The organism is Bacillus sp. MT94 (assembly GCF_058792475.1).
This window is the reverse complement of record NZ_JBXAEZ010000001.1, coordinates 870592-928262: the sequence shown is the minus strand read 5'-3', so window position 1 is coordinate 928262 and position 57671 is coordinate 870592. Positions and strand designations below refer to the sequence as shown.

At 32.1% G+C, this 57671-nt stretch carries 60 protein-coding genes, 2 pseudogenes, 1 riboswitch and 1 other annotated feature (1 of these 64 running past the window's edge); of the genes and pseudogenes, 12 read left to right on the top strand and 50 right to left on the bottom strand.

All coding sequences use genetic code 11. The features are described 5' to 3' along the window. The 6 genes in view from AC1Q51_RS04455 to AC1Q51_RS04430 are tightly spaced (at most 57 nt apart) and all read right to left on the bottom strand, a layout consistent with a single transcriptional unit that may run on beyond the window. Nucleotides 1-18 carry the 5' portion of a hypothetical protein gene (locus tag AC1Q51_RS04455; protein ID WP_016512772.1) on the bottom strand. 342 nt of this gene lie to the left of the window's left edge, so only the first 18 of its 360 coding nucleotides appear in the window; its start codon is at nt 16-18; its stop codon lies off the left edge, out of view. Next, nucleotides 11-289, bottom strand: a complete 279-nt coding sequence (locus tag AC1Q51_RS04450; protein ID WP_000799089.1) for an AbrB/MazE/SpoVT family DNA-binding domain-containing protein — start codon at nt 287-289, stop codon at nt 11-13. The genes AC1Q51_RS04455 and AC1Q51_RS04450 overlap by 8 nt, the downstream gene beginning before the upstream one ends. A gap of 3 nt (nt 290-292) precedes the next feature. After that, nucleotides 293-1348, bottom strand: a complete 1056-nt coding sequence (locus AC1Q51_RS04445) for a DnaD domain-containing protein (RefSeq protein WP_001093547.1) — start codon at nt 1346-1348, stop codon at nt 293-295. Nucleotides 1349-1405: 57 nt separating this feature from the next. Continuing rightward, the gene (locus AC1Q51_RS04440) at nt 1406-1570 is read right to left on the bottom strand and encodes a hypothetical protein (protein WP_000390284.1); all 165 of its coding nucleotides are present in this window, start codon (nt 1568-1570) and stop codon (nt 1406-1408) included. Beyond that, on the bottom strand, nt 1570-1836 hold the full coding sequence (locus AC1Q51_RS04435; protein ID WP_000522030.1) for a helix-turn-helix domain-containing protein: 267 nt from the start codon (nt 1834-1836) through the stop codon (nt 1570-1572). The genes AC1Q51_RS04440 and AC1Q51_RS04435 overlap by 1 nt, the downstream gene beginning before the upstream one ends. Before the next feature lie 41 nt (nt 1837-1877). Beyond that, nucleotides 1878-2069: a helix-turn-helix domain-containing protein gene (locus tag AC1Q51_RS04430; protein WP_000854268.1), complete on the bottom strand. Its 192-nt coding sequence runs from the start codon at nt 2067-2069 to the stop codon at nt 1878-1880. A gap of 200 nt (nt 2070-2269) precedes the next feature. On the opposite strand from AC1Q51_RS04430, the gene AC1Q51_RS04425 reads away from it, so the two are divergent. Next, nucleotides 2270-2623, top strand: a complete 354-nt coding sequence (locus AC1Q51_RS04425; protein ID WP_000491237.1) for a helix-turn-helix domain-containing protein — start codon at nt 2270-2272, stop codon at nt 2621-2623. Nucleotides 2624-2660: 37 nt separating this feature from the next. On the opposite strand, the gene AC1Q51_RS04420 is transcribed toward AC1Q51_RS04425, so the two are convergent. From AC1Q51_RS04420 to AC1Q51_RS04405, 4 genes are all read right to left on the bottom strand, one after another. Next, nucleotides 2661-2789 (bottom strand): hypothetical protein, encoded by a 129-nt coding sequence (locus tag AC1Q51_RS04420; protein WP_000836783.1) that lies wholly within the window; start codon nt 2787-2789, stop codon nt 2661-2663. Nucleotides 2790-2942: 153 nt separating this feature from the next. Further along, a complete protein-coding gene (locus tag AC1Q51_RS04415; protein WP_000720922.1) occupies nt 2943-3089 on the bottom strand; it encodes a hypothetical protein in 147 nt (48 codons plus the stop codon). A gap of 37 nt (nt 3090-3126) precedes the next feature. Next, nucleotides 3127-4278, bottom strand: a complete 1152-nt coding sequence (locus AC1Q51_RS04410; protein WP_000265308.1) for an AimR family lysis-lysogeny pheromone receptor — start codon at nt 4276-4278, stop codon at nt 3127-3129. A gap of 641 nt (nt 4279-4919) precedes the next feature. Next, nucleotides 4920-6068, bottom strand: coding sequence for an exosporium leader peptide-containing protein (locus AC1Q51_RS04405; RefSeq protein WP_492331397.1), 1149 nt, complete (start codon nt 6066-6068; stop codon nt 4920-4922). A gap of 303 nt (nt 6069-6371) precedes the next feature. On the opposite strand from AC1Q51_RS04405, the gene AC1Q51_RS04400 reads away from it, so the two are divergent. After that, a complete protein-coding gene (locus AC1Q51_RS04400; RefSeq protein ID WP_098283028.1) occupies nt 6372-7481 on the top strand; it encodes a site-specific integrase in 1110 nt (369 codons plus the stop codon). Between the two features lie 68 nt (nt 7482-7549). Here the strand turns inward: AC1Q51_RS04400 and AC1Q51_RS04395 are convergent, their stop codons facing one another. From AC1Q51_RS04395 to AC1Q51_RS04350, 10 genes and pseudogenes are all read right to left on the bottom strand, one after another. Continuing rightward, nucleotides 7550-8221, bottom strand: a complete 672-nt coding sequence (locus tag AC1Q51_RS04395; RefSeq protein ID WP_000736204.1) for a pPIWI_RE module domain-containing protein — start codon at nt 8219-8221, stop codon at nt 7550-7552. A gap of 311 nt (nt 8222-8532) precedes the next feature. Continuing rightward, on the bottom strand, nt 8533-9018 hold the full coding sequence (locus AC1Q51_RS04390) for a hypothetical protein (RefSeq protein ID WP_002041181.1): 486 nt from the start codon (nt 9016-9018) through the stop codon (nt 8533-8535). A gap of 209 nt (nt 9019-9227) precedes the next feature. Continuing rightward, nucleotides 9228-9359: pseudogene (locus AC1Q51_RS04385) on the bottom strand (site-specific integrase); the annotation flags it as partial. Nucleotides 9360-9511: 152 nt separating this feature from the next. Then, entirely contained in the window at nt 9512-9841 is a 330-nt protein-coding gene (locus AC1Q51_RS04380) for a heterocycloanthracin/sonorensin family bacteriocin (RefSeq protein ID WP_016512777.1), read from the bottom strand. Between the two features lie 548 nt (nt 9842-10389). Beyond that, nucleotides 10390-10632 (bottom strand): DUF3937 family protein, encoded by a 243-nt coding sequence (locus AC1Q51_RS04375; RefSeq protein WP_000494855.1) that lies wholly within the window; start codon nt 10630-10632, stop codon nt 10390-10392. Between the two features lie 418 nt (nt 10633-11050). Further along, on the bottom strand, nt 11051-11740 hold the full coding sequence (gene tenA, locus AC1Q51_RS04370) for a thiaminase II (RefSeq protein ID WP_071730521.1): 690 nt from the start codon (nt 11738-11740) through the stop codon (nt 11051-11053). Nucleotides 11741-11867: 127 nt separating this feature from the next. Then, a riboswitch (TPP riboswitch) is annotated at nt 11868-11973 on the bottom strand. Nucleotides 11974-12046: 73 nt separating this feature from the next. Beyond that, on the bottom strand, nt 12047-12961 hold the full coding sequence (locus AC1Q51_RS04365; protein ID WP_003270605.1) for a D-alanine--D-alanine ligase: 915 nt from the start codon (nt 12959-12961) through the stop codon (nt 12047-12049). 4 nt (nt 12962-12965) lie between these two features. After that, a complete protein-coding gene (pdxR, locus tag AC1Q51_RS04360; RefSeq protein ID WP_000471611.1) occupies nt 12966-14414 on the bottom strand; it encodes a MocR-like pyridoxine biosynthesis transcription factor PdxR in 1449 nt (482 codons plus the stop codon). A gap of 89 nt (nt 14415-14503) precedes the next feature. After that, nucleotides 14504-15529 (bottom strand): homoserine dehydrogenase, encoded by a 1026-nt coding sequence (locus tag AC1Q51_RS04355; RefSeq protein WP_090976695.1) that lies wholly within the window; start codon nt 15527-15529, stop codon nt 14504-14506. 87 nt (nt 15530-15616) lie between these two features. Beyond that, a complete protein-coding gene (locus AC1Q51_RS04350) occupies nt 15617-16858 on the bottom strand; it encodes an esterase/lipase family protein (RefSeq protein WP_492331396.1) in 1242 nt (413 codons plus the stop codon). A gap of 279 nt (nt 16859-17137) precedes the next feature. On the opposite strand from AC1Q51_RS04350, the gene AC1Q51_RS04345 reads away from it, so the two are divergent. After that, nucleotides 17138-17479 (top strand): DUF3914 domain-containing protein, encoded by a 342-nt coding sequence (locus tag AC1Q51_RS04345; RefSeq protein ID WP_001165517.1) that lies wholly within the window; start codon nt 17138-17140, stop codon nt 17477-17479. A 76-nt stretch (nt 17480-17555) separates the two neighbouring features. Here AC1Q51_RS04345 and AC1Q51_RS04340 read toward each other — a convergent pair whose 3' ends face one another. From AC1Q51_RS04340 to abc-f, 6 genes are all read right to left on the bottom strand, one after another. Beyond that, nucleotides 17556-18227 (bottom strand): lipoprotein BA_5634 family protein, encoded by a 672-nt coding sequence (locus AC1Q51_RS04340; RefSeq protein WP_002094033.1) that lies wholly within the window; start codon nt 18225-18227, stop codon nt 17556-17558. A 68-nt stretch (nt 18228-18295) separates the two neighbouring features. Then, entirely contained in the window at nt 18296-20227 is a 1932-nt protein-coding gene (locus AC1Q51_RS04335) for an ABC transporter permease (RefSeq protein ID WP_492331395.1), read from the bottom strand. Next, on the bottom strand, nt 20202-20972 hold the full coding sequence (locus tag AC1Q51_RS04330; RefSeq protein WP_090976692.1) for an ABC transporter ATP-binding protein: 771 nt from the start codon (nt 20970-20972) through the stop codon (nt 20202-20204). Before AC1Q51_RS04330 ends, AC1Q51_RS04335 begins: the two co-directional genes overlap by 26 nt. 316 nt (nt 20973-21288) lie before the next feature. Next, nucleotides 21289-21783 (bottom strand): DUF3267 domain-containing protein, encoded by a 495-nt coding sequence (locus tag AC1Q51_RS04325; RefSeq protein ID WP_080126419.1) that lies wholly within the window; start codon nt 21781-21783, stop codon nt 21289-21291. Nucleotides 21784-22306: 523 nt separating this feature from the next. After that, entirely contained in the window at nt 22307-22900 is a 594-nt protein-coding gene (locus tag AC1Q51_RS04320; protein WP_090976690.1) for a GNAT family N-acetyltransferase, read from the bottom strand. A gap of 20 nt (nt 22901-22920) precedes the next feature. After that, the gene (gene abc-f / locus AC1Q51_RS04315) at nt 22921-24549 is read right to left on the bottom strand and encodes a ribosomal protection-like ABC-F family protein (RefSeq protein ID WP_002152855.1); all 1629 of its coding nucleotides are present in this window, start codon (nt 24547-24549) and stop codon (nt 22921-22923) included. A gap of 557 nt (nt 24550-25106) precedes the next feature. Between abc-f and AC1Q51_RS04310 the strand changes: the two genes are divergently transcribed. Next, nucleotides 25107-25733, top strand: coding sequence for a DUF6518 family protein (locus AC1Q51_RS04310; protein ID WP_000376270.1), 627 nt, complete (start codon nt 25107-25109; stop codon nt 25731-25733). Nucleotides 25734-26051: 318 nt separating this feature from the next. Here the strand turns inward: AC1Q51_RS04310 and AC1Q51_RS04305 are convergent, their stop codons facing one another. From AC1Q51_RS04305 to AC1Q51_RS04295, 3 genes are all read right to left on the bottom strand, one after another. Further along, nucleotides 26052-27035 carry a sensor histidine kinase gene (locus tag AC1Q51_RS04305; protein ID WP_002094028.1) on the bottom strand — a complete coding sequence of 328 codons (984 nt, stop codon included), beginning with the start codon at nt 27033-27035 and terminating at the stop codon, nt 26052-26054. Next, nucleotides 27032-27739, bottom strand: a complete 708-nt coding sequence (locus AC1Q51_RS04300; RefSeq protein ID WP_000238993.1) for a response regulator transcription factor — start codon at nt 27737-27739, stop codon at nt 27032-27034. Before AC1Q51_RS04300 ends, AC1Q51_RS04305 begins: the two co-directional genes overlap by 4 nt. Before the next feature lie 126 nt (nt 27740-27865). After that, nucleotides 27866-28780: an acetamidase/formamidase family protein gene (locus tag AC1Q51_RS04295; RefSeq protein ID WP_090976688.1), complete on the bottom strand. Its 915-nt coding sequence runs from the start codon at nt 28778-28780 to the stop codon at nt 27866-27868. 150 nt (nt 28781-28930) lie between these two features. Here AC1Q51_RS04295 and AC1Q51_RS04290 point away from each other — a divergent pair, with 150 nt between their 5' ends. Then, entirely contained in the window at nt 28931-29359 is a 429-nt protein-coding gene (locus tag AC1Q51_RS04290; protein ID WP_001128402.1) for a cell wall hydrolase, read from the top strand. A 59-nt stretch (nt 29360-29418) separates the two neighbouring features. On the opposite strand, the gene lysS is transcribed toward AC1Q51_RS04290, so the two are convergent. Continuing rightward, nucleotides 29419-30975, bottom strand: coding sequence for a lysine--tRNA ligase (gene lysS / locus AC1Q51_RS04285; RefSeq protein ID WP_098256468.1), 1557 nt, complete (start codon nt 30973-30975; stop codon nt 29419-29421). An 81-nt stretch (nt 30976-31056) separates the two neighbouring features. Further along, nucleotides 31057-31313: a binding site (T-box leader), on the bottom strand. A 69-nt stretch (nt 31314-31382) separates the two neighbouring features. Further along, nucleotides 31383-31553, bottom strand: coding sequence for a DUF2197 domain-containing protein (locus AC1Q51_RS04280; RefSeq protein WP_000551042.1), 171 nt, complete (start codon nt 31551-31553; stop codon nt 31383-31385). Nucleotides 31554-31694: 141 nt separating this feature from the next. Here AC1Q51_RS04280 and AC1Q51_RS04275 point away from each other — a divergent pair, with 141 nt between their 5' ends. Together AC1Q51_RS04275 and AC1Q51_RS04270 are read left to right on the top strand one after the other, a co-directional pair. Further along, complete coding sequence (locus AC1Q51_RS04275) at nt 31695-32597, top strand: SMP-30/gluconolactonase/LRE family protein (protein ID WP_090976685.1); 903 nt, start codon at nt 31695-31697, stop codon at nt 32595-32597. Next, nucleotides 32594-33295 carry a class I SAM-dependent methyltransferase gene (locus tag AC1Q51_RS04270; protein ID WP_090976683.1) on the top strand — a complete coding sequence of 234 codons (702 nt, stop codon included), beginning with the start codon at nt 32594-32596 and terminating at the stop codon, nt 33293-33295. The genes AC1Q51_RS04275 and AC1Q51_RS04270 overlap by 4 nt, the downstream gene beginning before the upstream one ends. A gap of 125 nt (nt 33296-33420) precedes the next feature. On the opposite strand, the gene AC1Q51_RS04265 is transcribed toward AC1Q51_RS04270, so the two are convergent. The 6 genes from AC1Q51_RS04265 to AC1Q51_RS04240 form a co-directional block, all read right to left on the bottom strand. Then, complete coding sequence (locus AC1Q51_RS04265; RefSeq protein ID WP_061660663.1) at nt 33421-34053, bottom strand: type 1 glutamine amidotransferase family protein; 633 nt, start codon at nt 34051-34053, stop codon at nt 33421-33423. Nucleotides 34054-34316: 263 nt separating this feature from the next. Beyond that, on the bottom strand, nt 34317-34946 hold the full coding sequence (locus AC1Q51_RS04260; protein ID WP_000397611.1) for a class I SAM-dependent methyltransferase: 630 nt from the start codon (nt 34944-34946) through the stop codon (nt 34317-34319). A 256-nt stretch (nt 34947-35202) separates the two neighbouring features. Beyond that, nucleotides 35203-35700 (bottom strand): DUF421 domain-containing protein, encoded by a 498-nt coding sequence (locus AC1Q51_RS04255; RefSeq protein ID WP_001021414.1) that lies wholly within the window; start codon nt 35698-35700, stop codon nt 35203-35205. Between the two features lie 55 nt (nt 35701-35755). After that, nucleotides 35756-36613, bottom strand: coding sequence for an NAD-dependent epimerase/dehydratase family protein (locus AC1Q51_RS04250; protein ID WP_492331394.1), 858 nt, complete (start codon nt 36611-36613; stop codon nt 35756-35758). An 81-nt stretch (nt 36614-36694) separates the two neighbouring features. Continuing rightward, nucleotides 36695-37621 carry a zinc-dependent alcohol dehydrogenase gene (locus AC1Q51_RS04245; RefSeq protein WP_305926169.1) on the bottom strand — a complete coding sequence of 309 codons (927 nt, stop codon included), beginning with the start codon at nt 37619-37621 and terminating at the stop codon, nt 36695-36697. Nucleotides 37622-37781: 160 nt separating this feature from the next. Beyond that, nucleotides 37782-37982, bottom strand: a complete 201-nt coding sequence (locus AC1Q51_RS04240) for a hypothetical protein (protein WP_000279697.1) — start codon at nt 37980-37982, stop codon at nt 37782-37784. Between the two features lie 290 nt (nt 37983-38272). Here AC1Q51_RS04240 and AC1Q51_RS04235 point away from each other — a divergent pair, with 290 nt between their 5' ends. Both AC1Q51_RS04235 and AC1Q51_RS04230 read left to right on the top strand, forming a co-directional pair. Next, complete coding sequence (locus AC1Q51_RS04235) at nt 38273-38716, top strand: cysteine dioxygenase (RefSeq protein WP_001176002.1); 444 nt, start codon at nt 38273-38275, stop codon at nt 38714-38716. 18 nt (nt 38717-38734) lie between these two features. Then, nucleotides 38735-40168, top strand: a complete 1434-nt coding sequence (locus tag AC1Q51_RS04230) for a 4-hydroxyphenylacetate 3-hydroxylase family protein (protein WP_097924129.1) — start codon at nt 38735-38737, stop codon at nt 40166-40168. Between the two features lie 110 nt (nt 40169-40278). Here the strand turns inward: AC1Q51_RS04230 and AC1Q51_RS04225 are convergent, their stop codons facing one another. The 3 genes from AC1Q51_RS04225 to AC1Q51_RS04215 form a co-directional block, all read right to left on the bottom strand. Further along, on the bottom strand, nt 40279-40542 hold the full coding sequence (locus AC1Q51_RS04225; RefSeq protein ID WP_225988574.1) for a carboxypeptidase regulatory-like domain-containing protein: 264 nt from the start codon (nt 40540-40542) through the stop codon (nt 40279-40281). A gap of 113 nt (nt 40543-40655) precedes the next feature. Further along, nucleotides 40656-42026: an aminotransferase-like domain-containing protein gene (locus AC1Q51_RS04220; RefSeq protein WP_061660657.1), complete on the bottom strand. Its 1371-nt coding sequence runs from the start codon at nt 42024-42026 to the stop codon at nt 40656-40658. A 70-nt stretch (nt 42027-42096) separates the two neighbouring features. Continuing rightward, on the bottom strand, nt 42097-42690 hold the full coding sequence (locus tag AC1Q51_RS04215) for a DUF4030 domain-containing protein (protein WP_001225391.1): 594 nt from the start codon (nt 42688-42690) through the stop codon (nt 42097-42099). 170 nt (nt 42691-42860) lie between these two features. Here AC1Q51_RS04215 and AC1Q51_RS04210 point away from each other — a divergent pair, with 170 nt between their 5' ends. Next, complete coding sequence (locus AC1Q51_RS04210; protein WP_492331393.1) at nt 42861-44552, top strand: M3 family oligoendopeptidase; 1692 nt, start codon at nt 42861-42863, stop codon at nt 44550-44552. Between the two features lie 14 nt (nt 44553-44566). Here the strand turns inward: AC1Q51_RS04210 and AC1Q51_RS04205 are convergent, their stop codons facing one another. Beyond that, nucleotides 44567-45661, bottom strand: a complete 1095-nt coding sequence (locus AC1Q51_RS04205; RefSeq protein ID WP_048564648.1) for a helix-turn-helix domain-containing protein — start codon at nt 45659-45661, stop codon at nt 44567-44569. Between the two features lie 330 nt (nt 45662-45991). Between AC1Q51_RS04205 and AC1Q51_RS04200 the strand changes: the two genes are divergently transcribed. Further along, nucleotides 45992-46939: a phosphotransferase enzyme family protein gene (locus AC1Q51_RS04200; RefSeq protein WP_090976675.1), complete on the top strand. Its 948-nt coding sequence runs from the start codon at nt 45992-45994 to the stop codon at nt 46937-46939. A 78-nt stretch (nt 46940-47017) separates the two neighbouring features. Here AC1Q51_RS04200 and AC1Q51_RS04195 read toward each other — a convergent pair whose 3' ends face one another. The 4 genes from AC1Q51_RS04195 to AC1Q51_RS04180 form a co-directional block, all read right to left on the bottom strand. Then, entirely contained in the window at nt 47018-47770 is a 753-nt protein-coding gene (locus AC1Q51_RS04195) for an aminoglycoside phosphotransferase family protein (RefSeq protein ID WP_090976674.1), read from the bottom strand. Nucleotides 47771-47886: 116 nt separating this feature from the next. Beyond that, on the bottom strand, nt 47887-48681 hold the full coding sequence (locus AC1Q51_RS04190; protein WP_090976671.1) for a VOC family protein: 795 nt from the start codon (nt 48679-48681) through the stop codon (nt 47887-47889). Between the two features lie 287 nt (nt 48682-48968). Continuing rightward, nucleotides 48969-49721 carry a class I SAM-dependent methyltransferase gene (locus AC1Q51_RS04185; RefSeq protein ID WP_090976669.1) on the bottom strand — a complete coding sequence of 251 codons (753 nt, stop codon included), beginning with the start codon at nt 49719-49721 and terminating at the stop codon, nt 48969-48971. A 133-nt stretch (nt 49722-49854) separates the two neighbouring features. Continuing rightward, the gene (locus AC1Q51_RS04180) at nt 49855-50193 is read right to left on the bottom strand and encodes a winged helix-turn-helix transcriptional regulator (RefSeq protein ID WP_029442367.1); all 339 of its coding nucleotides are present in this window, start codon (nt 50191-50193) and stop codon (nt 49855-49857) included. A gap of 349 nt (nt 50194-50542) precedes the next feature. Here AC1Q51_RS04180 and AC1Q51_RS04175 point away from each other — a divergent pair, with 349 nt between their 5' ends. Then, the gene (locus AC1Q51_RS04175; protein ID WP_090976667.1) at nt 50543-51259 is read left to right on the top strand and encodes an SDR family oxidoreductase; all 717 of its coding nucleotides are present in this window, start codon (nt 50543-50545) and stop codon (nt 51257-51259) included. A 263-nt stretch (nt 51260-51522) separates the two neighbouring features. Here the strand turns inward: AC1Q51_RS04175 and AC1Q51_RS04170 are convergent, their stop codons facing one another. From AC1Q51_RS04170 to AC1Q51_RS04150, 5 genes and pseudogenes are all read right to left on the bottom strand, one after another. Then, on the bottom strand, nt 51523-52332 hold the full coding sequence (locus AC1Q51_RS04170; protein ID WP_090976665.1) for a MerR family transcriptional regulator: 810 nt from the start codon (nt 52330-52332) through the stop codon (nt 51523-51525). 173 nt (nt 52333-52505) lie between these two features. Beyond that, nucleotides 52506-55676 carry an ATP-binding cassette domain-containing protein gene (locus AC1Q51_RS04165; RefSeq protein WP_098235249.1) on the bottom strand — a complete coding sequence of 1057 codons (3171 nt, stop codon included), beginning with the start codon at nt 55674-55676 and terminating at the stop codon, nt 52506-52508. A gap of 79 nt (nt 55677-55755) precedes the next feature. Continuing rightward, a pseudogene (locus AC1Q51_RS04160) lies at nt 55756-56237 on the bottom strand (SRPBCC family protein). 248 nt (nt 56238-56485) lie between these two features. Then, nucleotides 56486-57046, bottom strand: coding sequence for a class I SAM-dependent methyltransferase (locus AC1Q51_RS04155; RefSeq protein WP_025118314.1), 561 nt, complete (start codon nt 57044-57046; stop codon nt 56486-56488). A 159-nt stretch (nt 57047-57205) separates the two neighbouring features. Next, nucleotides 57206-57671: SpaA isopeptide-forming pilin-related protein (locus AC1Q51_RS04150; RefSeq protein WP_492331392.1), on the bottom strand; the 466-nt coding region annotated here is incomplete at its 5' end.

Below are 57671 nucleotides of genomic sequence, written 5' to 3'. Positions count from 1 at the left end.
GTTTAGTTGCTTAGGCATGTGCCATCCCACTCTTCTGAATAAGATCCAGTAATTCAATTACCCCTTCCTTGCTTAAAAACATTCGGCCACCTAGCAACTCTATGTTGTTTTCAGAAACTTCACCCGTTACAAAGCATGACTTTTCATGTCTTCTTAAAACGATGTTTTCACCACCGACATGAAAATCTAGTGCCGTTCCTTCGGTAATACCTAAAGTTCTGCGTAACTCTACTGGAATTACTACACGACCTAGCTCGTCCACTTTTCTTGCAACACCCGTGTTTTTCATATCTTACTCCCCTTTAATATTTTTATATTTATTTAGAATCTCATCCAAACGTTTCTTATTATTTTCAAAATCATCGCTTTGAGTTTGCTGTGGCTGCTGTATTGGCTCTTGTTCTTCTTGTTTGCGTAACCAATCCGGTACAACTTCCGTTCGTTTGGAATAACCTTTACCAGTACGTTTATTGTTTTTCTTACTCATTTCAAATCGAGTATCTAAAGCAGCAACCTCATTTAATGTTTTTACTTTTTCCTTTTCCCAACTACTTAAAATACTGCGGATATATCTCCACTTTGGTACATTTTCATCAATTGCTTTATTAACAGCGTGAATAACTAATTCATTACCGAATCTATCGCAAAACTCACCTAATTCTTGAATTGCAATTTCACTTAAAGGAATTCCCTTTTCAAGTAAAAAGTTGTAACTAATTTTAAATTCTTGATCAATTAATTTCTGAGTTGAGGTAGCATCATCATCATTTATATTTGTAGTAATATTTGTAGTAATCTCTGTATTTGTCTTACGTTCTAGTGTAAGAGACTCTTCCGTTTTATCGTAGAAGGGTATTGCTCTAGAATGTAAGACCCTCTTGCTTTCTAAAGTAACAGGGCTATTACTTTTCAGTGTAGGAGGGTTACCATTTCCCCAATACATAATGGATATTTTCTGAACCATTTCAGGTACAGGTTCAACATACATAACGTTATTACACCTAGTTCCGTTAACAAGAATCGTCCTAAACTCAATTTTTATAAGTCCACGTTCTTTCAGAAAGTCACACGCTTCTTTTACTTGTCTTTTTGTAAATCCAAATGAATCGGCTAATTGTTGATAGCTCTTTTGAAGCGTGTCTGCCTTAAACTTTTGCTTATATTGAACTTGACTAGATTCTTCACTTCTTACTTCAGTAGGTTTATACCAATAAACAATTTCTCCTAAGATAGTAATTGCAACAATATTAGGTTTACCATTATCTAATGTAAGTGTTTTAAACCATCCATGATCTATAACATTGCCACGAAAATTTATTTGCCCTATTTGTAATACCTTGGTGTTCATAGTTTTCACTCCTTTTCATAAAACCAATGTGCTATCTTCCTATTTTCCGTGTTATACTTATAACAACTTATTTTTTGAAAAGGACCCACTGCAATGGGTCTTTTTACTTTGCTTCACATCACTCCAAGCCCATTGTTTTATTGGTTCATAAGTTATGTAAAACAAACATGAACCACATGCAATTAATATCGCTAATATAGCTAATGAGGTTGTATCTTCCACTAAATCACCTCCTTTTGTGCTTCAAGCCAAGCTTCTAAATCCTTTTGCAAGAAAAGTAATTTACGTCCTTCCCTGATCACTGGAAAATGTGGGTGATTTGCTAATTCATACATTCTACAAACTGCTATATTGAGGTAAGCAGCTGCTTCTTTCACCCTCATTACCTTGTTTGGTTGTGATTGTTGTTGGAATGAAGCTAAAGCTGCTTGAATTTCTTCGCGAACAACTTCGCGGATTGACTCTTTAATGATTTGATCTAATCCCATTTTGTTTTGCTCCTTTCTAATTCACTTAACCAAAAGTTAAGTTATGGACAAAAAATTTTAATTGCATCTAACTTCACTTTAAAAAACTCAGCAATTTTCACAATTAAATCATAATAAGGTCGACGCTTCCCGTTTTCTATATACCAATAATAAACTTCAGTAATACCAACGGCTTCAGCTACTTCCTTACATGTATATCCCTGTTCTACACGTAGCTGCTTTAGAGTTTTCATAAACAACTCCTCTCTTCCGTTTTTGTTGTTAATTACATAATAACTTAACCTAAAGTTAAGTTCAAGTGTTTCCCAAAACTTTTTTCAAAAAAATTACCTTTTCACTTAACTGATAGTTAATATATAATGACAGTGTGACACCATAATAGTAATTAAGAAAAAATAATTTCATATAAAATAAACTTGGGGTGTTTTTTATTATGTTTAGTCATGAGAGATTGAAATCATTAATTGAAAAGAAGAGCATCACCCAACAACAGTTAGCTGACGAAATTGGTGTTAGTCATGTTTCTGTTTATAATTATGTCGAGGGAAAAAAAGCACCCGGTACACGTACACTTCAGAAGATAGCAAATTATTTAAAAGTAACAACAGATTATTTGTTAGGTTTATCTGATTCACCAGATTTAACAGCGGGCGAAGACTTACAGTTAACAAAAGAAGCACACGAAATTCTTCAAATCATTAATGACTTACCTGAAGAACAACGAAAAAAAGCATTAGAGCAATTAGAGATGTTTGTGAACTACGAGAAATCTAAAGGAAATATGTAGTATAAAAAGACTATCCAAGAAAGTTAGATAGTCTTTTTTACATGACTTTTTCTTTTTTTGATTCACTCAAACAAATAGAAAATAATTTCTCTTTTGGATTATCTTCTTCTTGCAAAAGTAATAAAGCTTGTTTAATTAGATTAACTTCCCCTTCTTTACTTTTCATCTTCTTCGATCTCCCTCTTTTTATTTTTGGATTTTTTTTACAATAATTTCTTTTTTCTTCTTTCAGTAAAAAAAGAAATTTCTCCTAAAATTACAAATGACATCGTCAATTAAGACGATGTCATTTGTAATATATATACCTTTATTATGTATTTTACCAGCCGCCACCAGGGTCAACCATCATGTGTTGAATTGTAGGTTTTGAATTATTTGTACTAGGCTTTTCTTTTATAGAATCAGTGTTAATGAATAATGTAGCAGCTATTAATAGCGCAGGAATGATTGTAATTATTTTTTTCATTATGTCACCTCTTTCCGAAGACAATTATACCAATTATTCAAATTAAACCCAAGTGTATTTTTGGTAAATTTGAATAAAATATATTCCCTGATTTTTGACACATCAAAAGAGAACGTTTCATTAACTCTTCTTTTTTTGTACCTTCATATGTTAAACCTAAATATGCAGTCTGTATGTCTGTTAATCTTCCATTCTTCTCATTTAATTGATTTAATAGTTTTCTCGCTTCAATCTTCTTACCTTGTTTAATCCTTAAATATGCTAATTCACCTGGATGGACAACATCTAAGCTACTAATTCCTTTATCATGATGAATCTTTAGAAATGATAATGTATGTTGCACCATTTTTCTTTTTCTCTCAATTCCATTAATCTTACTATCCCCTATCACTTCAAGAGTCTTTTCCAAATAATATTTTGCCTTCTCATATTCATTCGCTGAAAAAATATAAGATTCACCTAACTTTAAATATGCATTTACTTTTGGAAAAGAAAAAAAGTTATCCCATTCAAGATCATCTAATAGTTCCATGCTAAAATGTCTTGCTTCACTGACTTCACCACCCTGCAACGAAGTAACGGCAATGGCTTCTTTATATCGTAATTTATAACATTCTCGAATGTACCTATTACTTACTTTATTTATTTTTATTTCAAGAGATTTTAATCGCTCATTTAAAGAAGTAAAATTACCCGATTGATATTGCGCTTGGCATAATAAAATTTCAATTAACACTTCCATCTCTGTTGTTCTTATTGATTTACTTTCCAGGCTTAATGCCTTATGGTACTGTGTAGCATCAATCTCACCTATATATCGTTTATATATAATTCTATACACATTAGCAAATTCTCTATTTTCTGCTACCTTTGATTGTGATTCACTATTGATAATATTAATTAATAGATTAAACTTTCCCCTTAAAGCTAAATCCTCCATTGCCTCACGTAAGTTTTCTGATTTTGGTTTCGTTATATATATATAATCTGTTAATAAATTTTCTTGAACCTGTATGCCTTTGTTTAATAGGATGGCTGTCTTAGAAAGAAAGCCAAAACTCATGTCTGTGTTACCTTTAAAAACTTTTGTAACAGTACTTGGCTTAACTCCCCAATAATTTGCGAGTTTATTTTTTCTTATTCCAGCTGCACATAACTCTTTTTCAATTTGATTTAGAGCTTTCCACATGTTTTGTCCCCCTTATTGGAACAAGACACACTTCCCTATCATGAAAACGCACCTTAATGATGAATTACATCTAAAAGTTGTGTTATACTAGCCATATATGTTACGCATAGTCGTAACTGAAAGGCTCATGGCAAATGTTTTCCCTACTACAATTAGGGCAAACGGTGTAAAAGTGTTCCCAGCACAATTACACACGCTATGGGTCTTTTTCGTTCCGTCAAATTATATTATTAAGAATATTCTATCACAAATAACCCAAACATCTATTCTCTTATATTCTGAAAATACTTGAGAAAGTTAAAAATACTAATATAAGTCTAGTTTTTTGACAGTTAAAAATATGAAATATTGCATTTGATAATCGGTTTATATGTAACTATAGTGATAGCAAAAGTTCAATTATTCTTTTAGAGATGTAAAGTTAATAAATACCTATTGAAATTTTATATTAAAATTACTATCCTGAACCAAAATAGTACAAGTTTAACTATTTCCAATTATGTAATCATTTAGTTTTAACTGTATATGCCATAATTTAAGAATAAGAAAAGCCACTCATCTAAGTGGCTTTTCTTATTCTTAATAGACAAACTCAATCTAAATTCATCATTTTCTTTAGGGTATTTTAAAAATGAACATAATTATGATTTTCTACTGAATGGCCTTTTACTCCAATCTGCAGATAAATTATTTAATAAGAAAAGTGTATTTGGAACTGGTGATGGAAACCTCGCAGCTTGAAAATTTGTAAGAAGTGGAGATGCAATAGCGCCATCTATGGTACTACCAGCTTGAACTTGCACCATATCCCCTGCATTCAATTGTACAATCGTAGAAACTGTTACCGCATTTAAAAGCCCAGTATTTCCACCAAAAAAGCTATCATCTCCTGCTATTAAAGTACTGTTAACTGTTATAAATACTTCCGTCACATAATTTAGGGTATCATCAGTAGGACTAAAAATTATAGTAGTAATAATTAAATATACTCCATCTTGTTGCGGTATAAATGTTGATACACCATCATATTCACCATTTAAATCGAATTGTGTAGTTTCAAATGTTACTATAGACAGTGTATTAGCAATAACGGACTGATCAGTAGATTTGAAAGCTCTGAATGCAGATTCAAATCCCGTTGGACCTGTTGGACCTGTTGGACCTGTTGGACCTGTTGGGCCTGTCGGGCCTGTTATTCCAGTTGCTCCCGTTGGGCCTGTTGGACCTGTTATTCCAGTTGCTCCCGTTGGGCCTGTCGGGCCTGTTATTCCAGTTGCTCCCGTTGGGCCTGTCGGGCCTGTTATTCCAGTTGGACCTATTGGACCTCCTGAAGGACCTGTTGGACCTGTTGGACCTGCCGGGCCTCCTGAAGGACCTGTTACTCCGGTTACTCCCGTTGGACCTGTTGGGCCTGTTATTCCAGTTATCCCCGTTGGGCCTGTTGGGCCTGTTATTCCAGTTACCCCCGTTGGACCTGTTGGGCCTGTTATTCCAGTTACCCCCGTTGGACCTGTCGGGCCTGTTATCCCGGTTACTCCCGTTGGACCTGTTGGGCCTGCTATCCCGGTTACTCCCGTTGGACCTGTTATTCCAGTTGCTCCCGTTGGACCTATTGGGCCTGTTATTCCGGTTACTCCCGTTGGGCCTGTCGGACCTGTTGCTCCACTTGCTCCCGTTGGTAGAGTAAATGAGGAAATCGGTGGCAATGTCGGTCCTATTAAACTCGAATCCAGTGAACTAGCAGATAGATTTTTAGAGTTTAATCCTTCCCATTTCTTTTTCCTCTCCATATATCTCACTCCAAATAAAAATCATTTCTTAATTAAGAAAATATTAATTGTACAAAATATGATATATACAAGATGTACTATTCCAAATAAAATATTTTAAATAAAAATATTTCCTTAAATATACAAAATTCTTTTATAAAATTAACTTTTGTAAAAAACAACCAATATATTAAATAATCAATTCTGTTCATATATGGTAAAATATATCCATCGCTGATATGTCCAACTATGTAATTTTCATAGCAGCAAAATTACAACCAGACTTATACAACATGATTCAAAACAAATGAAGGAGTGTTTTAAGTGAAAGGACATATTCGAAAAAGAGGAAATAAATACTGTATCGTTATTGATATCGGTCCTGATCCAGAGACAGGAAAAAGAAGACAGAAGTGGTTTTCTGGATATAAGACAAAAAAAGAAGCACAGGCCGATGTAGCAAAGAAAATTACAGAGTTGAATGAAGGAACTTTTATAGAGCCATCTAAAGTTACGTTAAAGGATTATCTAAATCATTGGCTAGAAATTAAAAGTATGAGCATAGAAAAGAGCACCTTTGCTGGCTATAGGGCATTTATCAACCAACATGTTATACCTAGTATAGGAATGGTCGCGCTTCATAAATTAAATGTTATGCACATTCAAAAATGCTATAAGACTACGATAGATAAAGGGATTGCAAGCAATTCTATTCTGCTTATGCATAGAATTTTAAAAAGCGCTTTAAACCTAGCCGTAAAACAAAATATTATGTCTCGAAATCCAGCAGATTTTGCTGAGATACCTAAAAAAGAAAAAACCCCTATCCAGACTTGGACAGAGGAAGAAGTAAAAAAGTTTTTAGCTCATTCACAAGAATCACGATATCACATTGGGTATCTACTTGCAATAACTACAGGTATGCGTCTGGGAGAAGTTTTAGGTTTACGATGGCAGGATGTTGATTTTGAAAAACATACCGTTACAATAAATCAAACATCTGGTCATGACAATAAGATCAAAAAAACTGCAAAAACAAATTCTTCAAAACGCACAATTCCTGTACCTAATGAAACAATAGCCGCCTTAAAAAAACATAAAATTTTAATTAATAAAGAGAAATTAAGGTTTGGTTCTGCTTATCTAGATCAAGATTTAATAAATTGTAATGAGTTTGGAAGAATCATAAAAAGAGCACCTTTCAGAAAAAGTTTCATTAGGGCGACACACAAAGTAGGTATAAAAGAAATTAAATTCCATGATTTAAGACATACACACGCAACTATACTATTGAAACAAGGAGTTAACCCTAAAATCATCAGTGAGAGATTAGGTCATACAGATATTTCAATGACATTAAGTGTCTATTCTCATGTTTTACCGAATATGCAAGAAGAAGCCGTTAAAAACTTTGGTAAAAGCATCTTTGGATAACGTATGTTTGCAAAATGTTTGCAATTCATAAAAACAGGTCAAACAAACGTTGTTATATCAGGGCTTGTTTAACCTATCATCTTATATTCTTGATAAAATCTCCGAATCCCTATTGAAATATTTAATAATGGAGCGTTCTCACCACCGCGGGTTATGCATTCGAATCGATATACATAGGAGAAAAAATCTTGTGTTTTTTCATCTTTTATCGGCCCTGACATCGCCTCACAAATATTTTGTGATCTAAGAGGGGAAAAATAGATTTCTTCTTCATTTGTATTTTCTAAATATATAGGACGCTCACAAAAAATATGTGAGATTAAAGCGGGCACCCACTTAGAATACGTTTCATTATCATGTAGTACTGGCAAATTAGAAATCAAATCGGATTGCCATTCATATTTTGGTGGTTCTACTAATCTATTTGGTTTCCAATCATGAATAATCTCATACCAACTTTGAAAAATATAATCGAGCTGCTCTTGTCTAATAGGTTCTTTCGATACAATCCATGGTGTATTTTCATTTAATACGTACGGGTTATGCTGAATAAACAATATATCCGAAAACATATCATACAATCTTTCATTCAAACGTTTCAACTTACTCGTTAATAAAAATGTCTTATAATGTATCTCTACGATGTCCAGCCATTCAATAGGAAAGTATATAAATGATACCTTTTCATTTAAAAGGGGTTCTACTATATTTTCAAATGTTAGCAGCCTTAATTTTTTCATAAAATGATTCCTTCCTTTCTTCAGTTGTCTTGATTATCAAAAAGCTAGAACAATAGTTACTTAATCTCATCCATTTAAACCAAGTATTTAAAAGAAACGTAAAAACTGTTTATCTACATAAATTATTATCAAACCGACTCTTTTAAAAATTCAAAGTAATTATCATGTATAACACCTCTATTATATTTTAATTTCGATACATTCGAATTATACATTACACTTAATGCATTGTACTTATCATTTACAATATCTTTACAAAAAAACCAAAAAAGAACACCTTAATTCGGTGCCCTTTTTACAAATATCAACCTTTATGTAATTGAACATATAGATAACAGTAATCCCCCAAATGAAATTGCTCCTAGTAAACCTACTACAACTCCTGTTAAACAAATACAATCAGCAAGACAAATAGAAGACTGCGATAATGGAACAAATGACCTACTTGTACTCGAACCATATTGTTTTATTTTCTCATAATTCACATCTAACATTAGATGTAAACATGTTACACCATCCTCAATAGTATGTAGAGGTTCTTTTTCTAATCGCTCCAATAATTTACTATCAAAAGCAACTGATAGAGGATACTGCTTATCTAATTTCATATTTTGATAAATTAGTTGCAAACGAGATAATATATTGTTTTTCTTCTTTTCAGATGTTACTGTACATTTCATTTTATTAAATTCATTTAATAACAGTGTCAATTCATCTCTTTTTCCGTATAAATCTTTAGCTATTTTTCTCTTTAGTTTATACGAATGGATAATAGATTTTAGTTCAATCATATTCATACACTTCCTAATTACATATTATTTACCCGATTATTTTATAGATAAACAGTACTTTTTAATCTTATTTAAATTACACTCAAGCATCTTCATTTACTATCGATTAACATTACATTAACCTTACAAAGTTGTAATAAATTCATTAGCTAGAAGAAATCAATCCCTAAACCAGACAGATATTTGATGATAAAACCATAAGAAAAAAGCAATGATTAGATTTTAAATCTAGTCATTGCTTTATCCATCACCTCTTGATTACACCTATATATCTTATTGTTACTCTTTCACTTGAATGACTGAATATATCCATTAATAATGGCTATATTCTTTGTCGGCAAGTACATATATAAAACTAATGTTTTTTAATTGATAAAGTGAAGCTTTAATCAGCTCTCACCAATCGGGCTTTTATGGACAGTCCGCCACCTAACTTCTCTTTGCTCTCTCTGAATTTTAAGGGAGATTTTATTACCCGCAAATAGTGGGATAAATGTAATTAATATTCATACGTTACAATAGTACCAGTAGTATCAGTAGTACCACTAAAACCATCAAAACAATTAGAGCAACCACCACAGCCGCCACAACCTCCGCAACCTCCGCAACCAAAACAACCGAAGCAACCAATACAACGGAATCCACCACAACGGAATCCGCCACAACGACCTCCACCACAACCACCACAACGACCACAACCGCCACAGCGACGAGCAGCATCTTCAATATAGTAATATGGATATTGGTTTTGCTGGTCCCAATAGACAATATTTCCAGACCGGTAATCATTAAGACTTAACGCTTGTAGTTCTTGTTGAAACTGATTCATTTTCATAACCTCCGTTTATAAAATACAACCTCATTGATGCTTCCCTATATTTCTGTTCGTTACATCTAAGTAAAAATAGTGCTATAAACTAAGTTCAATACGTACACCAACAAAGTATGACTTATCACTAAATGATGCACCTTGTTCATATACCTATTTTTGCTATGGGCTCATTTTTATAAAATGAAACTTTAATCAGTGGGGGGAGTTCATCCCCCGCTGATTATTAGCCCTCACCAATCAGGCTTTTACGAACAGCCCGTTAATGCGGGATAAATAAAAATTAAAAAATATGAATTCTAGCCTCATATCTTCATACCTACTAAATTCAATTAATTTCTCAATAATTATGTTGTCATATCCTATATATTTCCGTCTGCCGCTTAGATTTTTCTGTACTGTAAATGCCTTTCACTATAACACCTCCAAGTAACCGGTTTCTATGACAGATAAGAAATTCCTACAAAGAAAAAAGCCCTTATTAGGGCTTTTCATTCTATTTCTCCAGCCAAACTCTCTATGAAATTCCTAATAGAAAAAAGACACACTTAGATTGATGCGTCTTTTTGTGATGCCTCTTTTGTGAAATCATATAAAGCAATTGCGCCTAAAAGAACAAGTATACCTTGAGGAACATCTAGCAAAATAGTTTTCCAAATTTCTGGAATTACCCATTTAATATCTGCTGCTGTTTCAAGATATGTTTGGAAATAGCTGATTGTAAAATTAATTATCCCTAAAAATACAAACAACGATAAACCAAATCGAATTAATTTCTTATTTGTAAACATATAACACCTCTCAAAATTTATTGGATATTCCTGCTTTTGCTTCTTTATATTTCCATATCTTTATATCTAATTTTAACACATAAAGAACTCAAAAAAATACGATATGCATATTTGCATATCGTATTAACAACACTCCATGATAATTTAGAAATTCCTGCAAAGAAAAAACAACTCCGTTACAGCTAACAGCTCGGGTTTCTTTTCTTATTTAACTTCATACCACCAACATTTACGTTCTTTGATTGTAAAATAAATGTGACAGAAGTTTATCCAGTTAATGCGTAGACAAGTAAATGAGCTAAATTATCGATATTTTATTTCGCCATATCCGTAGCACTAATGACTTTGCGCAAATTTGACAAGAAAAAATATATAGATAGGTATGATCCATACCTATCTATAACATTATTTCTATTCTTTATCCAATTACGTCTTTTACGTCTGTATCCACTGGCCACTTTTCTAATGTATAAGCCATTTCCCAAAATGAATATTCATATTGACTGCTAATAATAAAATGCTGTTTCATACGTTTGAGGTCTACCTCTGTTACTTTTTCAGCGATAGTATCTAAACGTGTAATTTGTTCTTCAACTAGCGTACGGAACCAATCAGATCCATAAGCAGAAATCCATTCGTTATAAATTGGCTCTTCCGGCTGGCACTCTTTTAAGCGTTCGCCAATTTCATAATACAACCAATAGCAAGGTAAAATTGCTGCAATGATATCTCCTAAATGCCCTTCATACGCAGCACGATACATATGTGAAGTATACGCATATGCAGTTGGCGCAGGAATAAAATTATCTTTTTCTTCTTTTGTTATCCCTAGCTTTTTAGCAAAATTCTCATGTAAAGATAACTCGGCCTCATATGTATTTTGAGCATGATGTGCCATACGAGCTGTCGTCTCTAATTCAAGAGCTTTTGCAGCTCCTAAAGTTTGTACTCTAGCAAAATGACTCAAATAATATGAATCTTGAAGCACATAATAGCGAAAACTAGCTAAATCTAATGTTCCTTCACCAAGTTTTTTTACAAAAGGATGGTTAAAACTCGCTTCCCAAATTGAATCTACTTCTTTACGTAATGATTGTGAAAAAGTCATTTAAATCCCTCCACTAATGTATAAAATATAAGTATTTATCCACAATTATTAAAGCTGTAAAATAAAAAAACTTTCTTTACAGGCGTAAAGAAAGTGAAATTGACAGTATTTATTTACTCATTAAATAGCAACGTCTTTCCCACTTCCCTACGCTGGCATTAACCAGATCAGGTACTAAGAGTCTCAAAATCACATTTGATCTCAGCCTATAAAAGGCCCCCCTAGTGGATAAATATTTTGTTTTTATAATGTATTCATCATAGCATACTTCGTGAAACTGTCAAAAGAATTAGTTATATAATCTCCTTAAAACCCTTCTTCATTTCTAACTTTTAATGATGTTTCAATAATCATATCTAATAGTTTGCTATAACTAATTCCCGCTGCTTCTGCACTTTTGGGCAATAGGCTTGATTGTGTCATCCCTGGTAATGTATTAATTTCCATTACATATGGAATTCCGTCCTTCACCATCATATCAACTCTTGCATAAACACTACATTTTAATGCTTTATAACAAGCCAGTGAAGCTTTATTTACACGTTCATTAATTTCTGCTGGAAGTTCGATAACTTCCTCAACTGTACTAGTATCATCATATTTTGCATTGTAATCAAAAAACTCGGCTGCATGTCGAATTGAAACTATAGGTAACTGTTTTCCATCCAGAATAGAACATGTAATTTCATCACCTTTTATATACTTCTCAATTACTACTTCAGAATCCCATTCGAATACAGTTTCTAGCATTGAGATCAATTCATTTTTATTGTAAACGATTTTCACCCCGACACTCGATCCGCCGGAGTTTGGTTTTACCACTAATGGAAATCCTAACTTATCTAACTCATCAAGATTTAGATCCTCCATTTTTGTAAGTTCAATCCAATCTGGTGTTTCTACACCTTCATAACGTAAAATCTTTTTCGAAATATTTTTATCCATACATATACTACTAGATAACATATTACTTCCGCTATAAGGAATCCCTAAACTCTCCAGTGTTCCTTGAACTGTCCCATCTTCTCCGTATTTTCCGTGTAATGCGAGCAATGCAAAGTCAATGTCTTTCGCTTTTTCAATTAAATCCATTTTTTCATTTAATGTAATTGGGACTATTTCATACTTATTTTTATCTAAATGAGCAATCATTTCATTCCCGGTCATAATTGAAACTTGTTTTTCAGACGATACCCCGCCCATAATAACACCGATTTTCATTTTCTCAACTCCAATTTTCATTTTTTAATGTATCACCAATTATTTTAATTCCCCGAACTATTTCTTCTTCTTTCAAGCGCGAAAACCCTAATCGGAAAGTGTTCGCTCCTTCTCCATCAGAGTAAAAAACATCTCCAGGTGAAAACGTAACGCCTTTCTCATAACACTTTTGTAAAAGTGTGCGGGCGTTCATATGCTCTTCTAGCTCTATAAATAAATGCAGTCCACCATCTCCAGTCATTCTTTTGAAAGGAATGTACTGGTTACATGCCCCGACAGCTAACTCATATTTTTTCTTATAAACAGATCTTGCCTTTTTTAAATATTTTTCAAAATATCCCTCATGTAAATATTGAAACAGAACAGCTTGATCTAGCGTAGATGTGTGAATCGTTCTTGCTCTTTTTACGCTTTCTAAATAATGAATCAGCTCTTTATCTGCAATAATCCACCCTACACGTAAACCAGGGAAAAGTACCTTTGAAAAGCTACTAATATAAATCACATTATTGCCAGCACCAGCAAAAGTTAATAATGGAGCTAAATGTGAACCTGAATAACGTAATTCTTCATTAAATCCGTCCTCTATAATAGGAACGTTGTATTTTGAGAATAACCTCATCAATTCCGTTCTTTTCTCTGAACTCGTAACAATACCGGTTGGATTATGATAAGAAGGAATTAAATAAGCAAAATCAAAATCTTTTTCACGCAAACTTTTTTCAACTTCATTCGTATCAATACCATCCTCATGCATATCAATCCCATGAACTTCAAGTCCATGTAAACGGAAAAGCTTAAGTGCAGCATGGTGAGTTGGATTCTCACAAATGACACGACCGGATTTTTTTGATAAAGAAGAGAGTACAATATCCAATCCTTCTGTAAATCCATTTGTAATTAGAATATCTTTATTCGAAATGTCTACACCTTTCATTTCCATGTAATGAAGTAAATAATTCATTAACGGTCTATATCCCTTTGCATATCCGTAGTTCAATACGATGTCCCCTTCAATGGACATACGAGTAAGAAAAGCTCTTTTGAAATTTTCAACATCAAATAGCTTCTCATCCGGGGCTATACTATTAAAAACAATCATTCCCTTTTCCCAACGAACACCATGTTTCATTAAATCTAATTCGTCCGCTAATGCGGTCACTGTATTAAGTTTATTTTTCCAATCTATTTCAACAGACGAAGTGTTAGATATATCCACCTTCGCAACAAAGTTCCCTTTTCCTTTAACTGCATAAATGAGTCCTTCTTGCTCTAAATCTGCATAAGCAGCGAGTACAGTGTTTCTACTCACACTTAGTAATTCACTTAGTTCCCTTGTTGATGGGATTTTTTGATCCCCGAGCAAATGCCCTTTCATAATCATCTTTTTCAAATAGTCTTTTAATTGAATATAAACGGGACGATCTTTAACAACTTTAAAATCCTTAAACAATTCCTTACCCCCTGCAATCATTTTTGCATATTTATTTCATTCTTAAAAGGTCCACGACATATGTATTTTTTATAAAGGGCGGTACGGTCTTACAAATCTTTTCGATATAAGTTAATTACATCTTTTAAAGCTGCAGCTGCAGCGCCTCGTGGATTAGAAGCCCCACCAATTGTAGTAACTTGTCCCATCGTATCTGTAAAGAATGTAATTCCTTTTTCGGTCCCATTTACATTTGCTAACGGATGATCTTTTTCTATTTCGCACGGTTCAACACTTAAATTCACATTGCCACCCTCATCCTTATATATTGATGCTATTAATTTAATAATTTTATGTTGTTTCTTAGCATTTTGTATTTGCTGTTTTGTAACGTGCTCAATTCCTTTTATATGTATATCAGTAAGTGTTTTCTCTGTTTCCATTAAGCTGTTAGTCAAAAGTAACAATTTACACGCACTATCTGAACCACTTATATCTAATATAGGGTTTGTCTCAGCAATCCCTTTATTTTGTGCTTCTTTCAGCGCTTCTTCAAATGTCATATCTTCCTCATACATTTTCGTAAGAATATAATTAGTTGTTCCATTTAATATTCCTTCTATTTTATCAATACTGCAACCAGCTAAACTAAATTGTCCAATATCTAGTGTCGGTAGTGCAGCGGCTGTTGCACCGCTATATCGAATTCGTACATTTGCGCCTCTTGCTGCTTCATTTATTTCTCTCCAGTTTGTAACGAGCGCACCTTTAGAAATTGCTACTATATCCATCTGTTTCTCAATCGCTTGTTTCATATATTGTTTCCCTGGATTTCCATCTTTAAGATTTGTAACTGTTGATTCTACCAATACAGTACCACTTATGCTAGTTGTTGCACGTTCCTTCGGATGATATTCTAAATATTTTTCAATTGCAGCGGTACCGCCACCATACATTAATAAATGATGAAGTGATAAGCCGTCTTCATTATGTATTGCAATATTTCTCCCTAATACGCCGCTTACAATTAATTGAATCCCATATGTTTCATATATATATGAATATTTTTCATTTAATAATTTTATAAACTCTCTGCCTACTGTTCCGTATCCTGATAATACAACTTGAATTTTCATAATATCCCCCCATATTTTTCTACCAAATCCCTCTTTCAATATAATATAAAGCGCTCTCGAATTCCATCGAGAGCGCTTTATTATTACCTATTTCGGTAAACGTGATAGCTTTTTAGCAATTGTTCTATAAAACTCTTGAATGCTAGAAAAACCTAACGAGTCTGAAACACTTAACCCTACCATGTCGAGATGGTCCCAATTCGCTTTCGTTTCGATATGATTCCATTTTCCAATCTGTAATGACTCATTATTATTTACAGTAACATTAGAAGATGGTGCAATCATGGAATTTGTATTTACTACACCATCATTTTGCCACCAAGAAGTATCAACTAGCGGACGGTTTTCTTCATATCTCGCATAAGAACCTAAGAAAAATGCATTTCCCATTAACACTTTATTCATCGTTATATGAGGCAAATGTAAACCTGTTATAGGTGCTGCTTGTGATGCATGTCCACTATAGGATAAATAATACACATCTGGTTGCGTCTTTACCCAATTATTTAACTCCTTTGCACCATCTGTACTTAAATCCCACTGACTTATATCTTTTGTATTTTTCCAAAGTGAACTATTTAGAATACGATTACTATATTGGAAAAAGGACTCTCCAGCATTCTTCTTTATACCCCATTGATCCAATTTAAAATCATATAATGATAAATTATTGTTTCCTCCAAAGCTTGCAGCTGTAATGAGTAAATCTTTAACGAACGGAAGTAGAAGACTCCCATCCGCAAGTGTTGTACCGTTGTGAGGGGTTGCTAATGTTGTAACACTATGAACATATGATTTTCCGCCTTCAAATAGTGGTGATATTTTGGTGTCTGGGTGATTTTTCACATAATTATTTTCTTCAAAACTACCTTCTTTTAATAGCTGTACTAATGTTCTAATCGTTTGTCCACCCATGCTATGTCCAACTAAATGAACTTTATTTGTTTCAGTCCAATTCGGTGCAAAACCACTATAAGTTCTGCCAAAACGATTATGTCCATGTTTCTTAGCATGTACGGCACCATAGTCTACTGTCCCACCGTTAATTTGTGCATACAATTCACATGCACGATCCCAGTTACTAGAAACAGGTCCAACAGCTGCGGTATGTACCATATAACCATTTCGTTTCAAATCTTCCTGTATATCATGAACACCACCCCAATATTTTACGCCCAGCATTTCTTCCCTACCCCATCCAGCAAATCCATTCACCAATATGATAGGATAATTATTTTGTTGTCTTTCTTCAGCGTATGATATTTTCGCTGCGAATGAACATACGGTCACTAATGCGAAAAAACATATTTTTAAAAATAACTTCCCCATACTTTCTCCCCCTAATAAAACGTTTACATTTTTCTTTTCAAAAAATTAACAGAATAATTTAACAACTTAAACATAATGTAAAGTATTTTATATACGTTGTATATATAGAAAACACATACAAATGTTGATAAATATTAATTCAAGTGAACATTTACTTTTTACAATATAACTTGTAAATCTGTTTATTTGAATTTATAATTAGATATAGTTTCCTCATGTTAAAAAGATTTAAAAACCATAAGAAAACTAATCTCATTGCTTCAAAAAGGAGGAAAAAACATGCAAATCGGATCAAATATTCATACATTATCTCAACCTACTAAAATAACTCCATCTACTCTTGAGCATAATACTATCTCTTCTACTAAACTTGAAAGTAAGAAAGTAAATGATCCTATCAAGTTTGATATTCGTTCATCTGAAAAAGAAATGAAACAGCCTGAGCATAAATTTAATGAATTAGATTTATGGAAGATGTTAAAGGATAAAGGTGTTCCTTTATGGATCATCCTTGAAATGCTACAAAAGGCTCGTAAAGAAAAAGAAGCCCAAAATAATTCAGTTCAAAATTCAAATGCGATTGAGGAAACAAACGAGACTCGATTAAATGAAGTAATGTAAAGCATAATAATTGATTTGTCTATAAACTAAAAAGAGTTCGAAGCTGATAAACTTTCTATCAACCTCGAACTCTTTTTTAAGATTTTTCTCCGATCGTTACAAACTGAACTGATACTTTCTCTTTAAAACCTTCAATTAGCTTTCTTACTTTTACTTTTTCATTAATTAATGTATTATCTGTCGACATTTTAGGTTTTTCATCACCTAACGACTTTTTTAAATGTAGAAGTTGCATATTCGTTTCATTCGCTTTTATTTCTTTATACACACTATTTTTCGCCACAATGATATACCATAGTGCTCCATAGTCACGTTTATTGCCAAGCCAAGCATCACTATCATATGCAACTGGTATCTCTTTTCCTTCTATTTTAATACTTTTAATATTCTTTTCTTCTTCATTTATATATAGTAGTGAGCTTTCTTTTGGAAAATTAGGTAACGTATCTACCAGTTTGGAAAGGGCTCCTTGGTCACGTTTACGAAAAATCTTTGCTTTAATCATCGCTTGTGCAGTAGATTCATTTAATATTAATACCTTTCCTTTTTCAAATTCCCCTGTTTTCACTGGGAAAATTTCATGTTCTTTCGTATTTTCCTTATAACGATTCATAATTGCTCCAGTATGATTCTCATCTCCAATGATTAATACACCGTTAGCTGGAAATAATTCTTCACTTTTAGCACATGCACTTAAACTAATTAAAATTAATATACATAATATGAAAATTGATAATGTTTTTTTCATTACAATTCCTTTCATAACTCATATTGTTTTTTTACATGCTTTTCTGCAATGTTACTTGCTGATGTTCTCTACTGTTCCATAGTTTTATAAAGCTTTTGTAGGTAACGCCAACGAGTGATAAAGAAGTATAAAACTTGTATACATATAAATGAAATTAAAATGGCGATAGAGCTATTTATGATAGAAAAGTCGACTAATTGTTGTAATGCCATATAAGCGACTACAGTATGAATCACTGCAACGACAATTGGTAAAAAGAACATTAATAATAACTGCCTCGTTACAACCTTTTTCAACTCACCTTTACTTAATCCCATTTTCGAAATCATTTTATATTGCTGTTGATCGCGATCTAAATCTGTATATAATCGGAAATAAATAAAACTAGCGGCGAATGTAAAGAAGACGATTCCGACTAAAATACTTACCATAAGTAATAAACCATTCTTTTGCTTTGCTTCCAACAAGTTTAATGTTAAAGCTTCAAAGTAGAAATCTCTATCCCTAAGATCTTTATCAAATATACTCTTTAATTGATTGGAAATCTCTTTCGTTTTTATCCAATCATCTACAACAAATCCGTAAGTACGATATGAAATTTCTTCATTAACTGGGTCACTAGTAAGAGGCATTCCATCATATACTTGATCTTGAACAGCGATATAAATAGTTCTAGAATCATGTGGTAAAACTAAATTTTCTACAGCTTTTTTCACATGAAATGTCTTTGTCCAATCACCTTGAATGACTTCTATATCCTTTTTATACTCGCCATTTTTAAATTCTTGTTTTTGTGATACAACTCCAGGGATTAATAAAATTTCATCTTCTTTTTCAATGGTTTCTTTTTGATAGCCTAGTGCTTTAGCAAGATCGTTGTATTCACTTAACTTCATTACATTTACGCTATTTTCTGTGTATATATATGAAGATGAAGCCATTCGATACGGAATATTAGCATCAGAAAGGTGTTTTTTTATAATAGAAAGATTTTTATTCAATACTTTGTCATTTTCCAAACTTCCATACAAAAATGTATACGGATTTGTCATCCTTACCAAATCCCTATTTCCAATTGCGGCTGTTGTACCAATTGCTGTAAATGCAACTGCTGAAACAATAGATACTATAAAAAACATCGTTGCATTATCTTTCATACGGTAAATTAATTCTGAAAATGTTAATATATTTGTTCTCTTTAAAAAGAAAGATTCTCTCCTTTTAGCAAGGTGCAATATATAAACGCTACACTGAGTATATAAAAAGTACGTTCCTATAATTACTAGAAGCACACCTATTCCAAGCGTAATAAAATTGGTACTTGGTATAAAGCGAAATACTGAAAAATATCCATACCCTATACTAATTAAAGAAAGTATCGATAATAAAACTGAAGATTTCGGTTCAGGTTTTGGCTTTTCCTCTGCTCGAATAAGTTCCACAAGTTCCGTTACTTTTATCATTTTAAATGTAAATAATGAAACAATTAAAAACAAGAAAAGAAATGTAATAACTGTTAATAATACAGCTCGGACTGGTATATAAAAAGGTAAACCATTATTAATCATTAATACACTTGCACTTATCAATAAGACTAGTTTAGAAAATATGAGTCCAATGAAAATCCCTATACAAATTGAACCAAGTCCAATCAACATATTTTCAATTAATAATAATTTCTTAAGCTGTCTCATTGACATACCTTGCATCATTAAAATGCCAAATTCTTTCTTACGCGTCTTTAAAAACGAACTAACTGAATATAAAATAAAGAAAAATGAAAATACAAAAATCAATCCTTGCGAAACTGAAAATCCCAATGTACCAAATGCACTTATTGTTGCACTTGTCGATTTCAACTCACCTTGTAAATCAGGATGAAATAATAAAAGAGCATACGTAAAGAAAATCATAATAGAAAATGCACTACTTAAAAAATGGGCAGCATATGTACGCTTATTGCGAAAAATATTATTAAATGCGAACTGACGAAAAGTCATGCCTTTTTCCTCCTAACAAAGAAAGGACATCCATAATCTTTTGATAAAAAGTTTGCCTACTTTCACCACAATAAATTTCGTTATATAGTTGACCATCTTTAATAAAGATTACTCGGCTGCAAAAGCTCGCTGCATACGGATCATGTGTAACTAACATCATCGTTGCTTTTTCTTCTTTATTTAGAGTATCAAGCATCTCCATTACATCATTTGAAGATTTAGAGTCCAAGTTCCCTGTTGGTTCATCTGCAAGTAATAATTGCGGCTTATGAACGATCGCACGAGCGATTGCTGTTCTTTGAGCTTGTCCCCCTGATATTTCAAACGTTCTTTTACTCAATATATCAGTAATGTTTAACTTCTTTGCAATCTCTTCTACTCGTTTATTCATTTCTTGGACGGAAACACCATCTAAAGTCATCGGCAATACGATGTTTTCTTTTACAGTAAGTGTGCTAAGAAGATTAAATGATTGAAATACAAATCCTAATTGTTTTCTGCGGAATAACGCTAATTCTTCTGATGATAATTGAAAAGGATTTGTACCATTAATAAATATTTCTCCCGATGATGGAGAATCAATAGTAGATACCATATTTAATAACGTTGTTTTCCCACTACCTGACGGGCCCATAATTCCTACAAATTCACCTTCTTGAATTGATAAATCAATATCTACTAATGCTTTATACGGTATTTTCCCTTTATATACTTTACTAATACTATTTGCCTGCAAAATTTCCATTTATATTCTCCCTTCATTTCCACTGCTCACTATAGAGTGTAAATGAATTGTCTTACAGCTCATATTGATTCACCTTTCATTTATCTTACACGCTTGTAAGATTTCTAAAAAAACTGATAACAAACCTATTTTCAAATCTATAAACAAAGCATATCTATCTTATAATATTTGCATATTGGTTAGAATTACAATGCTATTTTCTAATCTTTATTTTATTAATAAGAAAAGACCGATTTTTTATCGGTCTTTTTACTTTCAAATATTATATTTTAACTATTGTATGTAGTTGAAGCATATTTGAGTTACCCATTAAATACTATTTCACTTTATAATAACCTCTGCAAAAAAATGAGTGCTTCGGTTTCATTGCAATCAAAAACGAATTGTAAATATCTGAGGCGGAAATGAATGCGTTTATCCAACATATAAATAATAAAATTGATTTAATATTTCCTGATACAAAGAACGATATCATGGCAGGAACTACTGATAATACAATTATAGGCAAGCTCATAAAGACCCAAAATCTCGTTTTGGGTAAGACTGCATTTGTATTTAACCAAAAAAATCTTTTACTAAATGTTAAGCTAATATCCCCTTTTTTACTTATTACTAAAATGTGTAGACATTCGTGAATGATGAAGACTAACATACCTATTATGATAAGATAAAATATATTAATATGAGTGAAACCTGTTTCAAAAAAATAAGGTATTATAAAAATGATTATCTGAAGTAAATATACAAACTTCATATAATGTTTTCGGTACCAATTATTCTGTATAAAAGGAGTCCATTCTGAAAAATCCATACTTATTTGTGGCAAGTGACGAAACCAAATTATAATATGTGTTCCCCTCCCTCATTTAAACTAATTCCTGGCTTATAGATTTAATCTACCTACTAGCACTCAACCGTAAGTTTTATATGTAGCTCTTTAATAGACTTACCAGCAATTTTTGTTGACTAAGACTAAATGCTTCTTTATACCGCCCACTTTTCTTTTCCCTTCCATTTTTTAAGTAATTGATTTGTAGAATGATTTGAGTAAGAAATTTGTATTATCATTGATACATAAATTCGACAAAATATTCCAATCACCTTTTCATAAATGATTTTCAACTGGATATCCCATGTACAGCTTGATTTCCCTATTTTGTTGAAAAGCAATTCCTTCAAGAAGTCATTACAATTGTACCTTTCTTATGTCAGCAAGTATAAAGTGAAACTTTAATCAGTGGGGGTTTTACTGCCCGGTAATGCGGGATAAAATGAATATAAAAAAGCTTAGAGTTTTAGCTCTAAGCTTTTTTATGATTTCGTTTTAATTCCTTTTACAGAGAAATATTTTTTATCCATTCGGATTTACTCAATACATAATGATTATATAGTTGATTTTCTATCTTCTGTTCACTCAAATAAGTAAACCCGCATTTTTTAATAACTTTATTTGATGGTGCATTGTTAATTAAAGCAATTGCGTTGAGGATAATTAAATTTGTTTCTTTAAACAAATAGTCAATTAAACCTTTAGTCGCTTTTGTAGCATAGCCATGATTTTGATGTTCATTTGAGATAGCATACATTATCTCTCTGTTTGGTGAAGGGAGTTCTTCTTTCATGCCTGTGCAGCACCATCCAATGCATTCATTTGTAGCTTTCTTAAATATTCCTAGCTTTAACATACGATTATCTATGTTATTCGTAGTTTTCACTGCCTCAAGAAATACTTTATTTGCTGGTATTTCATAATTTGCAATCCAATCCATCCTTTGTTCTTTTGTTGATTTCCAGTCTGGTAAAAACTTTTCTATTTCCGGTTGATTTGCTATTTTATAAATACTCTCTGCATCTTTGACCATAAACTCTTGCAAGTATATATCTCCACAATCTATTCTAAATAACTTAGTCAAACTCTCTTCTCCCATATTAATCCCCCTTACTTACGTTATAGCGCCTTAATCTGCTTCGTAAGTTCTATAAATCGTTCATCAAGTTCTTTATATTCTTTGTCGTTAGAAGTTAAAAAGCTTAATTTTCCTAATACTTCTTGTCTCTCTGTTTCTAACTTTAAACGTAGCTCTTCAATATCATCTCTTGTTTTAGTAGGTTCTTCTAGCTGCTTTTGTATCGTATTGTTTGAAAACACGAGTTTTGTGTTAGTTGTTTTCTCCAGAAAATATCGATCGTGAGATACAATTACTAATGTTCCGTTATACTCAGCTAATGTATTTTCAAGTTGTTCACGTGAAGGTAGATCCAAGTGATTCGTCGGTTCGTCTAAAATGAGTACATCTTTTTCATCTAAAATATAAGCCATTAGCTTACATTTTACTCTTTCTCCCATACTCATATGCTCAATCGGCTCTTTCCATTGAGACGCTTGGAATCCTAAATGTTTCATTAAATTTTGGACTTTTCCTCTTTCTTCAAACGTCTCTTTAAAAAATAAATTTTCCGGTGTTCTATCAAGCGGTAAATCAAAAACTTCTTGTGTTAAATAGCCTATGTTTGCAGATGGTGAAATCCATATTTCTCCTTCAGCAGTTTCCGTTCCCATAATCATCTTCAGTAATGTTGTTTTTCCACTACCGTTTGGTCCAACAATCGCAACTTTCTCACCGTGCTGAATTGTAAAATTAACGTTTTCAAATAATGCTTTCCCATGAAAGTCTTTTTTTAATTGCTTCACTTCTAAAAAGCGTTTTCCTACTTTTTTGTTCGCTTGAATAGAAAACTCAACTGAATATTCTTCTTTCACACGTTCTACTTTCGTTTTCTCCAGCTCTTTTTCGAGTCGTTTTCGTTTTGACTTCACTTGTGCATCCATTCGCTTCGCTTTTACACGATAGAATTCTTTCACACCTTCTTGTTTTGTAGACTGCGCGTGTGCCTTTTGTGACCATGAACTCAATTCTTTTATATGTGTTTCTACTTGTTCTATCTTTTTTTGCTGCTTTTCATATTCACGCTGCTGCGACTTCCTTCTTTGCTCACGTACTTTCATGTAGCTCGTATAATTACCACTATGCTCAATTAATTTTTTGTCCTCAATTGACCATATTTTTGTTGCGACAACATCTAAAAAATATCGGTCATGCGATACAACAATAACAGTACCTTTCATCTTTTTTATTTGTTTAATGAGAAATCCCGTACTGATCTCATCTAAATGATTTGTCGGTTCGTCTAATATTAAGACATTAGGATTTTCGGCAAATCCTTTTGCTAATCGAATTTTCAGCTTTTCACCACCACTTAAAGTATGAAAATCGTTCGTTGGCACGCCCCATTTCGCAAGAAGTTCTGCTTCTTGCGAAATCACATCATTACTAATAAAAGATTCTATTTCTTGCTCAACATATGCGGTTGTCATATTCATTTGCTGCCATTCAACAATCCCTTTTGAAGGCTCAATCTTTCCATTTATTAATTGAAGTAACGTTGATTTACCAGCACCATTTTTACCAATTAATCCGATAACATCCCCTTGTTTCACTGCTACATTCATTTTTTCTAACAAAGTATTTTCCATTATTTCAACGTAAACATCATTTAATTTTAAAATTTCTTTCATATTACCGATCCCTTTCATTAAGGGAGAACAAAAAAATCCTCCCAAAGTAATTTTGGCAGGATTAGTCGTTACATTATTTATACCCAAATAAGCTATTACGCAAATCAAATAGCAATACCGTTGTTTGGAATTGGGCAGACTAATCCTAATTTTTATAAATTGAAATTTATTTCATTTCAACATTTAAAAATAAGATTAGTTAATCATCGTCCACCCATCATTCCTTTCCGTCATTAATAACCATATTGTACCATACTAGTACTGTATGAGTAAATGCAATTATTTGTGCTGTTAAAAAGATTGCTTTCTTTTAGGCTTATTTATCATTTCTTAGCTTCATATTGAACAAGCACAAATTACATTGATTGTAATACGTCCTTTAGATTTCCCCAGTAGTAAACTTCTAAGCACTCTCTCTTATATAAATTTTATATAAAAACAAAATGTTATTCGTTACCCAATAACTACTTATTGTTTTTCGATAAATTTTTATTGATTATTCCCTTGTGATAAGCTATTATATCTTTACAGAAAATAATAATGTAAGGATTGAATTTATGGACAGGACATTAAAAATCACAAAGTTAAATATGTTTTTAAGGATTTTTCTCATCCCGATTATAGTAGGGATTATTGTTGGTATACTAACTAAATTGGGGCAAAGTATACTTCCTGGACACTGGAATTCATTAGCTAATCTAGGAAGCGTTTGGTTAGTTCCATCCTTTTTTGTGGCTAGCTTTAGTTATTCTAAGCGTTCAGCTATACTTTCTGGTATCCTTGCACTACTCGGTATGGTATTAGGCTACTATGGTTATGCAATAGTTATTAAAAATGTAGCTCACTCTATTTATTTTATATCTGTATGGATTGTATGTGCATGTATAGGAGGAACTATCTTTGGAATTGCAGGTTTTCTATGGAAAGATACTACAAATCCACTTCATAAATTCGGAAGCGCACTTTTAAGTGGAGTTTTTGTAACGGATGGACTTCACATTCTTTTAAATTTTGAACACTATAGTCACATGTTACCTGTTGGATATACCGAAGTCATAGTCGGGATTATCTTGATTCTTGTATTAGAACGCTCTAATGCTAATCGAATTTCTTCTTTCTTAATGATGGTTCCTATTACTATTTTAGGATTAATTGGATATAAATTATTAAGTTTGTTTGTTTAATTACAATACTGTATCATGAAAAAATAAAAGACTAATTCTATTATAATCCACAAAAAATATCACGAATTTGAACATTATACTTATTCATGTTAATACACTTATTCAAAGGATGGATACATAAAGCTACCTCTTTCAAAGGGATAGCTTTTTTCTTACAAAATCTATTTATCAATTTATTATTAAATCCTTCTAATTTAACAACCGTATTTATTAACGTGTCATTATACATACTAAGATGACCTTTTACTATTTCATATAATTGCTATAAAATAAGGCTAAAAAACCTATCTCCAAAGTTTTTTAGCCTAGATCACTTATCTACACATTAAAAAATTTAATTCGTACAACTGTACCTTTACTAACCTCTGAATTGATTTCTACACTATGTCCTAATTGTTTCGTAATTTCATATACAAGATATAGTCCCATCCCTGTTGATTCTTTAAAATCTCTACCATTTTCTCCTGTAAAGAAAGGTTTAAAGACTCTTGGTAAATCTTGCTTTGGTATTCCTACACCATTATCGATAATTTCAAGCACAACTGTATTACCTTCCTTACAAGCTTTCACTTTAATCTTTTCTCTACTACCTGATGAATACTTAATCGCATTCGATAGTATTTGTCCGATTAAAAATTGTAACCATTTCACATCACTTTCTACAGTAATATCCTTATCAATTTCAAGCTCTGGATATACAAAATTCCGGATAAAGAATCGTTTATGTTCATGTACCGAATCATTCACTATTTTATGTAGTTGTACCCTTTCTACATAAAAGTCTTGTGTAAACGCTTCTAAACGTGCGACATACAGAGCCATTTCTAATCCCTTTTTTAATCGATCAGTTTCCTCATTTATACTTTCAAAACGTGAATCTACTTCATCCTGTGTAATTAATTCTATTACAGATAAAGGTGTTTTCATTTGATGGATCCACTGATTCATAAAGGTTAAATGGTCATTATTTTTTCTCTCTTGCATTTGCAGCTGATTTTGATAATGTCTATATTGCACCTCAAGTAATTCTTGAAGAGCAGCCGATACAGCTGCAAAATCAGATTTTTGAACAGATTCATCCAAAGATTGCATGGGGTTTGCTAAGCGCTCATAAAAAGAACGATGTGTAAAATAACGAAACATTAAATAACTTCCCATAAAGAAAACACCTAGAAACATTGCATATAACGCCGTTGTAATATGATTATGCCCATCAAACCAATATACGAGAAATATAGCTAGTAGTTGAATTATGGTAAAGCAAATAAGTGGTATATGATCACGTATAAACAACCTTATCATTTTTCTATACCATTATCCCAAGTAATATGAAATCTATATCCAACACTACGAATTGTTTCAATCGCACCTTCTATATGCAACATTTGTAACTTTTTACGCACACGTGTTGTATTTACACTTAATGTATTATCATCAACATAAGATTCACTATCCCATAATTTATTAAGTAACACTTCTCTACTCACAACACGCGGATAATTTTTCATTAATGTCTCTAATAAAATAGCTTCGTTTCTCGTTATATCAATCTCGTCATTTCTAAGTTTCAATACAAGTCTTTCAGGATATAAACAAAGGCCATGTTGCTCAATCATTCGCTCTTCTAGTTTCGGTGCATAATCTCCATATGCACGTCTTAAATGACTACGAATTTTCGCCACTACAACTTCATAATGAAAAGGCTTCGGAATAAAATCATCGCCACCGTTTTCTAACGCCATAACTTGATCCATCGTGCCTTCACGGGCCGAAATGAATAGTATCGGACATGTTGAAACTCCGCGAATTTGACGACACCAAAAGTACCCATCAAAACTCGGTAAATTAATATCTAATAAAACTAACTCTGGTTGTTCTTCTAAAAAAATGTTTAATACATTTTGAAAGTCCGATACAATAACTCCTTGATAACCATATTTCGCAACATGTGTCGATAATAGTTCTGCAATTTTCATATCGTCTTCTACAATCATAATTTTGACCATTATTGAACTCCTTTTTAATCCGCAATCTCAAATATACTTATATAGAATAAATACTACCTCTTTTCACAAAATCCGTAAATTAAAAAAGGATGCTTTTATACAAAAGTATCCTTTTTCGTCCCTTATCTATTTAATATGAAATTTACTAAAAATAAATCCTAGTTTCTCCACATAATCCATTCCTAGTTCCATACGCGCTGTTTTCAGCGGATCCACAACTTGGCAAACTTTTAAATTACCTGCTGCCGATAATAAAAGCGTTGCATCAGCTTTAGACATTGCTAATTCTTCATGTAAAAATGTCACCATATTACGTACAGCACGATTTGCTGCATCATCTAACAATTTCTCTGAAGCAATCGTCATCATTTTTTCTTTTTGAATAGCCATTGGTAATGGCCATTGTTTTCCTTTTATAATTTGAACTGTTACCGTTACCTCACCAGCAACCTCTACACCACTAACACCAATTTCACCATCACCCATTGCTGCGTGTAAATCACCTAATGCTAATAGTGCTCCTGGGACATTAACTGGTAGTAGTAATATTGTTCCTTCTTTAATTTCTTTACAGTCCATATTCCCGCCGTGATCATGCGGTGTGCCACATGAAATGCTCTCTTCTTTCGGTGCAGTACCAATTACCCCAATCATTGGATTAATCGGGATTTGTAGTTCACTTGAAAACAAAACATATTCATTATGTATTGGGACAATTTTCACTGTATTTTCATTTAACTCATCACCCATTACACCAAGGTTTGCACCTGTAGTTAAAACGCCCTGCTCTGCAATTTCAATTTTTTCAATCGTTACGACTAATATATCGCCAGGTTCTGCTCCTTTAACATATACAGGTCCAGTCGCTGGATTAATTCGGTTCCAATCTAATTCTTGAAACACAACATCTTCAGAATTGATTTGATTTTCAAAGCAATCATATGTTTCAAATACAAGACTGCTCCCAATTTCTACTTCCATACACGGCTTATTTTCTGGTGACATTGAGTAAATGATATGGTCTTTATGAATTCGATACATAATACCTCTCCCTTTTATATTTATCTACTATTACTAATTAGCTTTTTTTATACAAGCTCCTCATAAAATTAAATGTTATTTTTATGTAAAAAAGCACACAGATTGTTTTATAACATACACTCTTTACTATAACAGAAAGGTGGTATCACTATGCCCCTTATTCCATACAACGAAAGTGATGTTGATTTACTAGCTCGATTAATTCGCGCTGAAGCTGAAGGCGAAGGTCGCCAAGGTGAGGAGTTAGTTGGATGCGTTGTAGTAAACCGTGTATTTTGTGATTGCTTAGATTTTAAACAACTCCGTACCGTGCGAGACGCTGTATATCAAAGCCCCGGCGGATTTGAAGCAGTACAATATGGATATTTTTATCAACGCGCTCGTGAATCAGAAAAAGAAATCGCACGAAAAGTTTTACAAGGTCAATGGCGCTGGCCTGCACGATGGGCTCTTTGGTATTTCCGTCCAGTTGGAGCTTGTCCACCTGAATGGTATAACCAGCCATTTGTAGGACAGTTTAAAAGCCATTGTTTTTATGAACCAAGTGGTGATGAATGTCCGAAAATGTATTCACGATAGTAAAATTTGCAACGCAAGTACTTAGAAATTTTGGTACTTGCGTTGCTTTTAACTGTGTTTTAGAAATCTAATAGTGTGATGAATTTTTCTATGCCTACTACATGTATTAATAATGGTATACGAGGACCATTTGATTGATTCATAATGAGCTTATATATAATAGTGAATAATTGTTTTTGATTTTCTTTCATTATTTTTTTATTTTCATGATGACAAATCGCATATAATTGCTCCATTAAGTTAGAGTAATCTTTATTAGAACGAAGTATTTTACAAACTTCTACTAGCCATTCTTTCTGCCTTTCATCTAATGTGTAGTAAAAAAACTCTGCATTTTTCTCCTCATTTACCGCGATTAATTTTTCAGATTGAAAGTTTCTTATCCAATACTCTGCGCGATTACTTATCGCTCTCATTTCATCTAATGCATAGCTCCTATCTATTTTCTTTAATATCCCCTGTAAAATAGTTGAATCAAAATTTAATAATGGTAACGTTCCTGCTACTTGATTAAATTTCGGATATTCTTTAAACTCACTATCAACTCTAGAGATTTTAATTGCATCAAATAAATCTTCATTTTTGAGCGTTTTATTTTCATAACTATCTTTCAATCGCTCATACTCTGTATAATTACGAATCACATCTTCATCCAACCCAATATGAAAAGCAGCGCCTGGTTTGTATTTTGCAAACATAAAGAGAATTACTTCTGGTATATACACTTTCAATAAATCGCTTGGTGTAATACTATTCCCTGAAGAACTAGACATTTTTTCATGATTCCCTTTAATACCAATAAAATCGTAAGAAACGTAATGAGGTGCTTCTCGATTGAATATTTTCCTTGCAATTTCTTTTGATACATTATAACTACCCGTTTCTGATGAATGATCTCTACCGCCCGGTTCAAAAATAACATCCTCTATCATCCATCTCATCGGCCAATCGATTTTCCAGTTTAGTTTCATTTTATTTGTATTTAATACGGATAACTCTTTTTCATTTCCGCATTCACATTCATACCGGACTGTTTTTAATACTTCATCAAAATGTGTAATAGTTGTTGTATCTTTTCCGCATCTCTCACAATATAATGTAGCTGGATAAAAGCTCTCTCGCTCTTCTTCACTACACTCTCCAGTTTTAAAACCCATTAAAATATCATATATTTCTTTTCGTTTATACAAGGCCTCTAATATATTTTCGTTATATCTTCCGCTTCTATATTCATCATGTTGATAAATAAATTCTACTTCAATTCCAAATGCTTGAAGCGATTTTTCAAACTCTTTTTCAAAATGCTCCGCATACGAGTTATGACATCCATACGGATCTGGAATATCACAGTATGGCATACCAATATACTTTGCAAAAGATGGATCAATATTTTTTGGAACTTTTCTAAACCTATCATAATCATCCCACGAAAATATAAAACGAGTCTTTTTCCCTAAATCTTGAAGTGCTCTTACTACGAAATAAGTCGTTACGATTTCACGAAAGTTCCCAATATGAACAGAACCTGACGGACTAATTCCAGATGCACAAACAAACATTTCTTTATTTGGATGTTTCCTAATTAATTCATGTGCTACTTCATACGCCCAATGCATATATTACTCACCTCAATTATTTTTTGTTTCTCATTTCCAGTTTTATGCAACAAAAAAACTCTCGTCCTCAAGATTATTCATCTTGAGGACGAGAGTTGTTAGCTTCGCGGTACCACCTCAGTTTGTTAATATGTCACCATATTAACCTCTTCAGGTACGGCAAAATATGCTTATACCCTATCTCTATAACGGGAGAACCCGTCGCACCATCCCTAACTAAATTAGTTCCTTGCGCAGCTCCAAGTCTTTTTTCATTAAGATGTATACCGCTCTTTCTCAGCTACCAGAGCTCTCTGTACGTATTCTTTCTTAACTACTCTTCTCTTCTATGCCTTAAATATTAGTTTTTTAATATGATAATTTATAACACTTTTATTGTCAAACTTTTCCGAATCGAAATCGTAAAATTATCTAAAAAAATTCTTTATCGCTTCTAATTGAATTTTGTGGCTACACTCATCACAACAATATGCCCCTTTTGGTTTCTCTTTAAATCGCTTATATTTTTCACTACCTTCGTAAACACGAAATATATTCTTACAAGAAAAGCAAACAATCTCATAAAACATCATATGCATTTTCCTCTCCGTGTTTATAAACCTTTTAATCACTTGAGAAGATTAGTTTTCTAGAGCACAAATCATAATATCCTCTGACTAAAAGGTTTACCTCTATTCTTATCGAATTATATTAATATCTTATAACGCGAGGTGAACATCTTGTTCAGTAATATAGACTTAGTTTTAAATGTTAAAGCAAGTTTAGCTGAAGGACCATGTTGGAATGAAAAAAAGCAACTTTTATATTGGGTTGATATTATGGAGAAAAAATTATGCATATATAATCCTACTACCAATACGAACCGAGTAATCGCTCTCAATCAACAAATTGGCTGTGTTGTTCCATATTTAGAGGATGTACTACTCTTAGCTATGGAAAAAGGCTTTTATTCTATTAATGTAAATACCGAAAAACTGACACATATTTTTGACCCCGAACCTCATTTAATAGAAAATCGTTTTAATGATGGAAAATGTGATCCAGCTGGTCGTTTCTGGGCAGGTACTACAGATACATACGGTATGAATGCTGCAGGTTCCTTATATTGTTTACATAATAATTTGAGTGTAGAGAAAAAAGTTTCACATGTAAATACTTCAAACGGAATCGCTTGGTCACCTGATCATACATCCCTTTACTTTATAGATACACCTACTAAAAAAGTGGTTCGCTATCAATATAATATACGTACTGGAGACATTCATAATCCAAGTGATGTAATCATTTTCTCTGAAAATGATGGTCTACCTGATGGTATGACAATTGACGAAGAAGGTTGTTTATGGATTGCACATTGGGGAGGTTCAAAAATAACTAGATGGAATCCCTCTACTGGAGAACAAATATTAAGTATTCCAATTCCTGCGTTATATGTAACATCATGTACATTTGGTGGACCTAACTTAACTGATTTATATGTTACAACAGCCAGAACAAGAATGACGGATGACGAATTAAAAGAGTATCCACATGCTGGTGGTATTTTTCGAATTCAAACAAATGTTAAAGGCTGCCCCACCTATTCATTTTGTAATAAAAATATTGGAGCTGAAACAATATGAACCGTATCGATTACATAAGACAAGAAGAAAAGAACTATCACGATCTTTGCTATGAACAATATAAACTATTTGAAACTGGATCTTGGCTTCACAAGCCGGTTAAAACAGTTATAGATTTAATGGACTACTTTGAAGAGAAAAACAAATTACAAGTGCTTGACCTTGGCTCTGGCGTCGGTAGAAATAGCATTCCAATTGCACAAAAGATTAAAAATGCTAGCGGAACTGTTACATGTGTTGATTTACTTAATTCCGCTTTAACAAAGCTACAAATTTATAGCAAAGAACATGACGTATTCGAGGTTATAAAAACAGAACAAGCAGCAATTGAAAACTATCATATTAGAACTAATACTTATGACTATATCGTTGCAGTATCAAGTTTAGAGCATGTTAAATCAGAAGAAGATTTAAAAAACGTGCTCCAATCTATGAAAAGAGGTACAAAAAACGGTGGTATTAATTGTTTAATTATTAACTCTAACATACAAGAAATTGATTTAAAAACGAATGAAGAATTAGAGGCTTTAATTGAAATTAATCTCCTAACTGAAGAAATGATACGCCTATTAAAAAGTATTTATAAAGGATGGAAAGAAGTAAAAGTTGAAATAAAAGAATTAGCTTATAATATAGTTCGTAATGAAAGACACATTCGATTAAAAACAAATGCCATTACATTTGTCATTCGGAAATAATACTATAAAAAGTAAGGATATTTCCTCATATATTCATAGGAATACCCTTACCTTTTATTTTCATAAAATTATTTTGTTATTAGTTTTCGCATCATTTAAAATATAATTTTCTTTCGACATACTACTCAGCTATTAATTGAATTCATTAACTGGAAGAAATATTCTGCTTCATGAGTCTCATTCAATTTATACCATGAATGAAGTGTATCCGGCGCAAATACATCTAATTTTTTCAGTACTTCCATGGCAAATTCTAGAGGCGCTACACCCGATGCAGTAATAAGGTTTCTACTAGACGCTACAGGTCCCACTTCATAAAAATTTTCTCCTTTATAAGTAGGACAAACCATTTTCATATACTCTAAACTATTACTTGTGTGATTTATAGAATCCAAGTAACCGTAATTTGCAAGACCTATAGTTGCACCGCAAATTGCTGCTACAATTGTACCAAGTTTTAAAGCTTCACCAACTGTTTTCAAAATAGGTTTATGTATTTCTTCACTCCAAGTATTCCCTCCAGGTAAAATTAATAAATCGTTACTCTCAAGGATACATTCATCTAGGGAAATATCCGGCTTTATATTCAAGCCCCCCATTGAAATAATCGTTTCTCTATTTATTCCAACTGTAACTACTTTAAAAGGCGCTACATCTTTTTTGAAATATCTCCCTGTATTAAGTTCAGCAATTAAATGTCCGTATTCCCAATCAGACATCGTGTCAAATACATATAGATAGGCTTTTCTTGTTTGCATTCAATAACACTCCATTCATATACTACACTCTTAATTAAAACAAGTGCTCTTTTCAGTTTAACATTTTATTCAATATTTATGGTTTAAAATGCCAAATAAAAGAGCACTTGTTTCCGCAAGTGCTCTTTTGGGGATTTTGAGATACCCTATTAACGAAAGTTAAGGTTACTTAAAGTTAAAAGGTATTTATATTATATGCTTGTCCTTTTTATTTGTGCATAATCAATATATAAACATCTTTAATCATTCTTAATAACTTTTAGTTATCGTTCTTTCTTACATTTTATCATTAAGAAATTGATTGAAGGTTTATTTGCCATGTTCTTATTTGGTTCATCAATTTCCGAAACTTTTACTAATCTATATTGATTAAAATCTTTTTTTATAGATTCAGAATCATAAAAGAACATTTTTACACCTTCCATTATCTCATAATAATCTTTATCCAACTGTTTTCCTTTTCCGTACATGGGAGCTTTTTTAGAAACAGTTGTAAAAACCATATATCCGCCTGGTTTTAACTGATTATAACAATCTTCAATAAATTTCTCTCTTTCCTGTTCATTCAACAAATGAAGAAGTGCATGACTAAATATCCCATCATACAGTTTATTATCAAAAGGCATTTCGTTTACTGAACCGTGATACATACTAACATCTTCTAGTCCGTTTTCTCTTGCTAAATCGATCGCTGTTTTCGAAATTTCAATACCTGTTACATTTATACCATTATCGATAAAAACCTTTGCATTTCTTCCATATCCAATACCCGGAACTAATATATTCTTAACGTTCTTTTCAAGAAAAAAATCTTTTGTCAAAATTGCAGATTCTGTAGGTTCAAATCCCCACATCGTTTGTTTTTCGATAAAACTTGATTCCCAAAATTCCATTATGTATCTATCTCCTTATTTTCAATCCATTTTTAGTATCACATTAAAAACTTATAAACTTTAACGCTGCGTCTACCTATGCCAAATTAGTTTTTTACCACATTCACTATAAGTCCATTGAATATAGCACAATTATAAGCCTATATCTATTATAATGATTGGTTTAAAATCCACCCTATTTTATTAATCCTTACGTTTGTAGAAAAATAAAAAAGCCAATACTTCCGTTATAGTATTGGCTTTTTCTCACGAGAAATTATCTTTTTATATTGTACCGATCTAATACTTTTTCTAACATTTCTAAAGTTATTGGTTGTGCTTCTTTTATTAATTGATAACCAATACGACCATTCGGTTCCGCTGTAACTTGCTGTAAACTCTTTACGTCATGAATCCCTTTTTCTCTTAATTCCATATAAAGTTGTTGTTCCGACATTTTTGCCTGCATCAAATTCTCTTTTACAATCTCTCCATTTTCAACAATTATAATGCTACTTCCATTTAAAAATTGTTCCACCTTCCTTGATTTCAATTCAAAGAAATGAATGATAAGTAATATGCTTGCAAATATGATAGCCGCAAATATAGATGGGACTACTTTTCTACTTAATACAGGTTCTACAATAATACGGCCAATTGATACAACTATAATGATTTCAGCTCTTGTCATTTGGCTCACAGATGTACTACCTGTCATTTTCAAAACAATTATTCCAGTAAAAGTTAATATAATACTTTCCAAAATTATATTCATAACTACCCAATCCTTTAATGGTGTATTTTACTATCATTCCCATCAAAGGTGTGTTTTACTTACCTATTAAGTTGTTAAATCCTTCAGACCATGATGGAAATAAAGGTGTCCATCCATACTCTTTACGTGCCTTATTATTGGAAGCTCCTCTTTCCCAACTATTTTTCCCATCTTGAACTTTAGGCTGAGGTGCCCCTATCGCTGCTGCATATATTGGTAACCATTCTTTACTAGTTGCTGGATAATTATCTACAATATTTACGATTCCTGAAGGCCAATTAAGGACTAGCATAGTAGCTCTTGCAGCATCTTCAACATGTATAAACGAGCTTATCCCGTCTGATGCGATAATTTCATTATTACGAACTTGATTTGCTATTAATCCGTTTTCCGCATACCATGTTCCTGGTCCGTATAATGTGCCGTAACGAAGTATAACCGATTCAGGTAACTCAGTAACAGCTTTTTCTAATTTCAATATGCCATTAACAGTGACTTGCCGAGGCATAGAAGCAGTAATATGTAGTGAGTCTTTTTCAGTCGCAAATGTATCCCCTGATTCATACGCCCATGAAATACTTTGAGCGATTATTTTCTGTACCCCTACATTTTTAGCGGCATCGACAAGGTTACGAGTGCCTTTTGTTCTAATTTTTGCATTATCCTCAAAATTCCATGAAGACAATGACGTTAATTGATGAATAACTACATCGGGATTTGTTTCTTCTAATACAGAAAATACAGCCTTTCTATTAAATACATCAGCTATTACTGGTATGGCACCAATCTTTTTCATTGCTTCTACTTGCGAAGTATTACGGATCATCGCAAAAACTGTATGCCCATTTTTTATTAACATTGGCAATAAAGAACGTCCTATTACACCAGTTGCACCTGCTACAAATATTTTCATATATGGTCCTCCTCATTTAGTAATCATAAATGTGACGAAACATTTGTAAGGTATGTGACAAATATTTGCTTATTTTTTTCGTTATTCATATGAAACATATACTTTTAATGGTTTAATTATCCCTAAACTCAATTCATCAAAGCATTCTATGAGTGAAGTATAATGTATTTCATGTTGAAAGATCTCTTCTATAAATGGTGTTTTTCCTATTTCTTTAAAAAACCAATCTGCATGCTTTTGATAATCGTATCCGTCACTTGATCCAATGATTTGCAATTCTTTCTGATAAAAGTTAGCAATTAATGTTAGTTCTTCTATATTACCATCAGACAGTATACATATTTCACCATTAGTTTTAAGAGCTTTTTGCAAAGTATGGAACCCACTATTTGTAGCAGAACATTCAAAACCATAATTATATGTTTCTATTATTTTCTCTTCTGAATCATATATGTTTTTCGCACCAAACTTCTTTGCAAAATCTTTTCTATTTTTATTAGGCTCAACAACATCCACGTGCTCAACGCCTACATAGTATTTTAAGAAATAAAAAGCGAGTAAACCAATAACTCCCATTCCAGTTATAAGTACTTTTTCATCCTGTCGCAGGTTTAGTTTCAACACTCCTTTAGCAGCATCACACGAAAGAATAGATAATAAAGCAACTTTAGGTTGTATAGAACTAGGCACTCGAATTACTTTATAACCCTTAACTATCCCTATCGTTTCATGTCCATAAAAAGAAACTACTTTATCGCCTACGTTTACATGTGTTACTTTATTACCAACTTGAATCACTTCACCATAACTTTCATATCCAGTTTTTCTTGGATAAAAAGGATTCGTATCTGTAACATCGGATCCATTATACTGTGGTAACTCGGCCCCAATGCTTATCGCTCCTGCGATTGTTTTAACGATAATTTCATCGTCCTGTATGTCCTTAATTTCATTTGTTTCCCACTCAAGTTGTTTAGGCCCTTTTACAATTAACTTATATTGTTCCATTTATATCCTCTCTTTTTATAAAGATGTTATAAGTAATATTGTTATCCATCTAGATTTCGACTAAATTTATTTACCTAATAGATGATAAATTACCCTTGCCCAAGTTTATACCTTTAATGCTCCTGTACATTTCTGTTCAGCGTCTAATACTTTAAAATTACTATTCTGATAACATTTTAAGAAAAGTTGTTGCCGCCCAAATGAAATACGCAAGTTGTGTCACGATATACATCGTAATTTCAAAACCTGTAAGCTTTCTTTCCCTTTTTATTTTCTTTAAATATCTATAAAAACAAAATGAACATAAAATCAGTAAAACAATAGACATTTGATATAGATTTTCCACTAAAAGAACTGCCATTTATTTCATCACCTTTCCAATAAAGTGAAACTTTAATCAGTGGGGGTTTTGTTCATCCTTCACTGATTATCAGCCCTCACCAGTCGGGATTTAACGGGATAAAAAATATATAGTTCAAGCATATCATTTTAACGGAACAAATTACCACAATTTTCAAATTGAATAAACTTCCTAAGTAAAAGAAGTCACTTTTCGGAAATGTTTCAATACAATATTATGTAATTCAATACTCACTATATAATATTAGATTAGGTTTTCTTTTACTGTACATGCTTAGGAGGAAGTTTTACATGCAATTGATTCATAACATACAAAAAACGTTTAATAACCTATGTAACTACGATACGGTCAATTTAATACACGCTATTCAATCATTAAATATTTCACTTCATAAAATATCTCCTTTTATTACTTCACCAGTTAATCTTGAATACGGAAGGAACGTTATCTATCAGTCTGAATTTGTAGAGATTTTAGTATTAAAATTCCCCAGCAAAGCAAAGACTTTTGTGCACGATCACGGAATATCTGTAGGATGTATACTAATAGTCAATGGTACGCTACAAAATATAACGTACGAAAATAATAGCGAGCGGATTGAAGAGTTTACAGAGGGAAATATTTTCACAGTAAAAAAAGATACTGTGCATAAAATGTATAACGCTACAGATTCAACAGCAATAACATTTCACGTATATTCCCCACCATTAAAAGATGTACAAATATATGAGTAGCCTTTAAAAGGAGGAAATATGCAAAATTTGAAGGATTACTATATAAAGAGCTTACAAGATGGTCGTAACGTTTGGCTCTATGGACAAAAAGTAGATGTAACTACAGACAAACATTTTGCAGGTACATTAAGTACCATTTCTAATTTATTTACATTGTTTGATGACCCCATACGAAGAGATTCTATTGGATATGTGAGCCCAAAAACGAAAGAATTTGTTCATACTGCATTTTTAGTTCCGAATTCCTATAATAAATTATTAATGAGAAGAACTGCATTTGAAACGTGGAGTTATGCTACAGACGGTGTAATGAGTAGATTATCTGATTATGCAAGATCGAGACTTACTGGCTGGTACGTATCAAGATATTTTTATAAAAAATTCGATGCACAGTTTCCAGATAAAATTACATCTTATTATGAAAAAGCGAGAGATAATCACTTGTTCTTAAGTGTAGTTCAACGTGACCCACAAATAAATCGTTCTACAGAATCAATATTGAATGCAAAAAATTTAGGGTTACTAAGAGTTACGAAGGAAACTTCTGATGGAATTTATTTAAATGGTGCAAAAATGGTAGGTACTGCTTCTCCTTATTCAAATGATTTATTAATCTATCCATTAGCAAAACTGACTGATACTCAAAAAGATTTAGCTCACTTTCTCATTGTGGCAGCCAATTCCCCTGGATTACATATGGTTTGTAGAGAACCATTTGCGAATGCAAACTCAAGTACAGTTGATTCCCCTCTTAGCTCACAGTACGATGAAATGGATGCACTATTAATCTTTGATAATGTATTTGTACCATGGGAACGTGTCTTACTGTATAACAACCCTGAAGCATTATGGAAATTAAAGTCAGATATAGCTTCTAGTAGTTTAGCTTATCATCAAGCAATTGTACGATTAGTAGTAAAACTAGAATTTATAACTGCAATTGCTTGTGAAATTGCTGAAGCGATCGGTGCTACTACTTATTTGCATGTTCAAGAGAAGCTTGGGGAATTAATTATGCAAATCGAAACAATTCGCGCACTTTTAATTGCTGCTGAAGTTGAAGGTACTACAAATGAAACGAAAACTTATTTGCCGAATTTTAAATATATCGAAACTGCAAGGAATCTTGGTTCCAAATATTATCCCCGTGCAATAGAAATTTTACAATTAATTGGAGCAGGTGGGTTCATTCAACTTCCTTCGAGCTCAAATGACTTCCAGAGTCCTATAGCTGATTTATTGAAAAAGTACTTTAAAGGAACTAATATAGATGCCGAACAACGCACAAAATTATTTAAGTTAGCCTGGGATACCATCGGAAGCCCCTTAGGATCTAGACACGAATTGTATGAAAGATTTTATGCTGGAGATCCAATACGAAATACAGCTATGCAATATGTAAATTATGATAAAAATCACTTTAAAAAGATGATAAGTAAATATTTACATTGATGAAAAAGAGCACTCTTTGCTAAGAGTGCTCTTAAAAAATATATAATTATCCAATTACATATATAATTGCTCCGGCCACAACTGCTACTTTTCTCTGTAATGGTTTCATCTTATTCACTTTTATTTTTATAATTCAGCTTTATTACTTCTGGTATATACTTCCTATCATATTTTCTCGTATAGATTTCTCTATCAGGAGTAACTAATTGTAAAACAATCTCACCACAAACCCCATCTAGTATTTCAAATTCACCTTGTACATTTGAAATACTGCGTTCCTTACTTTCAATTGAATCTTCATATATTTTCACATTAAATATAGGTTCGTTATTTTGATCTACGATAATACCTCTTGAATACTTAGCAACTGCTATGCATTGATCCTCTTTTTTATACTATGTAATCACAACAATTGCACCTGCCACTATAGCGCTACATACAAACAAGAGAATGATTTTGCGCCTCACAACGAACCTCCTAATTCAAATTATTCTTTTCTAAACTGAAAATTAAACTGTCTTAATTGCTTGATTTCCTCAATTACTTTACGAATACCTTCTTCAATCTTATCTTCTTTTACATTCGAAACATTTAACTTTAACAGTTTTTCTTTAGGAAAATTCCTCATATAATTCTTATCAATAGTATCGACACTTATTTGAATGTCACCTAATTTTTGTATAAGTGTTTCTGTAACTGTGTTTTTCTGCATTTCTAAACAAGTGTGTATTCCAAATGTGTTTTGTCTATTATATGTAAATAATGATGGATTTTCATTTTGCACTTTTTCTAATGTTTCTGCTAGTTTTATTGATCTATTGTAGTAGGAAGAATTAATTTTACTTTTATGACGTTCAAACATACCGCTCTTTATATAAATTTCTAAAGCCGCTTGAGAAATCATTGGACTATCAATATCTAGTATCTTTTTGTATGTATAGAACGCATTTGCAATGGATGGTGGGATGACTGCAACTCCAACCCGTAAACCAGGAAAAATAATCTTCGAATAACTTTTCAAATATATGACATGACTACAATTATCCAAGCTATATAACGGATCTGCTTTTGAATCAGTTTCTAAATCTGCTAAATAATCATCTTCCACTATAAATACATTGTATTTCTTAGCCAATAGTGCGATTTTTTCTTTCTCATCTTTAGAATAAGAAGTTCCAAGCGGATGATGATATCTCGGTATCGTATAAAAGAATTTTATTTTTCCAGTTTGAAATATTTGCTCCAATTCATTCAAATCGATACCTTCATTCGTACGTTTAATACCGATTACAGGAACTTTATTTATTTCTAGATAATCAATATATAGATGATATGTTGGCTGTTCAATTAATACAGTTTCATTTCCATTCGGAAATGGTATAGAAGTTAATATAGCAAGCGCCTGCTGCACACCTGATGTTATAAAAATATTGTCTTCTTTCGTGAACACTTGATAATTTGCCAACTGTTTTTGAATGACTGGAATTAAAGATGGTAACCCTTTCGGTGTTCCGTATACGAACAAATCATTTTTATAAGTATCAATAGCCTTATTAATGCAATGCTGAAAATCTAAATATGGGAAAACATCTGGATCTGGTGCTGAAGAAGCGAAATCAATTATCTCGTTATTTTCTATGGTACTCCCAGATTTCTTAACAACGTAGTATCCACTTTGAGGGACAGAATATATAATGTGACGCTTTTCTAATTCATGAAGCGCACGTATAACTGTTGCCTTATTACATTCATATTGCGTAACGAGTGACCGTATAGACGGTAATTTCTTTCCTTCTTTTATACCTCCATTTTGAATCTTATTTTCAATGTCATTTAAAATATGTAAATACTTATACATATTACACCTCCTTCAGCAATTCTATATTTGATTCCATCGGTTTTCTATTCATATAGCATTCATTCCTCAATTAGTTAATTTTCCGATCATCTATATCGTAAATCCCAATAGCATATGAATCATTTTCAATCCATTTCTTTACTGCTTCTGTTTTAAGTACAACTTCAACTTCTTTTTCTATTTTCTGTCCAAGTTCTCTCGCCCCTACTTCATCATCGCTAATCTTAGTTTTTATATCAATGGTAACAGGTTGATTCTTTTTATAATTTATTTGCTGAATACCAAACCCTTCATATCCATTTTTTCTGAATACATCATCAAATATATGTCCAAAAACTTGATTCCATCTACTCTCTGCCTTTACAACTTCTCTATTTCTTTGAGTTATATTGATTTTATAAGACGTTACACCTTGTATCACCAATCTTTTATTAATATCATTTTTTATTTCGTTACTATCTTCGCTATCAGCAATCTCTAAATCTACTATCCTTTCTTTTTCATCTCTTATAGCAGCACTAAAAAAAGATTCCTCCTTTACCGCTGCTGTGGCAATATCCATCACTATAGAATCTTCACTTTTAGCATCTTCAATGTCATTCTCACAGGCACATAATAAAGCAAATGGAAATAAAAGTACAAGTAACTTCTTTCCCTTTCTCATGTAGCACCCCTCCAAACATTTTCATTTACGATAAACTTTTTACTTTGACATATAAATACCTTCTTTAATTATTAAATTTAACATTATTTCACATTTTCCCCACTTAACAAGGAAATTACAATTAATAAATAGAATATCTCCATGAATAAATAAAAAGTGAGGGATATATAATGCAACGTGTAAATACGATTGATATTAGTAATGTACTACAATTGGAAAAAACTCTTTCGACTTTATTAAATAAAATGATTTCTTCAAAACTAGACCTTGAAAATTGGTTAAAAGAGCAGTCAAAAGTAATTTGGGACATCGAAGAACAATTAAGATCACACTATATCGCCTTTCAATGTAATACCGATAATAAAGAAATAAAAGATACTTTTGAATATGATCAACAATTTGTAAGGCCTCTTTTGAAACGCTATCAAAATTCATTTGATAATAAATATTTAGAATCACCTTTTCGAATGGAACTTGACCCAAAAACGTATAGCTTACTTGATAAAAAAATAAAAAATGCACAGACATTATTCTGTGAAAAGAACATTGATTTAGAAGTAAACGAAGACAAACTGGTAACCGAGTACTTTGAAATTACAGGTGGTTTAACTGTGGTATGGGATGGTGAAGAAAAAACAATTACTGAACTACAGTCTTACTTACAAGATCCGAATCGTGATATACGAAGAAAGGCAAGAACGCTCATTTCTGAAAAATTCCTATCTGTCGAAGATAAATTACAAAATATCTTAAATGAATTAATCGTAATCCGTCACGAAAAGGCAAAAAATATTCAACTAGATAATTATCGTGATTATATGTTCAAAAAATACGAGCGTTTTGATTATACAGCGAAAGACTGCTATGAACTAGCTGAATCCATACGTAAGTATGTTGTGCCTCTTAAAAATAAAATATTGCTAGAGAAAAAAGAGAAACTGCAAGTGGATACGCTTCATCTATGGGATGTATCAGCTGTAACTCCAGATCAAAAAGTACTTAAACCAATTGCAAATGAAAATGATTTAATTAAAAAGAGCACTCATATCTTTAATAAACTAGATGTTGAATTTTCAGCACTTTTAAACCGAATGTCTAAACACAATTGTCTTGATTTAACAAGCCGCAAAGGAAAAGCAGCTGGTGGCTTTTGTGAGTACTTACCAGCTTCACAATTATCTTATATTTTTATGAACTTAAATTATAGACAAGATGATATTGTCACTTTTATACATGAAATGGGTCATAGTATTCATAACGAACTCATAAAACCATTAAAATTACGACAGTATATAGAAATTCCAGCTGAAACAGCTGAGCTAGCCAGTATGACAATGGAGTTATTCTCGCTTAATTATTGGGATACCTTCTATACAGACAAAAAAGATTTAAAACAAGCAAAAATTAACTTCTTTAAAGATGTTATTTCATATTTACCCGTTATGCTTATTGTCGATCAATTTCAACACTGGCTGTATGAAAATCCAATTCATACTTCTGAAGAAAGAAATGAAAAATACTTACAACTTCAAAAACATTATCAGTCTAGCGTCATACATATTGATGGTTACGAAAACTGGATAGCAACGAGTTGGTTACCTGTACTCCATATTTTTGAAGTACCATTTTATTATATTGAATATGCGATCGCCCAACTTGGCGCTTTACAAATGTATAAACAATATAAAGAGGAACCTAAACAAGCACTAGAAAATTATAAAAAGGCATTATCACTAGGAAGCTCGCAATCTATAAAAGAAGTGTATGATGCAGCCGGTATTCGTTTTGATTTTTCTGGTGAAACAATTAAAGAACTAATGCTATTTGTAGAAAAAGAATTAGAATTACTTGAGCAATTATAAGAAGAAAGCTGCACCTATATTTTTGGTGTAGCTTTCTTCTTTATTTTATTAATCAGCTCTATGTACTGAGTATCCCCATATCCGATTGTTGGAAAAAGATAAAACAACTTTATTAATAACTCACGAGTTGATAAATCTTTATTTTTAGAGATGAATTTCATTACTGCATTATCTTCTGTTAACATTTCTAAAAATAAGTCTATAGCCTGATACATTACAGGTGGTACTTTATGAGAGGTCTTTTTATGGTTTACTAATACTTCATTGTATATAGAAGAATAATTCCCCAATTCAAGTTCAATTTGATTTACTTTAAATTCATCCTCTCTAAAGCTATTTAAGTATACCTTCCCTTCATAAGCAGACTGTTCAAGGTGAGAAAGTATGGTAAGTAGGTTCATTTGGCAAAACATATCTTCACCAAACCATAGAACAATACATTTATACTTTTTCGTAAAAAGGTTTTCTAACGGATCTATAACCTTTTTTATATAACTTTCTACTGAACTGTTATGTCCTTTCGCTCTTGTTTTAATAAACTCTTCATTAAAAACTTGAGTAGTAGCCGAGTTCACACACATTGCCTCATTAAATGGGGCATAATCAGAATTACCCATTAGCTTTTCGTTTTTAAATTCTTCATACATAACTTGACCATTTAATATGTTAAGTACCTCTTTATCAAATAGCTCACTCTTCCTATCTCGTAACTGTTCAACCTCTATTTTTCTAGAAATATTCATTTTAAACGCCCCTTCTTTATTTAAATTTAGTTTAACAAATGATTGAATAGGCATTTTGTTAAGTTGGTATTCTCTTGGATTCATTCCAAAAACATTTTTGAAAGCTCTACTATAAGCCTCTTGGGAAGAGTAATCGTAATCCAACGCTACCTCAATTATCTTCCTACCATTCTTTAAATCTTCCGTAGATACATATAACCTTCTAAGAAGAATATAACGTCTAATACTGAAACCCGTTACTTGATGAAATTTAAAAGAGCAATAATAAGGAGAATACCCCATGTAACGAGATAATTCATCTAAAGAAAATCTCCTTTTTAAATTGCTCTCAATCCAATTAATCATCTGCTGTATATGTTCATTCATTTCCTTCACTCCTTATTTAAAAGTATAGGAGAAGTGCGTTTCTTTCTTTTGATATTTCTTGTGTTTTATAACATGAGCCTTTCTCTAAAGTCTTTATAATCTATATATAAGTATTAATTTTTATTTTTTCATCTATCTTATTTTGTCATACCTTCTATTCATTTTTCAATTTAGCGTTAATGAGTATGTTGGCAACACCTTACTAATTATTAAAGGTCAATTTACATCATATTTCATTTTAAAGGATTTCAAAAATTAAACACGAATTTTATAAAATAAAATTCTTTTAATTCCCAAGTTAAAAAATTAAGGTTTGGAAAGGACGTTTCAATGAACAAGCTAGAAAAAGAAATACTTCAATTCATAAATGAACAGTATCCGTTGAATTTTATTAACATTAAGCCAATAACAAATGAGATGTATGAATGTCTTACAGAACAAGGTACATACTTCAGTAGAATTACAAACTACAAAACATATGAAGAACAGATAGAAGAAGTTATATATACGAATTTTTTATATCAAAATGGTTTAGGTGTTCCACCAATAATCCCTTCATTACAAGGGAATTTTGTAGAAAAATTCACATTAGACAAGGAGATTTTTGCTGTATTATATAAAGCTGCTCCTGGTATACATTTACCAAGGTCTGAATGGAATTCTAATATATTTAAAAAACTTGGTAAACAAATTGGAAAATTACATCGTATATCTAAAAGCTTTGAAAAGATTAAACCAGTAAAACATATAAACGATTGGTATGAAAATGAAGAATATAATTTTCTTAAATATATCCCTAAAGAAGAAAATACAATAAGAGAAATTGCATCTGACGTTTTAACTTCCATAAAAGAGCTACCAAAATCCTCTTCAAATTACGGCTTAATTCACGGAGATTTATGGTTAGAAAACATTTTAGTCGAAAATAATTCAAACTTAACAATGATAGATTTTCAAGACTGCGAAAAACATTTTTACATATTCGATTTAGCCGTTCCTATTTATAGTGCGATAGAATATTCATTTGCTGGAAATGGGAATATCGTTGACTATGAGTATTCAATTACAAAAGCACTATTTGAAGGCTACCAAGAGGAAAATGAGCTACCAAAAGAGATGAAAGACAAGTTTCCGTTATTTATTAAATTAAAGGAGATTTTTGAATATAGCTTAATGCATATGTATTGGGATAAAGAAGAATTAACGGAGGAACAAGTACGGATTATGAACCTTTATAGGATGAAGATCGAAAATAAGAATACCTATATCAATATTTAAGAATGCTGTTGTTTAACTGCAAGGAAACTTTGGTTAAACAGCAGCATTTATTAATTAGCTGACAACCTTTTTTATGACTTATAAATACTGATTCAATAATCTTCTCAAATACACTTCATTTTGCGGTGATACTTTTTCAGAAAATCTAGCTGCAATAATAATAGGAGCCCATTGAAAAACTTCATCTCTTGATATGCCGGTACGACTGCAATATATATGTAAATACATCTCAGCTAATTCTACCGAAGATTGTGAGTACAACAAGTATGTTCGAAATACATCTGCGCGAATATCACCTGAACTAGCATCTACCCAATCTATAACTTTCACTTTCTCTTCCTTACTCAAAATCAAATTAAATGGATGAAAATCTCCATGACATAGCCTAAAATCAAATGTAATAAAATCTAATTTTTGTAATATATCCTTCTTTTTGCGTTCATCCAATTTATGCACAGATTTAATTTGACGCTCTAACCTTTCCCTCATTAACTCCATTTCATCTGTATTCACATGTATAGCATGGATCTTTTTTTGCTCATTAACACAAAGGCTGATATAACGCTCTGCCTCATTTAAATTATTAAGCAGAAGATCACCAATGTTGTCCCCTTTTACATGTTCCATAATAATTGCCTGGCTATTTTGTATCTTTTTCACTTCAAATACGTTTGGAACTGGCAACCCACATGAATACGCATATTTTTGTTTTTTTGCTTCATTCATAGACTCTGTATCTGGGAGGTAATCTTTCAATAATTTTACAACCTTATCATCAGTTAAATAAATTTCTGCTGTATTCCCTTTTGCAATTAGATTACCTAAAACCACTTTATTTCCCCCCTTAACATAAATTAGAATAACACCTTATATTTCTCTTTAAATTCACTATAATCCTAGCTAAAACCTTCTTCACGAATATACAAAAAACTTACCGCTTTCCATCCTTAAATAGAAAGCGGTAAGCTTAATTGTTTAGGAATATCCGAATGAAACTCTGATGTATGCACAATTGAAAATGTATATCCTTGCTCAATAAATGATACTTCATTACGTTTACATTCAAATGGTACACTATTTTTCTTAAAGTTATTATGGATTCGCTGTAAAAATGCGACGTCTGGTGTTCCTAAAGAAACGTGTACTTTCGGTGATAGAGCTTTCATTGCAATTGGAATCCAAGGTCGCTGCCACCAAGTCGCGACGATATATGCAGTGCCACCTATAACAAAGTTAAAAATATCCCCATCTTCCATCGTTTTCATATTTAGATTTGATTTTAACCATTCCGTAAAAACAGGTACACTTTTAACAGGAAGACCAATTTCCCTTACGTATAAAATGTTTAAAGGTGAGTGTGGTACTAATACATCCTCTTTAACATAACTATGTGCGATAATTTCGAGTAGATTTCCATCTCCGTCTTTAAAGTATAAATTGAATAGACCATTCTCTTCACCAATTACATTTCCATTTTGCCATTTTACAATGAGTAATCCAGAGTCCTTTAACCATTTTGCTGTTTCATGGAATTTTGAATATGGGATTTCAAAAGCAAAATGTGCAGGTGCGATTGGTTCATACACTTCTTGAAAACTAATTGTTGTATAAGGTGTTACTTCAAATTGAATGAAGGATGCTGTTTCTTTTTTTATTGGAAAAGATAATATGTCCTTATAAACTTGTTTTACCCCTTCTATGGAAACCGTTTGTAGTTTTATATCTGATATATGTGTAATCACTTTACATTCCCCCTCATTTCTTATTATCTATTTGTATTGTATTACACTTATAAATAGATAAAATCAAACGGAAGGATGGATTTTTCATATAGAAACTACAACTTTAGTATGAATATGTTAGCTTCTTTTATTGCTAGTACACTAACGTTTCAAAACAAATATCCTCCATATTTCGGTTTTTAATTAACACTTTACTTATTTCTATTTTTTCAAATTTCCCCTGCATTGTTTCCATATAAAAAAGCTGCCTTTCCTTAAATGAAAAGCAACTTTTACGATAAAATACATTAAGGTTTTACAGCAATAATCATAAATCTTTTTGAATTAGTACGAATCCCTTTTTCAGAACTATACGTATCAATGAACTTTTGTAAAATAGTAAAATCCTCTTCCTGTTCTCCAAATCTAGGAATAATAGGAGTATGTTTTAATAAGAAAATGAGATCTTCAGACCTACTGTAATAATCAGTAACATCATATTCACGTACTTGCACGAGATCAAATCCTGCACTAATAAGTTCATTCATATACTTTTCTTTTAAAGTACCATCCCGTTCACCTAAGCATTGTCCTCTACCAAATGCTTCTTTCAGGTTTAATTTATCATTCTCACTTACTTGTTGTGTTAAGAAAAAGGCACCCTTTTTCATTACTTTTGCTAACTCAGATGCCAGAAACGGGGCATGACAACTTGAAGTAATATCAAAATGTGCATGTGGAAATGTTAAAGCTTCAGAACCCATTTGAAGAAACTCAACATTTTGTACACCTGATTTTTTCAAGTTAGAATGTGCCGTCTCAATCATGCCGTTAGAATTATCAATTCCAATCAACAATTTAGCTGATGATGCTATGTTAAGTACATTTTCTCCTCCGCCTGTACCAACATCAAGTAAAATATGTGATGGTTTACACCTTTCTTTTACCTCACTATAAAAGTCCCATGTATCTCCTACAGTTTCACATTTTATTTTGCTAAAATCCCATCCATTTAATCTTCCTACTTTATCATAGAAGCTTTTATACTCTAATTCGTTCATCTTATTACTTCCCCTTTGTAAAAATAAATTAAATATGTATAATAACCTACGACACTCCTTAATTATATATTATAAAATACAAATTATTAAAACAATATTTCCCTTCACACTACAATAAGTTTACATAACATTTTTATGGTTTATCTTTATCTATATATTTTAAATGCCCTCTTCCCCAACTACACATACTATCCAAAACAGTACTGACTGTTTTTCCATGTTGAGTTAAGCTATATTCTACTTTAGGTGGTATTTCTTGATAAATTTCGCGTTTTATTAGTTGATCTTGCTCTAATTCACGTAATTGCTTTGCTAACGTCCCTTGAGATATATCTGGTATTAATCGCTTTAATTCACCAAAACGCTTCGTTCCATCTGTTAGCAAAATAAACAAAATGAGCGGCTTCCATTTCCCACCGATTATTTGTAATGTTGCTATTACTCCTTTTAACTTCGGTTCTTGTAAATCCATTTTTCTCACCTCTCCTCAGATATCATAAAGTGAAACTTTAATCAGTGGGGGTTTTGTCCATCCCACACTGATTATTAGTTGAACCAATCGGGCTTTTACGGGCAGTTGACCTCTTACCTAACTTCCTTACATTTTCCTAACTTTGAGGTGAGAGTTTTACTGCCCGTTAATGCGGGATAAACCATATTTAGCGATTTTTCCAATTACTTATCCGCATGTATAGCGATTAGTACAAAATTTACGACTATGTACATATAAAGTGCGTACTTTTCACTTGCTCCCTTTTAGCGAATAATAAAAGCATAGCACAGTTATATTCTAAATTTTTTATTAAAGGAGTGGCTAAAATATGTCTATTACTACATTAGAAAATAGTCGTATTGTTATCATTGGCGGGAGTTCTGGTATTGGATTAGCAACAGCAACACAAGCAATTAAACAAGGCGCACATGTTATTATTGCCGGACGCTCGGAAGAAAAATTAAAAGTTGCTCGAGAAGTAATAAATAACAATCATCTTCAAACTTATATATTGGATAATCAAAATAAAGAGCAATTACAAAATTTTTTCAAGATAGTTGGGAACTTTGATCATTTATTCACACCGGGAGCCTCTTACACACTTGGACCGATTACCTCTACAGAGGAAATTGCTGAAAGTAGCTTCATCGGAAAGTTTTGGCCTCAATATTATGCCGTAAAATATGCAATTCCTTTTCTTTCAAACTCTGGATCGATTGTGTTAATGTCTGGTGCATTTAGTCAAAGACCACTTAAAGGGGCACCTGCTTATGGAGCTTGCAATGGTGCTATTGAAAGTTTAGGGAAAGCTTTAGCTGTAGAATTAGCTCCTATTAGAGTTAATGTTGTTTCTCCTGGAACAATACAAAGAGAGAATGAACAAAACGAAAATAGACTAGCTGCTTATGAATCTTATAAATCTCTTTCTCTTGTAAAAAGGCCTGGCCATAATAATGAAATTGCACATACTGTTCTATATTTAATGCAAAATAGTTTTACTACGGGTAATGTATTGTTTCCTGATGGAGGGTACACATATCATTAAATTATTTAAGACAAAAGCCCCTTATTACGGTGGCTTTTGTTGCTCATTTAAACATTGCTGAAATTTCCAAATAGATGATTACATTACTTTAGTACCAACTGGTTGGTTTTTAGATGATTCATTACAATCCGCTCATTTTGTACATTTGCAAATAAAATTGTGCTAGTAGTTGACGAATCGAATCTCGAAGTAATTTGTCTTGATATTTATGGATAAGTTTCCAAAGAAAAAAGGCATATAATTAATGCCTTTTTTCTTTATCATTATTTAACTGGATAACAAACTTCTGTAACCCACTTATTAGGATCCGATTCCATCGCTGGGCTCACATGATAAATATTAAACATCGGGCCTGCTAATTTGTAACCTTCTGTCTCAATCCATTTTGCCGCAGCCTCATTTACAGCTGTCATCTGTTCATAACTTCCATTAACTATTATAGAAGCTACATTGGTTGATTTCATATTTTTAAATGTAACGTCTTTTGTATTTTCGTGCTTACCTAGAATACTTAGCTGTATTTCTATATCTACATCATTTTCTTTGTATTCACGATCATGGAAAACCGCAATACTATAACTCGGATGGGCAATACTAATATTTTTCATTTGAATTTCTTGCATTAATACACTCCATAAATCACCTTCGCAATTATACGATGGAATAATCTTTCTAACACTAGCTACAGTTCTTTCTGGAATTTCTTTTATTGAAACATGATAATTCATCTCAACAACATCCTCTCTCATCGTTTTCATTGAGTCTTCGAGGAGACGTAATTGTTTTTGGAGGTTATTCATGTCTTCTTTAATTTGAGCACTACGATTTAAAAATCGCTCTTTTATGCTATCTATATTATCGCATTCTATTATTTCTTTGATGGTAGCAATATTAAACCCCATAGCTTTTAATGTTTGAATTTGATTTACCTTTTTTAATTGGTCAGCTGAATAAAATCGATATCCACTCTGCTCATCGACTTTTACTGGTTGTAATAATTCCACTTTATCGTAGTGTCTCAACATACGTATACTAATGGAAGATAGTTTCGAAAAATCCCCTATTTTAAACATGATTTCCTCCTATAAGTTACATCTACTTTGAAGCTCAACTTCATCATAAACAATGACATTATGTGAGGGTCAACTATTTTTAACGATTTAAATAACAATTTAACATGTTATATTTATATAATTAAAAACCTATATTCCTGTTTTTATGACTACTGCAATTGACAAATCCATCACTAGTTATTTTTCTCAAGACATTCATAAACCGCCATCATATCTCGTTTATCCAACTCACGTATGCGATTGAAAATGGGTATTTGTCCAACAGCTTCTGTTAATAAGCTTTCATTCACAACATCACTTACTTTTCCAGTTAACCACGTTTGTACATCCACGCCCTCGACAACTTCTTTTAACCCTTCGTCATTAATACCACTTGCATTACAAGTTACACATGGAATTGTTAGTTTAAAGACACCATCATGTAGATTATCTTCGGTTATCACTTTCTTACCTTTACAAAATGGACATGGATTACTTTTTTTAATTTTATTAATTTGGGTAACTAATTTTTTGTATCCAAACGCTTCGTATACATACGTAAGTTTTTTATATTTACCATTTGTGAAATACTTATCTATAATGGTTTCTCTCGTTTCATAAACATTAGGGAAATCACAAACAGTTACCTGATTATTAACACTAATGGATTCGATATTTCCTTTTATTTCGCTCCAGAATGGTAAGACATTTTGTAACACCATTTCATAGTTTGAAAAGCTTGCTTGTTCTAATTCAAACATTTTCAATGCAACTTGTGCTTTTCTTGGCAATAAAGAAACATCTTCCGTCAATACCATATCGCCACCAACAATAGACTTCAATTTAACAAGTGCCGGTAAATCACCAACTATTTTCAATACTTTATTAATAGGCTGATTGATTATTTCACGAATATCTACGTTACCAAATTTAAGTGGTTTATGATGATTTAAAACCGTCCCCTCACAAATTGGACATTTCATCATTTTTTTTGAACTCTTAATTTCTTCTTTAATAGGTGCTTTTGAAATAACAATATATCCACCAATAATTGTATTAAACCCTACCCATGTTCTGCGTGTCTTTCCTTTTTTATCATAAAATGATTTTTCAAAATATCCGTACCAAAACGTATGCTTTTCTTCTTCTGACATATCATTATAGCTCTTTGACAAATCGTGACCAAGCTCATTTTTTATTTCTTCGAATAGAAATTCTATTTTTTCATGCTGATAAAATTTTAATACCTTCATGATTTCTGGATCGAATAGCCCATCCCAAAATGGAACACTTTTATCTTGAATGGCAATATCTTTATCAAAAACTTCAATTTGAAGACGTCCAGAACAAGATGGACAATGATTGTCCTGTGAATAGAAATCAAAACTTCTCGTATCTTTATTAATTGGATGAGCAGCTACAATATGATTAATTAATCCACCAATCTCATATAAGAAACTATATTGACTATATAAATGTCTTTCAAGATCAATAGCAATAACAGGTGCGATTGTATTAGATTCATATTCACCATAAATTAACCTAGCCATTGATGATAAACTTTTTAAAATACCGCCCTTATAAATATTTTCGGCATTTTTAAAATAGTTAATATGATTTTCTTCTAAATAGTGAACCCCTTTTTTCTGCCTAAGCATTGAAGAGATGTGTATTTTCTCTGTGCTATTCACATTACTTTTTTGACGATAGTAATCCTCATGATTGACAACATCCAAATGCTCTATAGATTCATTCTGCCTTTTTCCAAAATCAACTATATAATCAGAGCTTTCTAACATGTAACGATTATGCTCAATCATAATGATCGAAACTGATTCATCTTGCAGAATACCTCTAATACTATCGATAAATTGATTTAAAATATTTTGTGATAAACCTTTTGAAGGCTCATCAAAAATAAATAATGTATGTGGATTTCTAGTGTTTGCAAATAATTCCGAAACTAAATGAACACATTGAAACTCACCTGTCGATAATGTTTGTGTTTTTCTCTCTAATGTTAAATAGCCAAGCCCTAATTTAATTAGTAGGCTCAAACGTTTATAAGCGATATCTTCATTTGGAAGTTCATCAATAATATCCTCAATCGAGCGCTCAAAAATATCATCAATGTCTTCACTATACTTTGTCAGTTTCTTTTTAATATCTAGGAAAGTTGCTACAGTTGATCGACTTGTAATTGATTGATTTCGGTCTTGTCCTACCATAACTAATTTATCTTTTGGATATCGTTTCAAAAAATCTGTAGCTAGACATTCGTTGACAAGTGTAGATTTCCCACATCCTGATTCTCCTGTAACTGTTACAAGCCTGTTTTTAGGAATTTGAAACTCAGCCATTTGGATATTACGGCAATATAAATCATAGAATGTATAATATTCTGTTGGTATTTCTTTATTTCGATCCCACAGTATTGACTTTGGTCTTGGTGATTCTTCCACAATTTTCCCGCCATATTTTCCGCTACCAGGTCCAAAGAACAATTGCTCATCAGTTGTATCTAGTACTGTATCTGAATGATCAATAAGCCAAATTTGATTTTTACACCCTAATCGTTTAATCTCTTCTAAAATTTGTAATAAAGTTTCATGATCAAGTCCAACTGAAATCTCATCAATAATAATTACAGCATTTTCACTTACTGCCATGAATTCGGCCAAATAAAGTCGTGTTAACTCTCCACCTGATAACGTACCCATAATTCGATTTAATGTTAAATAACCAATGTTCATATTAATAATATTTTGCAGTATATGCTGTTTTTCTTCACTAATATTTAACTCTTTTGCTAGTGAAAGAATAGATTCAATACTTAAATCATTAATATTTGAGATTGAATGTGGCTTGTCCAACAAATCAATTTCATGTTGTTCAATTTCTTCACTATAACGTTTTCCCTTACATTTTTTACACTCAACATTTTTTGTAGTACCACGGCCTTTACAACCAGTACACCAGCCTAATTGATTATTAAATGAAAAGACCTCTGGAGAAAGATTAAATACTTCAGCAAGTTTTTCCCGAACCTCTGTAAAAACACCAGTATGAGTACCAATCGTTGAACGCGGATTAGACGAAATCGATGATTTTCCTAGAAAAAGTACTAACGGCATTTCTTCCATCTTAATAGCACTAAAATTTGTTTCCATAATGTTAGGAAATAAATATTGATATTCAGCCTTTGGTAATAAAGAAACTAATCGTTTTTTTGACTCTTCACCAATTGTTTGGCAAAAAGTTGTTTTACCCGATCCAGATAACCCAGCAATTCCAAACGATTTATTAAACGGTATAGTTGCATCTAATTTATTTATGTTATTAGCAATTAATTGATTTACTTTCATATTAACCTCTATTCTTATTTATTCACAAAAGCATTTTTACAATATAATAATTACATAATGAATATTACCTATCATGCAATTATCCTCTCACTTCATGAATCTTATATCCTTGTATATTTCAAACCATTGTTGCCATTCATCTTTAGAAAATTCTTTCTCTTCTCCTTTTAAAACGTAAGAAAAAAGATTTAAACAAATATGCCAACCAGCTATATCTCTCGGTGTATGATCTGTTAATTCATGAATGTACTCTTTAAGAAGTAAAAGAGTACCATTCTCCTCTTTATGTATTTCAAATCGGACACGGTCTTTATCCCAAGTAAATTCAAGTACTGAGTTTAGTTGACACTCTAAAATATCAATGTTTATGAATGAACCGTCCATCATGTCGAACTTTATTATTCCACCAGTTTTAAGGCTTTCAATCTGTAAATTGGACATCCATTTTTTCAGCTTACTGTTTTCTGTTAATACAGACCAAACTTCCTCTACCGTATATGGAAATTCGCGTTCAAATTTTACAATATATCCATCAGTTAGTTTCCCAATTTCAGCTATCATTTTGATTGCCTCCTTATATAGAATGTATGTTCTCACTTCATTTTACACGAATATAAATATAAAATAAATATTTATAACAACGAAGTGTTAATTTAAAGTGAATGGTGCTGAGAAAAACTTAAATATTTTCTAAATCGAGTTAAATAATATTGAAAATTAAATATAGATTTACGTACAAATAAAAAAAGCCGCATTTGCGACTTATGAAATAATAGGATTAACTCCTGTTTTTGTGGAATGATTAATGATTAACGCTTAATCGCATCGACAATTAGCGATGGAAAACCAAGTTTATCGCCTTTATTTCTAGAATCATACCTTTTCGAACGGAAAATAACACCGTCGTTTGCATCCCATTCGTTGTAATAAAACCGACCATTTTCATCACAATATTCAAGTAAAACTACCTCGAATCCAGCAGTTTCAAACATTTTCGTTAATGTTATATAATTATGAACGATTTTATGACTTGCTGCTGGATGATCTTTCGGACCGGGGCCCCCTATTTGAACTATATTTTGATATACCTCATCCTGAAAGAATGCATCAGGGACTCCGCACCGAATATGACCAGATGGTTTTAAAAATTCATAACAAATTTCAGCTGCTCTTACACCTTCTTCAAAAGTAAGGTGTTCCCATACATGCTCAGCTAAAATAGCTGAAATAGAGTTGTATTCAAATCTTTCTTCCCACGTAGCTTTATCTAGTAAGTTAAGTTCATCTTCTTGCGTTTGAATCCAACCTGGATTATTATTAAACACTCCAGCTCCGACAACTACTTTAATTTCGTCTTGTTTTATTGCCACCATGTTCACCTCTTAAATATTTTAATTCATTAATATATTCTATGTTTACTATTATCCTTCCTCCTTTAACAAATTTAGTACCATGAGTCCAGTACAATACCGAACTCATGTCCTAAAAACTCTCTAACGTAACGATCTGTCTAACTCTATAAAATTAGTTCATAATATACGATTTTTCTTACAGAAATATAGCACACCAAACATTAGCATAATACCAATTACGTAAAAAATTGTTGTTCCGCTCCCACCAGTATTAGGAATTACCCAATTATTCTTCGCATTTTTCACTGTTATTTTTTGTGTCTTTACTGCTTCTGTAATTTCTATTTCTATTGGATCCCTAAGTAACATATATCCGTTTGGCGCTTTTATTTCTTTTATCGTATATTTTCCAAGTACTAATTGACTGGAAATCACCTTTCCTTTTTCATCCGTTGTTAATCTAGCCACTTCTTTACCCTCTTTATCTAAGACTTGAAATATAGCGCCTTGTAGTTTTAAATTGATATCCTTATCATCAACTTTCTCAATTTCAAATTGTCCAGTCGGATCTGGTAATTTCTTATTTCCTATTTTAATTTCTACTACTGCATCTTTTTCTACTTTTACAGTTATTTTTTCTTTT

Excerpts from the sequence above, each read along its gene's own strand:
- AC1Q51_RS04450 (WP_000799089.1), bottom strand. The coding sequence starts at position 289 with ATGAAAAACACGGGTGTTGCAAGAAAAGTGGACGAGCTAGGTCGTGTA.
- AC1Q51_RS04445 (WP_001093547.1), bottom strand. The coding sequence starts at position 1,348 with ATGAACACCAAGGTATTACAAATAGGGCAAATAAATTTTCGTGGCAAT.
- AC1Q51_RS04435 (WP_000522030.1), bottom strand. The coding sequence starts at position 1,836 with ATGGGATTAGATCAAATCATTAAAGAGTCAATCCGCGAAGTTGTTCGC.
- AC1Q51_RS04430 (WP_000854268.1), bottom strand. The coding sequence starts at position 2,069 with ATGAAAACTCTAAAGCAGCTACGTGTAGAACAGGGATATACATGTAAG.
- AC1Q51_RS04425 (WP_000491237.1), top strand. The coding sequence starts at position 2,270 with ATGTTTAGTCATGAGAGATTGAAATCATTAATTGAAAAGAAGAGCATC.
- AC1Q51_RS04420 (WP_000836783.1), bottom strand. The coding sequence starts at position 2,789 with ATGAAAAGTAAAGAAGGGGAAGTTAATCTAATTAAACAAGCTTTATTA.
- AC1Q51_RS04415 (WP_000720922.1), bottom strand. The coding sequence starts at position 3,089 with ATGAAAAAAATAATTACAATCATTCCTGCGCTATTAATAGCTGCTACA.
- AC1Q51_RS04410 (WP_000265308.1), bottom strand. The coding sequence starts at position 4,278 with ATGTGGAAAGCTCTAAATCAAATTGAAAAAGAGTTATGTGCAGCTGGA.
- AC1Q51_RS04405 (WP_492331397.1), bottom strand. The coding sequence starts at position 6,068 with ATGGAGAGGAAAAAGAAATGGGAAGGATTAAACTCTAAAAATCTATCT.
- AC1Q51_RS04395 (WP_000736204.1), bottom strand. The coding sequence starts at position 8,221 with ATGAAAAAATTAAGGCTGCTAACATTTGAAAATATAGTAGAACCCCTT.
- AC1Q51_RS04390 (WP_002041181.1), bottom strand. The coding sequence starts at position 9,018 with ATGAATATGATTGAACTAAAATCTATTATCCATTCGTATAAACTAAAG.
- AC1Q51_RS04380 (WP_016512777.1), bottom strand. The coding sequence starts at position 9,841 with ATGAATCAGTTTCAACAAGAACTACAAGCGTTAAGTCTTAATGATTAC.
- AC1Q51_RS04375 (WP_000494855.1), bottom strand. The coding sequence starts at position 10,632 with ATGTTTACAAATAAGAAATTAATTCGATTTGGTTTATCGTTGTTTGTA.
- tenA (WP_071730521.1), bottom strand. The coding sequence starts at position 11,740 with ATGACTTTTTCACAATCATTACGTAAAGAAGTAGATTCAATTTGGGAA.
- AC1Q51_RS04365 (WP_003270605.1), bottom strand. The coding sequence starts at position 12,961 with ATGAAAATCGGTGTTATTATGGGCGGGGTATCGTCTGAAAAACAAGTT.
- AC1Q51_RS04355 (WP_090976695.1), bottom strand. The coding sequence starts at position 15,529 with ATGAAAATTCAAGTTGTATTATCAGGATACGGAACAGTAGGCAGAGAG.
- AC1Q51_RS04350 (WP_492331396.1), bottom strand. The coding sequence starts at position 16,858 with ATGGGGAAGTTATTTTTAAAAATATGTTTTTTCGCATTAGTGACCGTA.
- AC1Q51_RS04345 (WP_001165517.1), top strand. The coding sequence starts at position 17,138 with ATGCAAATCGGATCAAATATTCATACATTATCTCAACCTACTAAAATA.
- AC1Q51_RS04340 (WP_002094033.1), bottom strand. The coding sequence starts at position 18,227 with ATGAAAAAAACATTATCAATTTTCATATTATGTATATTAATTTTAATT.
- AC1Q51_RS04335 (WP_492331395.1), bottom strand. The coding sequence starts at position 20,227 with ATGACTTTTCGTCAGTTCGCATTTAATAATATTTTTCGCAATAAGCGT.
- AC1Q51_RS04330 (WP_090976692.1), bottom strand. The coding sequence starts at position 20,972 with ATGGAAATTTTGCAGGCAAATAGTATTAGTAAAGTATATAAAGGGAAA.
- AC1Q51_RS04325 (WP_080126419.1), bottom strand. The coding sequence starts at position 21,783 with ATGGATTTTTCAGAATGGACTCCTTTTATACAGAATAATTGGTACCGA.
- AC1Q51_RS04320 (WP_090976690.1), bottom strand. The coding sequence starts at position 22,900 with ATGGGAGAAGAGAGTTTGACTAAGTTATTTAGAATAGATTGTGGAGAT.
- abc-f (WP_002152855.1), bottom strand. The coding sequence starts at position 24,549 with ATGAAAGAAATTTTAAAATTAAATGATGTTTACGTTGAAATAATGGAA.
- AC1Q51_RS04310 (WP_000376270.1), top strand. The coding sequence starts at position 25,107 with ATGGACAGGACATTAAAAATCACAAAGTTAAATATGTTTTTAAGGATT.
- AC1Q51_RS04305 (WP_002094028.1), bottom strand. The coding sequence starts at position 27,035 with ATGATAAGGTTGTTTATACGTGATCATATACCACTTATTTGCTTTACC.
- AC1Q51_RS04300 (WP_000238993.1), bottom strand. The coding sequence starts at position 27,739 with ATGGTCAAAATTATGATTGTAGAAGACGATATGAAAATTGCAGAACTA.
- AC1Q51_RS04295 (WP_090976688.1), bottom strand. The coding sequence starts at position 28,780 with ATGTATCGAATTCATAAAGACCATATCATTTACTCAATGTCACCAGAA.
- AC1Q51_RS04290 (WP_001128402.1), top strand. The coding sequence starts at position 28,931 with ATGCCCCTTATTCCATACAACGAAAGTGATGTTGATTTACTAGCTCGA.
- lysS (WP_098256468.1), bottom strand. The coding sequence starts at position 30,975 with ATGCATTGGGCGTATGAAGTAGCACATGAATTAATTAGGAAACATCCA.
- AC1Q51_RS04280 (WP_000551042.1), bottom strand. The coding sequence starts at position 31,553 with ATGCATATGATGTTTTATGAGATTGTTTGCTTTTCTTGTAAGAATATA.
- AC1Q51_RS04270 (WP_090976683.1), top strand. The coding sequence starts at position 32,594 with ATGAACCGTATCGATTACATAAGACAAGAAGAAAAGAACTATCACGAT.
- AC1Q51_RS04265 (WP_061660663.1), bottom strand. The coding sequence starts at position 34,053 with ATGCAAACAAGAAAAGCCTATCTATATGTATTTGACACGATGTCTGAT.
- AC1Q51_RS04260 (WP_000397611.1), bottom strand. The coding sequence starts at position 34,946 with ATGGAATTTTGGGAATCAAGTTTTATCGAAAAACAAACGATGTGGGGA.
- AC1Q51_RS04255 (WP_001021414.1), bottom strand. The coding sequence starts at position 35,700 with ATGAATATAATTTTGGAAAGTATTATATTAACTTTTACTGGAATAATT.
- AC1Q51_RS04250 (WP_492331394.1), bottom strand. The coding sequence starts at position 36,613 with ATGAAAATATTTGTAGCAGGTGCAACTGGTGTAATAGGACGTTCTTTA.
- AC1Q51_RS04245 (WP_305926169.1), bottom strand. The coding sequence starts at position 37,621 with ATGGAACAATATAAGTTAATTGTAAAAGGGCCTAAACAACTTGAGTGG.
- AC1Q51_RS04240 (WP_000279697.1), bottom strand. The coding sequence starts at position 37,982 with ATGGCAGTTCTTTTAGTGGAAAATCTATATCAAATGTCTATTGTTTTA.
- AC1Q51_RS04235 (WP_001176002.1), top strand. The coding sequence starts at position 38,273 with ATGCAATTGATTCATAACATACAAAAAACGTTTAATAACCTATGTAAC.
- AC1Q51_RS04230 (WP_097924129.1), top strand. The coding sequence starts at position 38,735 with ATGCAAAATTTGAAGGATTACTATATAAAGAGCTTACAAGATGGTCGT.
- AC1Q51_RS04220 (WP_061660657.1), bottom strand. The coding sequence starts at position 42,026 with ATGTATAAGTATTTACATATTTTAAATGACATTGAAAATAAGATTCAA.
- AC1Q51_RS04215 (WP_001225391.1), bottom strand. The coding sequence starts at position 42,690 with ATGAGAAAGGGAAAGAAGTTACTTGTACTTTTATTTCCATTTGCTTTA.
- AC1Q51_RS04210 (WP_492331393.1), top strand. The coding sequence starts at position 42,861 with ATGCAACGTGTAAATACGATTGATATTAGTAATGTACTACAATTGGAA.
- AC1Q51_RS04205 (WP_048564648.1), bottom strand. The coding sequence starts at position 45,661 with ATGAATGAACATATACAGCAGATGATTAATTGGATTGAGAGCAATTTA.
- AC1Q51_RS04200 (WP_090976675.1), top strand. The coding sequence starts at position 45,992 with ATGAACAAGCTAGAAAAAGAAATACTTCAATTCATAAATGAACAGTAT.
- AC1Q51_RS04185 (WP_090976669.1), bottom strand. The coding sequence starts at position 49,721 with ATGAACGAATTAGAGTATAAAAGCTTCTATGATAAAGTAGGAAGATTA.
- AC1Q51_RS04180 (WP_029442367.1), bottom strand. The coding sequence starts at position 50,193 with ATGGATTTACAAGAACCGAAGTTAAAAGGAGTAATAGCAACATTACAA.
- AC1Q51_RS04175 (WP_090976667.1), top strand. The coding sequence starts at position 50,543 with ATGTCTATTACTACATTAGAAAATAGTCGTATTGTTATCATTGGCGGG.
- AC1Q51_RS04170 (WP_090976665.1), bottom strand. The coding sequence starts at position 52,332 with ATGTTTAAAATAGGGGATTTTTCGAAACTATCTTCCATTAGTATACGT.
- AC1Q51_RS04165 (WP_098235249.1), bottom strand. The coding sequence starts at position 55,676 with ATGAAAGTAAATCAATTAATTGCTAATAACATAAATAAATTAGATGCA.